Source organism: Pseudomonas sp. TWP3-1 (assembly GCF_049896625.1).
Taxonomy (GTDB): domain Bacteria; phylum Pseudomonadota; class Gammaproteobacteria; order Pseudomonadales; family Pseudomonadaceae; genus Aquipseudomonas.
Genome location: NZ_JAFCUQ010000004.1, coordinates 128065 through 184588, shown reverse-complemented (window position 1 = coordinate 184588; position 56524 = coordinate 128065). Strand labels below are relative to the sequence as shown.

General features: G+C 60.0%; 56 protein-coding genes, 4 tRNA genes and 2 pseudogenes (2 of these 62 running past the window's edge). 12 read left to right on the top strand and 50 right to left on the bottom strand.

What is annotated here, in order from left to right:
• Both araG and ACP7BN_RS07945 read right to left on the bottom strand, forming a co-directional pair.
• Positions 1-301, bottom strand: partial view of an L-arabinose ABC transporter ATP-binding protein AraG gene (gene araG / locus ACP7BN_RS07950; protein ID WP_426202994.1) — the beginning only. The gene continues 1244 nt to the left of window position 1, outside the view; the window shows 301 of its 1545 coding nt (coding positions 1-301); its start codon is at positions 299-301; its stop codon lies off the left edge, out of view.
• Positions 302-348: 47 nt separating this feature from the next.
• Positions 349-1353 carry a substrate-binding domain-containing protein gene (locus tag ACP7BN_RS07945; RefSeq protein WP_426202992.1) on the bottom strand — a complete coding sequence of 335 codons (1005 nt, stop codon included), beginning with the start codon at positions 1351-1353 and terminating at the stop codon, positions 349-351.
• Positions 1354-1449: 96 nt separating this feature from the next.
• Between ACP7BN_RS07945 and ACP7BN_RS07940 the strand changes: the two genes are divergently transcribed.
• On the top strand, positions 1450-1737 hold the full coding sequence (locus ACP7BN_RS07940; RefSeq protein WP_426202991.1) for a hypothetical protein: 288 nt from the start codon (positions 1450-1452) through the stop codon (positions 1735-1737).
• A 36-nt stretch (positions 1738-1773) separates the two neighbouring features.
• On the opposite strand, the gene ACP7BN_RS07935 is transcribed toward ACP7BN_RS07940, so the two are convergent.
• The 19 genes from ACP7BN_RS07935 to ACP7BN_RS07845 all read right to left on the bottom strand — a co-directional run bounded on the left by ACP7BN_RS07935 (position 1774) and on the right by ACP7BN_RS07845 (position 17056).
• On the bottom strand, positions 1774-2649 hold the full coding sequence (locus ACP7BN_RS07935) for an SMP-30/gluconolactonase/LRE family protein (protein WP_426202990.1): 876 nt from the start codon (positions 2647-2649) through the stop codon (positions 1774-1776).
• A gap of 30 nt (positions 2650-2679) precedes the next feature.
• Positions 2680-3396 carry a FadR/GntR family transcriptional regulator gene (locus ACP7BN_RS07930; protein ID WP_426202988.1) on the bottom strand — a complete coding sequence of 239 codons (717 nt, stop codon included), beginning with the start codon at positions 3394-3396 and terminating at the stop codon, positions 2680-2682.
• A gap of 76 nt (positions 3397-3472) precedes the next feature.
• Positions 3473-4033: a DUF1285 domain-containing protein gene (locus ACP7BN_RS07925; protein WP_426202985.1), complete on the bottom strand. Its 561-nt coding sequence runs from the start codon at positions 4031-4033 to the stop codon at positions 3473-3475.
• Between the two features lie 15 nt (positions 4034-4048).
• On the bottom strand, positions 4049-4654 hold the full coding sequence (locus ACP7BN_RS07920) for a DUF4823 domain-containing protein (RefSeq protein ID WP_420646530.1): 606 nt from the start codon (positions 4652-4654) through the stop codon (positions 4049-4051).
• A gap of 171 nt (positions 4655-4825) precedes the next feature.
• Positions 4826-5794 carry a GTP 3',8-cyclase MoaA gene (locus tag ACP7BN_RS07915; RefSeq protein ID WP_426202983.1) on the bottom strand — a complete coding sequence of 323 codons (969 nt, stop codon included), beginning with the start codon at positions 5792-5794 and terminating at the stop codon, positions 4826-4828.
• A gap of 138 nt (positions 5795-5932) precedes the next feature.
• Positions 5933-6571, bottom strand: a complete 639-nt coding sequence (locus ACP7BN_RS07910) for a TetR/AcrR family transcriptional regulator (protein ID WP_007908276.1) — start codon at positions 6569-6571, stop codon at positions 5933-5935.
• Positions 6572-6912: 341 nt separating this feature from the next.
• Positions 6913-7698, bottom strand: coding sequence for a TatD family hydrolase (locus ACP7BN_RS07905; protein ID WP_426202981.1), 786 nt, complete (start codon positions 7696-7698; stop codon positions 6913-6915).
• Between the two features lie 14 nt (positions 7699-7712).
• Entirely contained in the window at positions 7713-8069 is a 357-nt protein-coding gene (locus ACP7BN_RS07900) for a PilZ domain-containing protein (RefSeq protein WP_420651193.1), read from the bottom strand.
• Between the two features lie 42 nt (positions 8070-8111).
• The gene (locus tag ACP7BN_RS07895) at positions 8112-9098 is read right to left on the bottom strand and encodes a DNA polymerase III subunit delta' (RefSeq protein WP_426202979.1); all 987 of its coding nucleotides are present in this window, start codon (positions 9096-9098) and stop codon (positions 8112-8114) included.
• Positions 9091-9723, bottom strand: a complete 633-nt coding sequence (gene tmk / locus ACP7BN_RS07890; RefSeq protein ID WP_426202977.1) for a dTMP kinase — start codon at positions 9721-9723, stop codon at positions 9091-9093. Before tmk ends, ACP7BN_RS07895 begins: the two co-directional genes overlap by 8 nt.
• 19 nt (positions 9724-9742) lie before the next feature.
• Complete coding sequence (gene mltG / locus ACP7BN_RS07885; protein ID WP_426202975.1) at positions 9743-10888, bottom strand: endolytic transglycosylase MltG; 1146 nt, start codon at positions 10886-10888, stop codon at positions 9743-9745.
• 3 nt (positions 10889-10891) lie between these two features.
• Positions 10892-11707: an aminodeoxychorismate lyase gene (gene pabC / locus ACP7BN_RS07880; RefSeq protein WP_426202972.1), complete on the bottom strand. Its 816-nt coding sequence runs from the start codon at positions 11705-11707 to the stop codon at positions 10892-10894.
• Entirely contained in the window at positions 11707-12951 is a 1245-nt protein-coding gene (gene fabF / locus ACP7BN_RS07875) for a beta-ketoacyl-ACP synthase II (RefSeq protein ID WP_426202970.1), read from the bottom strand. Before fabF ends, pabC begins: the two co-directional genes overlap by 1 nt.
• Positions 12952-13059: 108 nt before the next feature.
• Positions 13060-13296 carry an acyl carrier protein gene (acpP, locus tag ACP7BN_RS07870; protein WP_003442511.1) on the bottom strand — a complete coding sequence of 79 codons (237 nt, stop codon included), beginning with the start codon at positions 13294-13296 and terminating at the stop codon, positions 13060-13062.
• A gap of 196 nt (positions 13297-13492) precedes the next feature.
• On the bottom strand, positions 13493-14233 hold the full coding sequence (gene fabG, locus ACP7BN_RS07865) for a 3-oxoacyl-ACP reductase FabG (RefSeq protein WP_420646521.1): 741 nt from the start codon (positions 14231-14233) through the stop codon (positions 13493-13495).
• A gap of 16 nt (positions 14234-14249) precedes the next feature.
• Positions 14250-15188, bottom strand: coding sequence for an ACP S-malonyltransferase (gene fabD / locus ACP7BN_RS07860; RefSeq protein WP_426202969.1), 939 nt, complete (start codon positions 15186-15188; stop codon positions 14250-14252).
• Positions 15189-15314: 126 nt separating this feature from the next.
• A complete protein-coding gene (gene plsX / locus ACP7BN_RS07855; protein WP_420646519.1) occupies positions 15315-16325 on the bottom strand; it encodes a phosphate acyltransferase PlsX in 1011 nt (336 codons plus the stop codon).
• A 4-nt stretch (positions 16326-16329) separates the two neighbouring features.
• The gene (rpmF, locus tag ACP7BN_RS07850) at positions 16330-16512 is read right to left on the bottom strand and encodes a 50S ribosomal protein L32 (protein ID WP_008152339.1); all 183 of its coding nucleotides are present in this window, start codon (positions 16510-16512) and stop codon (positions 16330-16332) included.
• A gap of 13 nt (positions 16513-16525) precedes the next feature.
• Entirely contained in the window at positions 16526-17056 is a 531-nt protein-coding gene (locus tag ACP7BN_RS07845; protein ID WP_420646518.1) for a YceD family protein, read from the bottom strand.
• Positions 17057-17161: 105 nt separating this feature from the next.
• Here ACP7BN_RS07845 and ACP7BN_RS07840 point away from each other — a divergent pair, with 105 nt between their 5' ends.
• Entirely contained in the window at positions 17162-17740 is a 579-nt protein-coding gene (locus ACP7BN_RS07840; RefSeq protein WP_426202967.1) for a Maf family protein, read from the top strand.
• Between the two features lie 48 nt (positions 17741-17788).
• Here the strand turns inward: ACP7BN_RS07840 and sppA are convergent, their stop codons facing one another.
• The 3 genes from sppA to rluC are packed head-to-tail and all read right to left on the bottom strand — an operon-like array spanning position 17789 to position 20408.
• Complete coding sequence (gene sppA, locus ACP7BN_RS07835; RefSeq protein WP_426202965.1) at positions 17789-18778, bottom strand: signal peptide peptidase SppA; 990 nt, start codon at positions 18776-18778, stop codon at positions 17789-17791.
• Between the two features lie 21 nt (positions 18779-18799).
• Positions 18800-19462 (bottom strand): HAD-IA family hydrolase, encoded by a 663-nt coding sequence (locus ACP7BN_RS07830; RefSeq protein ID WP_426202963.1) that lies wholly within the window; start codon positions 19460-19462, stop codon positions 18800-18802.
• Positions 19449-20408 carry a 23S rRNA pseudouridine(955/2504/2580) synthase RluC gene (gene rluC / locus ACP7BN_RS07825; RefSeq protein ID WP_420646514.1) on the bottom strand — a complete coding sequence of 320 codons (960 nt, stop codon included), beginning with the start codon at positions 20406-20408 and terminating at the stop codon, positions 19449-19451. Before rluC ends, ACP7BN_RS07830 begins: the two co-directional genes overlap by 14 nt.
• Before the next feature lie 696 nt (positions 20409-21104).
• On the opposite strand from rluC, the gene rne reads away from it, so the two are divergent.
• On the top strand, positions 21105-24383 hold the full coding sequence (gene rne, locus ACP7BN_RS07820; RefSeq protein ID WP_426202961.1) for a ribonuclease E: 3279 nt from the start codon (positions 21105-21107) through the stop codon (positions 24381-24383).
• 229 nt (positions 24384-24612) lie between these two features.
• On the opposite strand, the gene ACP7BN_RS07815 is transcribed toward rne, so the two are convergent.
• The 12 genes from ACP7BN_RS07815 to ACP7BN_RS07760 form a co-directional block, all read right to left on the bottom strand.
• Positions 24613-25209 carry a nucleotidyltransferase family protein gene (locus tag ACP7BN_RS07815; RefSeq protein ID WP_426202959.1) on the bottom strand — a complete coding sequence of 199 codons (597 nt, stop codon included), beginning with the start codon at positions 25207-25209 and terminating at the stop codon, positions 24613-24615.
• Complete coding sequence (locus ACP7BN_RS07810) at positions 25206-26186, bottom strand: XdhC family protein (protein WP_426202957.1); 981 nt, start codon at positions 26184-26186, stop codon at positions 25206-25208. Before ACP7BN_RS07810 ends, ACP7BN_RS07815 begins: the two co-directional genes overlap by 4 nt.
• Positions 26186-28507 (bottom strand): molybdopterin cofactor-binding domain-containing protein, encoded by a 2322-nt coding sequence (locus ACP7BN_RS07805; protein WP_426202955.1) that lies wholly within the window; start codon positions 28505-28507, stop codon positions 26186-26188. The genes ACP7BN_RS07810 and ACP7BN_RS07805 overlap by 1 nt, the downstream gene beginning before the upstream one ends.
• Positions 28504-28974 carry a (2Fe-2S)-binding protein gene (locus tag ACP7BN_RS07800; RefSeq protein WP_420646509.1) on the bottom strand — a complete coding sequence of 157 codons (471 nt, stop codon included), beginning with the start codon at positions 28972-28974 and terminating at the stop codon, positions 28504-28506. The genes ACP7BN_RS07805 and ACP7BN_RS07800 overlap by 4 nt, the downstream gene beginning before the upstream one ends.
• A 243-nt stretch (positions 28975-29217) precedes the next feature.
• Positions 29218-30237: a UDP-N-acetylmuramate dehydrogenase gene (murB, locus tag ACP7BN_RS07795; RefSeq protein ID WP_426202953.1), complete on the bottom strand. Its 1020-nt coding sequence runs from the start codon at positions 30235-30237 to the stop codon at positions 29218-29220.
• Positions 30234-30698, bottom strand: coding sequence for a low molecular weight protein-tyrosine-phosphatase (locus tag ACP7BN_RS07790; RefSeq protein WP_420646507.1), 465 nt, complete (start codon positions 30696-30698; stop codon positions 30234-30236). Before ACP7BN_RS07790 ends, murB begins: the two co-directional genes overlap by 4 nt.
• Positions 30698-31462: a 3-deoxy-manno-octulosonate cytidylyltransferase gene (gene kdsB, locus ACP7BN_RS07785; protein ID WP_426202951.1), complete on the bottom strand. Its 765-nt coding sequence runs from the start codon at positions 31460-31462 to the stop codon at positions 30698-30700. The genes ACP7BN_RS07790 and kdsB overlap by 1 nt, the downstream gene beginning before the upstream one ends.
• Complete coding sequence (locus ACP7BN_RS07780) at positions 31459-31644, bottom strand: Trm112 family protein (protein WP_003174668.1); 186 nt, start codon at positions 31642-31644, stop codon at positions 31459-31461. Before ACP7BN_RS07780 ends, kdsB begins: the two co-directional genes overlap by 4 nt.
• Positions 31645-31668: 24 nt before the next feature.
• Positions 31669-32679 (bottom strand): tetraacyldisaccharide 4'-kinase, encoded by a 1011-nt coding sequence (gene lpxK, locus ACP7BN_RS07775; RefSeq protein ID WP_426202950.1) that lies wholly within the window; start codon positions 32677-32679, stop codon positions 31669-31671.
• The gene (locus ACP7BN_RS07770; RefSeq protein ID WP_426202948.1) at positions 32679-33107 is read right to left on the bottom strand and encodes an ExbD/TolR family protein; all 429 of its coding nucleotides are present in this window, start codon (positions 33105-33107) and stop codon (positions 32679-32681) included. Before ACP7BN_RS07770 ends, lpxK begins: the two co-directional genes overlap by 1 nt.
• The gene (locus ACP7BN_RS07765; RefSeq protein WP_163976130.1) at positions 33104-33739 is read right to left on the bottom strand and encodes a MotA/TolQ/ExbB proton channel family protein; all 636 of its coding nucleotides are present in this window, start codon (positions 33737-33739) and stop codon (positions 33104-33106) included. The genes ACP7BN_RS07770 and ACP7BN_RS07765 overlap by 4 nt, the downstream gene beginning before the upstream one ends.
• Before the next feature lie 83 nt (positions 33740-33822).
• On the bottom strand, positions 33823-36054 hold the full coding sequence (locus tag ACP7BN_RS07760) for a DNA internalization-related competence protein ComEC/Rec2 (protein ID WP_426202945.1): 2232 nt from the start codon (positions 36052-36054) through the stop codon (positions 33823-33825).
• Positions 36055-36190: 136 nt separating this feature from the next.
• Here ACP7BN_RS07760 and ACP7BN_RS07755 point away from each other — a divergent pair, with 136 nt between their 5' ends.
• Positions 36191-36709 carry a DUF2062 domain-containing protein gene (locus tag ACP7BN_RS07755; RefSeq protein ID WP_426202943.1) on the top strand — a complete coding sequence of 173 codons (519 nt, stop codon included), beginning with the start codon at positions 36191-36193 and terminating at the stop codon, positions 36707-36709.
• Between the two features lie 53 nt (positions 36710-36762).
• Here ACP7BN_RS07755 and ACP7BN_RS07750 read toward each other — a convergent pair whose 3' ends face one another.
• The 4 genes and pseudogenes from ACP7BN_RS07750 to ACP7BN_RS07735 form a co-directional block, all read right to left on the bottom strand.
• Positions 36763-37542 carry an ABC transporter permease gene (locus ACP7BN_RS07750; protein ID WP_426202941.1) on the bottom strand — a complete coding sequence of 260 codons (780 nt, stop codon included), beginning with the start codon at positions 37540-37542 and terminating at the stop codon, positions 36763-36765.
• Positions 37539-38471, bottom strand: coding sequence for an ABC transporter ATP-binding protein (locus ACP7BN_RS07745; RefSeq protein WP_426202939.1), 933 nt, complete (start codon positions 38469-38471; stop codon positions 37539-37541). Before ACP7BN_RS07745 ends, ACP7BN_RS07750 begins: the two co-directional genes overlap by 4 nt.
• A gap of 125 nt (positions 38472-38596) precedes the next feature.
• Positions 38597-39220, bottom strand: a pseudogene (locus tag ACP7BN_RS07740) (glutathione S-transferase family protein).
• A gap of 43 nt (positions 39221-39263) precedes the next feature.
• Positions 39264-39923, bottom strand: a complete 660-nt coding sequence (locus ACP7BN_RS07735; protein WP_426202937.1) for a transglutaminase-like domain-containing protein — start codon at positions 39921-39923, stop codon at positions 39264-39266.
• Positions 39924-40169: 246 nt separating this feature from the next.
• On the opposite strand from ACP7BN_RS07735, the gene ACP7BN_RS07730 reads away from it, so the two are divergent.
• Together ACP7BN_RS07730 and ACP7BN_RS07725 are read left to right on the top strand one after the other, a co-directional pair.
• A complete protein-coding gene (locus ACP7BN_RS07730) occupies positions 40170-42617 on the top strand; it encodes an acyl-CoA dehydrogenase (RefSeq protein ID WP_426202935.1) in 2448 nt (815 codons plus the stop codon).
• 74 nt (positions 42618-42691) lie between these two features.
• Positions 42692-43099, top strand: a complete 408-nt coding sequence (locus ACP7BN_RS07725) for a PA2817 family protein (protein WP_426202932.1) — start codon at positions 42692-42694, stop codon at positions 43097-43099.
• A gap of 63 nt (positions 43100-43162) precedes the next feature.
• Here the strand turns inward: ACP7BN_RS07725 and ACP7BN_RS07720 are convergent, their stop codons facing one another.
• Positions 43163-44161 carry a LysR substrate-binding domain-containing protein gene (locus tag ACP7BN_RS07720; RefSeq protein ID WP_420646494.1) on the bottom strand — a complete coding sequence of 333 codons (999 nt, stop codon included), beginning with the start codon at positions 44159-44161 and terminating at the stop codon, positions 43163-43165.
• An 89-nt stretch (positions 44162-44250) separates the two neighbouring features.
• Between ACP7BN_RS07720 and ACP7BN_RS07715 the strand changes: the two genes are divergently transcribed.
• The 4 genes from ACP7BN_RS07715 to ACP7BN_RS07700 all read left to right on the top strand — a co-directional run bounded on the left by ACP7BN_RS07715 (position 44251) and on the right by ACP7BN_RS07700 (position 48313).
• A complete protein-coding gene (locus ACP7BN_RS07715) occupies positions 44251-44877 on the top strand; it encodes an alanyl-tRNA editing protein (RefSeq protein WP_426202931.1) in 627 nt (208 codons plus the stop codon).
• Between the two features lie 90 nt (positions 44878-44967).
• A complete protein-coding gene (locus tag ACP7BN_RS07710; protein WP_426203292.1) occupies positions 44968-45738 on the top strand; it encodes a 2OG-Fe(II) oxygenase in 771 nt (256 codons plus the stop codon).
• 1 nt (position 45739) lies between these two features.
• Entirely contained in the window at positions 45740-46378 is a 639-nt protein-coding gene (locus ACP7BN_RS07705) for a LysE family translocator (RefSeq protein WP_420646492.1), read from the top strand.
• A gap of 195 nt (positions 46379-46573) precedes the next feature.
• Positions 46574-48313 (top strand): dipeptidase, encoded by a 1740-nt coding sequence (locus ACP7BN_RS07700; RefSeq protein WP_426202930.1) that lies wholly within the window; start codon positions 46574-46576, stop codon positions 48311-48313.
• 124 nt (positions 48314-48437) lie between these two features.
• Here ACP7BN_RS07700 and ACP7BN_RS07695 read toward each other — a convergent pair.
• The 4 genes from ACP7BN_RS07695 to ACP7BN_RS07680 form a co-directional block, all read right to left on the bottom strand.
• A tRNA-Gly gene (locus ACP7BN_RS07695) sits at positions 48438-48513 on the bottom strand.
• A gap of 2 nt (positions 48514-48515) precedes the next feature.
• A tRNA-Glu gene (locus ACP7BN_RS07690) sits at positions 48516-48591 on the bottom strand.
• Between the two features lie 105 nt (positions 48592-48696).
• A tRNA-Gly gene (locus ACP7BN_RS07685) sits at positions 48697-48772 on the bottom strand.
• A gap of 2 nt (positions 48773-48774) precedes the next feature.
• Positions 48775-48850 (bottom strand) — tRNA-Glu (locus tag ACP7BN_RS07680).
• 395 nt (positions 48851-49245) lie between these two features.
• Between ACP7BN_RS07680 and ACP7BN_RS07675 the strand changes: the two genes are divergently transcribed.
• A complete protein-coding gene (locus ACP7BN_RS07675) occupies positions 49246-50004 on the top strand; it encodes a hypothetical protein (RefSeq protein ID WP_420646490.1) in 759 nt (252 codons plus the stop codon).
• A gap of 556 nt (positions 50005-50560) precedes the next feature.
• On the opposite strand, the gene ACP7BN_RS07670 is transcribed toward ACP7BN_RS07675, so the two are convergent.
• The 4 genes and pseudogenes from ACP7BN_RS07670 to ACP7BN_RS07655 form a co-directional block, all read right to left on the bottom strand.
• Positions 50561-51424, bottom strand: coding sequence for a methyl-accepting chemotaxis protein (locus ACP7BN_RS07670; protein WP_426203290.1), 864 nt, complete (start codon positions 51422-51424; stop codon positions 50561-50563).
• A pseudogene (locus ACP7BN_RS07665) lies at positions 51422-52486 on the bottom strand (HAMP domain-containing protein); the annotation flags it as partial. The gene ACP7BN_RS07670 and the pseudogene ACP7BN_RS07665, both read right to left, overlap by 3 nt.
• Before the next feature lie 147 nt (positions 52487-52633).
• Positions 52634-54034 (bottom strand): PLP-dependent aminotransferase family protein, encoded by a 1401-nt coding sequence (locus ACP7BN_RS07660; protein WP_426202929.1) that lies wholly within the window; start codon positions 54032-54034, stop codon positions 52634-52636.
• 199 nt (positions 54035-54233) lie between these two features.
• Positions 54234-54995 carry an SDR family oxidoreductase gene (locus ACP7BN_RS07655; protein WP_426202927.1) on the bottom strand — a complete coding sequence of 254 codons (762 nt, stop codon included), beginning with the start codon at positions 54993-54995 and terminating at the stop codon, positions 54234-54236.
• Between the two features lie 228 nt (positions 54996-55223).
• Here ACP7BN_RS07655 and ACP7BN_RS07650 point away from each other — a divergent pair, with 228 nt between their 5' ends.
• On the top strand, positions 55224-56228 hold the full coding sequence (locus ACP7BN_RS07650; RefSeq protein ID WP_426202925.1) for an NADP-dependent oxidoreductase: 1005 nt from the start codon (positions 55224-55226) through the stop codon (positions 56226-56228).
• Between the two features lie 69 nt (positions 56229-56297).
• On the opposite strand, the gene pyrF is transcribed toward ACP7BN_RS07650, so the two are convergent.
• Positions 56298-56524: the 3' portion of an orotidine-5'-phosphate decarboxylase gene (pyrF, locus tag ACP7BN_RS07645; protein WP_426202923.1), read on the bottom strand. It continues 472 nt past the right edge of the window; the window shows 227 of its 699 coding nt (coding positions 473-699); the start codon falls outside the window, past its right edge; its stop codon occupies positions 56298-56300.

Below are 56524 nucleotides of genomic sequence, written 5' to 3'. Positions count from 1 at the left end.
GATGCAGTTCCTGGTGAATCACCGCCACGCCGCTGCCGATGCTGTCAGCGGTGGACTTGAAGGCCATGGTCTGCTCGCCGATCTGCAACTCGCCGGTGCTTGGAATGTAAGCGCCGCCGAGGATTTTCAGCAGGGTCGATTTGCCGGCGCCGTTCTCGCCCATCAAGGCATGGACCTGTCCGGGATGCGCGACGAAGCTGATGCCGTCCAGCGCTTTCACGCCGGGAAAGCTTTTGCCAATCCCGTTGAAGCGCAGACTGCCGGCCGCGTTGTGTTGTTGTACTTTTACTTGCGCGTGCATTTAAGCCACCTCAATCAAACGGCCCGGTTGCCCGGGCTGTTATTGCGTCAGTTCCACAAGCCGATTTTTTCCAGCTCTTGCTTGAAGTTCTCGCGGGTGATCAGGGTGACGTCGTCCATCGCGGTGTATTTCGGTGGCTCTTTGCCGGTGGTGACCCACTCGTACATCATCTCGGCAGTCTTGTAGCCTTCGATGTGCGGGCTTGGCAGCATCGAGCCGAAGAAGCCGCTGTTAGGCTTTTTCAACTCGCCGATGGCGTCGGTGCCGTTGATGCCGATACCGATCACATTAGCTGCGGCAAACCCGGCGGCTTCAGTGGCGCGCACGCCGCCGAGTACGGTGTTGTCGTTCATGCCGCCGATGATCAGGTTTTTCGCGGCGCTCGGCAGTTTCACCAGCGCCGAGTTGGTGGCGTCCATGCTGCCCGGCACGTCGAGGGTTTTCAGGGCGGCGAACAGAATGTGCTCTTTAGGCATGCCGGCGTCTTCCAGCGCTTTCACCGAACCGTCGGTGCGCTTCTTGCCAGTGTCGAGTTCATTGTAGGTATTCACTACCGCGTAGGTGTCTTTCCAGTCCCAGTTACGCTTTTTCGCTTCGGCAGCCATGGCGGCGCCCTGCTTCTGGCCGACTTCATACGCCGCCATGCCGAGATACGGCACGTCTTCCATGAACTTGCCGTTGGCGTCGACGAAACGGTCGTCGACGGCAATCACTTTCAGGTCATTGAGCTTGGCTTTCGCCATGATCGCCGGGCCGAGGGACACGTCCGGCGGGCAGATCACGAAGCCTTTGGCGCCGTTGGCCGCAAGGCTGTCGATGGCCGACAGGGTTTTCTCGCCGTCAGGCACGGCGATCTTGATCAGTTCGAAGCCCCTGTCCTTGGCGGCTTTCTCGGCGAAAGCCCACTCGGTCTGGAACCACGGCTCTTCTGCCTGTTTGACTAGAAAACCGATTTTCACGGCTTCGGCGGCCAGCAGCGAACTGCTCAGGCTGAACGCAGTGACCGCCAGCGCGGTACTGCACAGGGTACGAATCCCGAAACGACGTTTCATAAGCAGACTCCTTGTTATTTTTTTTGAGCGTTATTTGAAAAGCGTTAAAGCGGTTGAGCTGTTTTCTATGGATCATCAGGACAATAGTCATATCGTATGATGATTGGATTTCAGGCGGATTTTTGCGCCGGAAACCGCTTTGTTTCAGTCCAGAGAACGACAAAAACCGGGCATCTGCCGATGTCCGGTTTTAGGGATTTTGCGAAGGAACAGACAAACATGCCACGCGACAAGCGAGGCAAACGCGGCACGGCACTGGCATGGAACGCTGACTCCGCTACGGAGTGCGTTGAAGATCTGCTGCATCACTTCACCTGTTTTGTTCTTTTTAAGTGTGAATGCGTGTTACTGCTGGAGCCGACTATAAACCCGACCACCAAATAATCTCAATATATAATTTTCCATCCCATATTTTGGGATTCAACCTGAAAAACGCGTACAGAGTTTTCCTGCAACATCGACCTGCATCGACAGCACTGCGCCGTCCAATGGATGGTTGTGCGGACTTTTTGCGCTGGTGATGTACAGGGTTTTCAGGTCTTCGCCGCCGAAAACACAACTGGTCGGGCGGCTGATCGGCAGATCAATCTTGCGCTCGACCTGGCCATCCGGCGTCAGGCGCAGCAGACAACTGCCGTCCCATCGGGCGTTCCACACGTAACCTTCGGCATCGATCGCCGAGCCATCCGGGCCACCCTGCTGATCGGGGCCGTACCAGATGTTGGCGCTGTCGAGATTGCCATCGGTGTGGATGAAGTAGCGGTACAGCGTGCTGTCGAGGCTGTCACCGAACAACAGCGTAGTGCCGTCGTCGCTCCACAGCAGCGTATTGGGAATGCCCAGATTGCGCAGCAACGGCGTGACGCGCGCGTCCGGATCAATGCGGAACAGACCACCGGAGCGACGGGTGATCGGCAGATCTTCGCCGTCATCGCCGATGTTGTTTTGCATGGTGCCCAACCACAGCCGACCTAGCGGATCGCAGCGTGCTTCGTTGGGACGGTTGCCGGGTTGCGGGTCGGCGACGCACAACAGCGTCAGCTGTGGTTCGAGGCCAGGCGAGTCGAGATCGAGGCGATACACGCCGCTGCTCAGAGTGACCAGCGCATCGCCACTGGCGCACGGAATGAACGCCGAAACGTGCTCGGGCATCTGCCAGATCTGCACGTTCTGGCCGATCAACCGCAGCGCCTGCTGGCCGGCGATATCCACCCAGTACAGCGCCTGAGTCGGCGCGTCCCAGAACGGGCCTTCACCGAGTTGCGCCCGGTGCTGGGTAACGGCAGTCCACGTCATGCAATGTCCTCTCTTGTTGTTTGTGCCGGGTCAGCTGGCTTTTTTGTCGGCCATGACCTGCGGGTAGAAGCGTTTGATCGCCAGGTCGGCGTTGTCGATCAGGGTCATGCACGCCCACACGCCACGCGCGGCATCACGGGCGGCAATGGCGTCGGCCATGTCTTTGTGGATTGGCAGGGTGCGGCGTAGTTCGTCGGGGTCGGCGGCGGAGACCTCGAAGGACACCGCCAGCAGCGCACCGAGGGCCGGGACCATTTGCTCGATGAATTGGTTGTGGCTGGCGGCAAGAATGCATTCGTGGAAGAACTGGTCGGCGCGGTTGTAATCAACGCCGCTGTCCACCGCCCGCTCCAGCGCGTTATAGGCTTGCTGCACGGCTTGGACCTGTTCGACGGTCGCGCGCTCGCAGGCCCAGCGCACCGCCATCGGTTCGATGGTGCGGCGCAGGTCGAGCAGGTCATCGACGAAATTTTCCGGCAGACCGCTGCGTGACAACCAGCCCACCACTTGCGGGTCGAACAGGTTCCAGCGCTTGATCGGCAGCACGCGGGTGCCGACTTTCGGCCCGACTTCGAGCATGCCTTTGGCCACCAGGGTTTTGATGGCTTCGCGGATCACGGTGCGGCTGACGCCGAGCTGTTCGCCCAGATCCGCCTCGACCTTGATCGCCTGCCCAGGCTTTACCTGGCCAGCAGCAATCCAGGCGCCGAGCCAGTCGACCGTCGAAGCGTGGAAGCTGTTGGACATGGACACCTCAAAGCCGTATGCGATTGCTGTCCACGCTAATCATCATACGATTGAGAGTCAAATTGGATTTTTGCGTTTACGGCTCAAGACCGATAGGGAAAAACTCACCGCCGCTCCACACGCCGAGCCAGCGCTGACCGTCGATCTCGCGGCTGACCGCCAGTTCCACCAACTGATAGAACACGTTGCGGTGGATCAGCGCTTCGAGGTTGGTGCGCACATGCACGTAGGGTGCAGGCTCTTGAGTGGTCGGATCAATCTCGACGCGGATCGGATGTTCGGCGCCGGCCTCGGTGGTTTCATCGACGTTGGTGGTGAAGCGCAACAGCTGCGCCTCGCCCTCGCCTTCCACCTCGACGGTAACCGCCACGAATGGCGCATCGTCGACCTTGATCCCGACTTTCTCCACCGGAGTAATCAGGAAATAGTCATCGCCATCGCGGCGGATGATGGTGGAGAACAGCTTGACCATCGGCTTGCGCCCGATCGGCGTGCCCAGGTAATACCAAGTGCCGTCGCGGGCGATGCGCATGTCGATGTCGCCGCAGAAGTCCGGGTTCCACAAGTGCACCGGCGGCAAGCCTTTGGTCTTGGGAATCTGTCCCAGCAGGTCATTGGCTTTTTGCGGGCCACTCATGGCGTTCTCCTTGGTTTATTGGTTGCCGATACCCAGCAGACTACGCGCGTATTGCGCCAGAGGCGGGCCGATCAGGTCTTCCGGCTTGCTGTCGTGGAACGTCAGTAAACCGCCACGACTCTTGATCCGTGCAGTATCGATCAAATACTGGGTGCTGGTCTCGATCAACATGATTTGAATCACGCCGCCATCGATACCGAGACGATCCACCGCCTCTTGATCGAGCCACTCATCGGAGTTGCCGATACGGTCGTCAGCCTTGGCGAAACGCGTGTACAGCAGATAGTGCGCGCCAGCATCACGAGCTTCGCCCATCGCCTGATCGAGGCCTTCCGGCGCACGCGCGCGACGCACCATCGGGAAGTATTCGACAAAGCCTTTGAAGGCTTCTTCGGCGACCACGTTAGGTCGCGGGTAGGAACCACCTGGCGGCGCGAACGCACCTTGAGCGATGTAGATGAACGAGTCCGCCTGAATGCGGAAATTGTTCACGCGGCGGCTATCGCTATGATCGAGCAGACCGGCGTCGCTCATCTGGTAGCGAGTACCTTCGGCCATATCACTGACAGTCATGCAGCCGCCAAGCGCCAAAACGGCCAGCAGCAAAACCAGACTACGCATCCTAATCCTCCAGAGGCCGGTGACGGAAAACCGGCGAATGGGCGTTGGATGCAGCTTTTGCGCCAGCTCGGGATTTCTGGCGAATGATGGATCGCCTTCGCGAGCAAGCTCGCTCCCACATTTGGAATGCGTTCAACCTGTGGGAGCTAGCCTGCTGGCGATGAGGGATGTTCAGCCGCCGATGATTTTCATGACAGTCGCGCCGCCCGAGAACGCCACTTCCTGCTTGTCGCCCAACGCTTTGACCAGCAAACGCTGGAGCGCCGGCAACGCCTGATGGCGCGGCTTGTCGAGCAGATCGCCGACATAGTGACGATTGCTCGACGACAGACAGCCATGCAACCAACCGGTAGACGACAGACGCAGTCGTGAGCACGTCCGGCAGAACGGCACGCTCTCATTCGCGATCACGCCAAAATGGCCGACACCCGGGATCGCATAACGCACCGCCGTGGCATCCACCGGCGCATCGGCTTGCGCATACTCGTAGCGCTCGCCGATCAGGCTGAGCAATTGCTGGAGGCTGACGAACTGTTGCAGGAACGCATTGGAATCGCTGGCCAGATGGCCCATGCGCATCAACTCGATGAAGCGCAACTCGTAACCGCGCTCAAGGCAGTACTCGAGCAGCGGCATCACCTGGTCGAGGTTCTGCCCGCGCAACGGCACCATGTTGACCTTCATCTTCAGCCCGGCCGCTGCAGCCTGGTCCATGCCATCCAGCACAGTCGCCAGATCACCGCCACGGGCGATGCTGCGGAACGCGCCGGCATCCAGGGTATCGAGGGAAACGTTGATCCGGCGCAGACCGGCATCCACCAGCAGCGGAAGTTTTTTCGCGAGCAATTGGCCGTTGGTGGTCAGACTGATGTCTTCCAGGCCCATTTGCCCGACGGCGGTCATGAAGGTTTCGAGTTTGGGACTGACCAGCGGCTCGCCGCCGGTGATGCGCAGGCGATCAATGCCAGCGGCTTCGATCAGATAGGCCACGCCGCGCGCCATGGCCTCGGCCGACAGTTCATCCTGCGCAGCCACCAGCCGCTTGCCGTTGGGCACGCAGTAGGTACAAGCGTAATTGCAGGCTGAGGTCAGACTGATCCGCAAATTGCGAAAACGCCTGCCTTGACGGTCAACGATCATGAAGCACTCCGGCGGAAGGGAATCGAGCCGCTAAAACTTGACTCAGAATTCAAGTTTTCGCAAGCCCTATGCCTGAGTATATTCCTGCGGTACTGCGCCATGTAGCGAAAACATGGCGCAATCAGGCGGCTGAATGATTCAGCTGCTCGGGGTTTCCGGGTCGCGCTTGCGCTTGTTGCCCATGCGCACGCCGATATCCATCAGGAACTGGAAGAAGCCTTCCTGATCTTCCAGCACATTGCTCCAGAACGGCGAGTGATACAGCGCCACCGCGCCGTGCACCAGCGCCCAGGACGCGCAATAGTGGAAATAGGGCGGCACGTCTTCGAGCTTGCCTTCGCTGATGCGGCCCTTGATCAGCAGGGTCAGGCGTTCAAAATTCGAGGCACGGATCTTGTGCAGCTCCTCGACCATTTCCGGCACCTGATTGCCCTTGACCACTTTTTCTTCCAGGCGGTCGAACAGGCGATAACGCTGCGGGTCGCGCATGCGGAATTCGAAGTAGGCGCGGGACAGCGCTTCCTTGTCCTTGTCGACATCGGCCGAGTGCAGCAGCTCGTTCAAATCGCGCTCGTAATCGAGCATCAGCCGCAGATAGATCTCGGCCTTGGATTTGAAGTGCTTGTAGATCGTGCCTTTGCCGATACCCACGGCATCAGCAATCATCTCGACGGTGACGCTGTCTTCACCCTGGTCGAGGAACAGCTTGAGCGCGGTATCGAGAATTTCTTGCTCGCGGCGACGAAACTCACGGACCTTACGAGGTTCTTTGTGCATAAGAAAAAGGTCTGAAGGGTCAAAATTCGAAGCCGCGTATTATGCCTAACTTGCGCCAAAATGCACGGATCATCCGACCATATCTGTGTTTCTTGTTCATTTCGAGAACGTTTTGCGGTGAATGAGAACTCAACCGAAGCGAACGTATTCCAAATATGTTTAAAAACCCCGGCCGGCCAACTGGACTAGGCGCCAGAGTGATCAATACTTCAAATGTCGGGCGGCATCTCCCCCAAGTGTCGCGCCGATAAAGGTACCAAGGGACCGCGTGCCTTTGTTTTACTCCTAATGGTCTTAACCCGGATTCACCCCCCAGAACCCGGGTTTTTTTTGCCTGCGATTCAGGCTTTTACATGGGCCAACGGAAACAGCCGCTTGAAGTTGGCAGTGGTCTGCTCGGCAAAGCGCTCGTAGGATTCGCCGCGCAGCATCGCCAGAAACTCTGCCACTTCGCGTACGTACTGCGGGAGGTTCGGTTTGCCGCGATAAGGAATCGGCGCCAGGTAAGGCGAATCGGTTTCCACCAGCAGGCGATCCGCCGGAACCTTGCTCGCCACATCGCGCAGCGCATCGGCATTGCGGAAGGTGACGATGCCGGACAGGGAGATGTAATAACCCATGTCCAGCGCAGCCTTGGCCATTTCCCAGTCTTCGGTGAAGCAATGCAGCACACCGGCGTGGGGCAGCGCGGCTTCACGCAACAGTTGCAGAGTGTCGGCGCGCGCGCCGCGAGTATGGATGATCACCGGTTTGCCGGTCTGCTGCGCGGCTTGCAGATGCAGGCGGAACGACTCCTGCTGCAACTCGGCGGCTTCCGGTTCGTAGTGATAGTCGAGACCGGTCTCGCCAATCGCCACGACTTTCGGGTGATCGAGCTCATGCAACAGCCAATCCAGCGCAGGCGCGGCACCCGGCTGGACGTCCAGCGGATGCACGCCGACCGAACAATCGACATCGTCATAACGTTCGGCGAGGGCTTTGACGTCGGCAGCGTTGTCGGCACTCACGCCGATGCACAGAAAATGCCCGACTCCGCGCGCGCGGGCCGCATCCAGCGCGGCATCCAGCGAACCGTCGTGGGCGGCGAGGTCGAGGCGATCAAGGTGGCAATGGGAATCTACGAGCATAAAAATACGGCAACTTACATGGTATGAGTGGGACGGTCGGACTTCAGCGCTCCGGCCAGATGGGTTTCGATGCGACTGCGCGCGGTGTTGTCGCCATCGTTGAACTGCACGCCGACCCCGGCCGCGCGATTGCCCTGGGCGCCTTTGGGAGTGATCCAGGCGACTTTGCCGGCCACCGGAATTTTCTCGGCCTCGTCCATCAGATTGAGCAACATGAACACCTCATCGCCCAACTTGTAGCTCTTGTTAGTCGGGATGAACAAGCCGCCGTTTTTGATGAACGGCATGTACGCCGCGTAAAGCACCGATTTGTCCTTGATGGTCAGGGACAAAATGCCGTTACGCGGCCCCGGGCTGACGAGTTCATTCATGTTGACCTCCACTGCTGATGTTCAGAGTCTAGGCACACACGGCTATCTTTGGGCAGGCAACCCCACCCATTGCACCAACAGCGCTTCCAGCAGCAACACCGGATTGAGGTTGGCCTTGCTCAAAACTTTCTGCCGCTGCGCGAGAATCCAGTCCTGAATTTCAAGGACTTTGCCCTGCGCGCTTTTCTGCGCAAGGTACTGCACGACCTTGCGCATGTCAGTCAGACCGAGGCCGGCTTCATCCTGAGTCAGCTGATAACGCAGAATCAGGCTCGACCAGTCGCAAAACCAGTCGAACAGGCGAAGCATCGGAATGTTTTTCCACTCCTCGGCCAGTTGCGTCGGCGACTGCTGCTGCTTGAGCAACTTTTTCACGCCTTCGACGACCTGCGCGCGCTGCTCGCGTACGCCCTGGCCGTGCAGTTTGACCGCTGCCAGCGGCGAACCGGCGGCCAGCGTCAGCAGTTCGACACGTTCGTCTGCCGAACATTCCGGCAGCGCCTGCGCCAGCCATTGCAGACTCATGGCCTCGCCCGGCAGCGGACAGGCCTGCTGCACACAGCGGCTCTTGATGGTCGGAAGCAAGCGGCTCGGCTGGTGACTTACCAGCAACAGCACGGTATCGCCCGATGGCTCTTCAAGACTTTTGAGCAAGGCGTTGGCGGCGTTGATGTTCATCGACTCGACCGGCTCGATCAGCACCACCTTGCGCCCGCCCATTTGCGCGGTCTGCACCACGAAACTGACCAGATCGCGCACCTGATCGACCTTGATCGCCTTGTCGGCTTCTTCCGGTTCCAGAATGTAATTGTCCGGGTGGCTGCCAGCCTTGAGCAGCATGCAGGATTTGCATTCTCCACAGGCTTCCAGCGCCACCGGGCGCTGACACAGCAAGTTAGCCATCAGCCGTTCGGCCAAGGCGCGCTTGCCGATGCCGCCCGGCCCGTGCAGCAAATAAGCGTGCGCGTGCTGGCTACGTCCGGCCAGTTGCTGCCAGAGGCTGTCCTGCCATGGATAGGCCTCAGCCACGAGCCAGCTCCAGCAGACGCGGAAGCAGAGCGTCGAGCGCCTGCTGGACCTTCGCCAGCGGTTGTCCGGCATCCAGCGTCACATAACGTGCGGGATCGGCCGCGGCACGCTGGAGAAACGCGCCACGCACCGCCTCGAAAAACCCTCGGCCTTCCAGCTCAAAGCGATCCAGGCGACCACGGGCACTGGCACGGGCCAGACCGATTTCCACCGGCAGATCGAAAATCAGCGTCAGATGTGGGCGCAGATCGCCCTGGACGAAAGTTTCCAGCGCGGCGATGCGTTCCAGCGACAACCCACGACCGCCACCCTGATAAGCATAAGTCGAATCAGTGAAGCGATCGCACAACACCACTGCGCCACGCGCCAGCGCCGGGCGAATCACCTCGGCCAGATGCTGGGCACGCGCGGCGAACACCAGCAGCAGCTCGGCATCCGGGTTCATGGCTTCATCAGCCGGCGCCAGCAACACCTCGCGAATGCGTTCGGCCAGCGGCGTGCCACCCGGCTCGCGGGTCAGCAGCACTTCGATCCCGGCGGCGCGCAGGCGCTCGGCGAGGTATTCGCGGTTGGTGCTCTTGCCGGCGCCTTCCGGGCCTTCCAGGGTAATAAACAAGCCAGTCACAGGCAGTCCTTAATCAAAGTCATTGCGCGTTTTGCGGAGCGGCAGCTTCGGGTTCTGGTGCGGGTTGCTCGGGCGCAGTATCCGGTGATGCAGCCGGGATTGGATCCTGCGCCGCGGGAGCTGCTTCTGAAGCCGGTGCCGGACTGGACCGGTAATCCGCACGCCGCTTGAGCTGGAACTCACGCACCGCCGCATTGTGCGCATCCAGATCATCGGAGAACACATGACTGCCATCACCACGGGCGACGAAATACAGGCTAGTCCCACCCACCGGATTCAACGCGGCATGAATCGCCTCACGGCCGACCATGGCAATCGGCGTCGGTGGCAGGCCCGGAATCACATAGGTGTTGTAGGCCGTGGGTTCTTTCAGATGCGCGCGGGTCAGCTTGCCGGTGTAGCGATCACCCAGGCCGTAGATCACGGTCGGATCTGTCTGCAACTGCATGCCAAGGGCCATGCGCCGAACGAACACGCCGGCAATCTCGCCGCGCTCTTGCGGCACGCCGGTTTCCTTCTCCACCAGCGAGGCCATGATCAGCGCTTGATACGGCTCCTTGTAAGGCGCGTCGGCGGAGCGTTTCTCCCACTCCTTGGCCAGCACTTCATCAAGACGCTCGAAGGATTTCTTCAGCAGCTCGGCATCGGACACGCCGCGCACGAAACGATAGGTATCCGGGAAGAAACGCCCTTCAGGAAACAATCCGCGATGGCCGATCTTCTCCATCGCTTCGCTATCGCTCAGACCGTTGAGGGTCTGTTCGATCTTGTCATCCTTGGCCAGCGCGGCGCGCACCTGATGGAAATTCCAGCCTTCAACCAGCGTCAGGCTGTACTGAACCACATCGCCACGTTTCCACGACTCGATCAGACCGTTGACGGTCATGCCCGGCTGCATGCGGTATTCGCCGCTGTGAATAGGTGTGCCGGCAAGGTTGAAGCGCCAATAGACCCGCAGCCAGAAAGCGTCCTTGATCACGCCATCGGTTTCGAGCCCTATGAAAGTTCGGGTCGGAGTTGACCCCTTAGGCACATCCAGCAGTTCTTCCTGCGTGATGTTCAGCGGCTGTTCCAGCGCCGAATGGATCTTCCAGGCGCTGGCGCCCAACAGCAGCCCTGCCAGAACCAGTCCGGTTTCCAGCAGCAGCAATAATTTACGTCTCACGAATCAAGCATCCAGTAGCGCGCGGGCAATGGTTTGCAGTTTACGGGTGAGCGGGCCAACCGGCCAGCTCAGTGCAGCGTAGGCACATACCGGCCAGACGCCATACACACTGTTGCAGACAAACACTTCATCGGCCCATTGCAGCTGCTCCAGGCGGATATCAATGATTTGCGTGGGGATGCCGAGTGACTCGGCCTGAAACAATATTTCGGCGCGCATCACGCCGGCAACACCGCAGCGCGTCAGATCGGCGGTGATCAACACCCCGTCGCGCACCATGAACAGATTGCTGTAAACGCCCTCGATCACGCGACCGGACTGGTCGAGCATCAAGCCTTCGGCGTGTTCGCTGTCCGACCATTCAGCGCGGGCCAGCACCTGCTCCAAACGATTGAGGTGCTTGAGACCCGCCAGCAATGGCTGATGGGACAAGCGCGTAACGCACGGAAACAGACGCACGCCTCGCTCGCCATGGGCGGCAGGATAAGCAGCAGGTGGATTGCCTTGCAGAATGCGTCGGCCGGGCGCCGCAGGATCTGGTGCATAACCGCGCAAACCGTCGCCACGGGTGAGGATGAGTTTGAGCACACCCTCGCCCATGGCGCTGGAATAGCGTTGCAGTTCGCTGCGAATCAACTCGATATCGGCAGCGATGGCCAGACGCGCGCAGCCATCGACCAGACGCGTCAGGTGGCGATCCAGCAACAACGGCTGGCCGCCACGCACGGCGATGGTCTCGAACAGACCGTCGCCGTAAGCCAGGCCGCGATCTTTCAGCGACAGTGCGTCAGCCGGTTGACCGTCGACCCAGCAATCCATCAGCCGGCGAACCGGCGGAACGCCAAGGTGCCATTGGTGCCGCCAAACCCGAACGAGTTGGACAGCACGACATCGATGTCCATGTTGCGCGCAGTGTGCGGCACGAAGTCGAGGTCGCAGCCTTCGTCCGGCTCATCGAGGTTGATGGTCGGCGGCGCCACTTGGCTGTTGATCGCCAGCACGCTGAAGATCGCCTCGACCGCGCCGGCCGCACCCAACAGGTGACCGGTCATGGACTTGGTTGAGCTGACCGCCAGTTTGTAGGCGTGCTCACCGAATACCGATTTGATCGCATTGGCTTCAGCCAGATCGCCGGCCGGAGTCGAGGTGCCGTGGGCGTTGATGTATTGCACTTGGTCGACGTTGATCTTTGCGTCACGCAGCGCATTGGTGATGCAGCGCGCGGCACCTGCGCCGTCGGCGGGTGGCGAGGTCATGTGGAATGCATCGCCACTGGTGCCGAAACCGATCAGCTCGGCGTAAATGGTCGCGCCGCGCGCCTTGGCGTGTTCGAGTTCTTCGAGCACCAGCGCGCCGGCGCCGTCGGACAGCACGAAACCGTCCCGGCCCTTGTCCCACGGACGGCTGGCGCGGGTCGGTTCATCGTTACGCGTCGACAGTGCACGCGAGGCGCCGAAGCCGCCCATGCCCAGACCGCAGGCAGCCATTTCAGCGCCGCCGGCAATCATCACGTCGGCTTCGTCGTACATGATGTTGCGTGCCGCCATGCCGATGCAGTGCGTACCGGTAGTACACGCCGTGGCGATGGCGTAATTAGGCCCCTGGGCACCCAAGTGGATAGACAGGAACCCGGAAATCATATTGATGATCGAGCCGGGCACAAAGAACGGAGAAATCCGGCGCGGGCCAGTCTCGTGCAGTATACGGCTGGTTTCTTCGATGTTGGTCAGACCGCCGATACCCGAACCCATGGCCACGCCAATGCGTTCACGGTTGGCGTCGGTGACTTCCAGACCGGAGTTGCGCACGGCTTGAAAGCCTGCTGCCAGACCGTACTGAATGAACAGGTCGAGCTTGCGCGCTTCCTTGACCGACAGGTATTCCTCGACATTGAAGCCCTTTACCGAGCCGCCAAAACGGGTGGAATAGGCAGAAAGGTCGGTGTGTTCGATCAGACCAATGCCACTGCGGCCAGCCAGAATGCCCTGCCAGCTGCTCGGCACATCCGTGCCCAGTGGCGACAACATACCCATACCGGTGACTACGACGCGTCTACGCGACACAGCACTCTCCTTTTTCAAATGACGACTTTGCATCAGACCTAAAGAAAAAACCGCACGCCGTGATGGCAGTGCGGTTTTTCCATGACAGCAAGCAACGATTACAAGCTATTAAGCCTGGTGGTTTGTAACGTAATCGATTGCAGCTTGTACAGTAGTGATCTTCTCAGCTTCTTCGTCAGGGATTTCGGTCTCGAATTCCTCTTCCAGAGCCATCACCAGCTCAACGGTGTCAAGGGAGTCGGCACCCAGGTCTTCAACGAAGGAAGCAGTGTTGACCACTTCTTCTTCTTTAACGCCCAGTTGCTCGGCAACGATTTTCTTGACGCGCTCTTCGATGGTGCTCATACCTTGTTTTCACTCCTAATGGACAAATTCAGGCAGCTGGCCAGTGGGTAAGTGTATAGAAAGCCATTTCAGTTTTTCAACTGAAAGCTTCACTCCTCAAACCCGACGCCCCCCTGCCTATAAATAGATTGCAGCTTTATAACGGATTTTAGACAGCTCGTATGACATTTTTTTGAAGCAATCCGTCACATTTTACTTACATGTACATCCCGCCGTTTACCGGGATTGTAGCCCCGGTCACGTATGCCGCACCGTCGGATGCAAGAAAAGCGACCACGGACGCGATCTCTTGAGCTTGTCCCAGACGACCCAGCGGAATCTGCGTCTGCAAGGCTTCACGCTGTGCTTCAGGCAGCTCGCGGGTCATATCGGTGTCGATAAACCCTGGGGTTACCGAGTTGACCGTAATCGAACGCGAACCGACTTCACGCGCCATGGCACGGCTGAAACCTTCCAGACCGGCCTTGGCGGCTGCATAGTTTACTTGGCCTGCGTTGCCCATGGCACCCACAACAGAACCAATACTGATGATTCGGCCCCAACGCGCTTTGGTCATGCCGCGCAAAACGCCCTTGGACAGGCGGAACAGACTGTTCAGGTTGGTATCGATGACATCATGCCATTCGTCATCTTTCATGCGCATCAGCAAATTATCGCGGGTGATGCCGGCATTGTTGACCAAAATCGCCGGGGCGCCGAACTGCTCCTGGATGCTCGCCAGTACCGAGGTGACCGATTCGTCACTGGTGACGTTGAGTTCCAGACCGGTGCCTTGAATGCCATGCTCTTTCAGCGTGGCGGCAATGGCCTCGGCACCTTTGGCGGAGGTCGCAGTACCGACGACGATGGCGCCCTGACGACCCAGTTCCAGTGCGATAGCCTGGCCGATACCACGGCTTGCGCCGGTGACCAGTGCAACTTTACCTTGCAGACTCATGCAAGTTTCTCCTGATTCAGGCAATCGCTGCGCGGGCGGCAGCGAAAGCGTCTGGGGTATTGAGGTTGGAAGTCGCTACGCCTTCAGCGCAACGTTTGTTCAGACCGGCCAGTACTTTGCCTGGACCGCATTCGACCAGCGTGGTCGCGCCTTGGGCGGCGAGAGTCTGCACCGATTCGACCCAGCGCACTGGCTTGTAAAGCTGTTCGAGCAAGTCACGCTTGAGGGTTTCCAGATCCGCCGGCACTTGCGCACTGACGTTCTGCACCACAGGAATCTGCGGCGCCTGCCAGTCGATGGCAGCGATGGACTCGGCAAAGCGCTCGGCCGCCGGACGCATCAGTTCACAGTGCGACGGCACGCTGACCGGCAGCGGCATGGCACGCTTGGCACCACGCGCCTTGCAGCCTTCAATAGCGCGCTCGACCGCAGCCTTGGCACCCGCGATAACCACTTGGCCCGGCGAGTTGAAGTTCACCGCGCTGACCACTTCGCCTTGCGCAGCTTCAGCGCAGGCCGCCAGCACGTCGGCATCTTCCAGACCGAGGATGGCAGCCATGCCGCCCTGCCCGGCCGGAACCGCTTCCTGCATCAACTGGCCACGGCGCTCGACGAGCTTCACCGCGTCCGCCAGCGTCAGGCTGCCAGCCGCGACCAGCGCGCTGTACTCACCCAGACTGTGACCGGCAACAAATGCCGGACGCGCGCCACCTTCAGCCAGCCACAGACGCCACAGGGCGATCGAAGCGGTCAGAATGGCCGGTTGGGTTTTGTCGGTTTGATTGAGCAGCTCTTCCGGACCCTGCTGAGTCAGTGCCCACAGGTCGTAGCCCAGAGCAGCTGAGGCTTCTTGGAAAGTATCGAGGATCAGCGGGTATTGCGCGCCCAGCTCGGCCAGCATGCCGAGGGACTGCGAACCCTGTCCTGGAAAGACGAATGCGAGGGAAGCAGACATGTAACAAGCCCCTAATGATCTTGTCGTCGGAAATATTGACGCCCCGATAGAGGGACGCCAGAAACTGACAGTTGGATGGCCCTTTGAACCGGGCGGTCACATTTAAGCATTGTCAGACGAAAACGCCTAAGACAACAAATCCTCCAGACGACCGTGCAGGCGCTCGGGCAGATTCTCCTGAATCTCGATCAGCGCGCGTTGAATTGCACTCTGAAAACCCTGCACCCCGGCTGAACCGTGACTTTTCACCACGATCCCCTGCAACCCGAGAAAACTCGCGCCGTTGTGCCTGGCCGGCGCCAGATCAGCCTGCAAGCGCCTCATCAGCGGCAACGCCAAGGCACCGACCGCACGCGAGGCGAAGTTTTTCTTGAACAAGGCCTCGATGCGCGCAGCAATCATCGTCGCCAGGCCTTCGCTGGACTTGAGCAGGATATTGCCGACAAACCCGTCGCACACCACCACATCCGCTTCGCCGCGATACAAGCCATCGCCCTCGATGAAGCCGATGTAATTAATGCCGCGCGCGCCTTGCAGAAGCGTCGCCGCCAGCTTGACCTGCTGATTGCCCTTGATGTCTTCGGTGCCGATATTCAGCAGCGCCACGCGCGGCCGGGCAACACCCAGTGCCTGCGCCGCCACCGAACCCATCACCGCAAATTGCAGCAGTTGTTCGGCGCTGCAATCGACGTTGGCGCCCAGATCGAGCAACTGGCAATAGCCGGTCTGCGTAGGAATCGCCGCGACCATCGCCGGTCGGTCAATTCCCGGCACCGTCTTCAGGACAAATCGCGACAACGCCATCAGCGCACCGGTATTACCCGAACTGACACACGCCTGAACCTTGCCATCACGCAACAGCTCAAGTGCGACACGCATCGACGAGTCCGGCTTGCCACGCAGGGCCTGGGCAGGTTTTTCGTCCATGGTGATGACTTCGGACGCCGCGACAATCGTCAGGCGTGCGCGATCCGCAGCCGATTGGCCAGCGATCAATTCTTCAAGGAGGGAGGGTTGACCGACGAGGGTCAGGTGCAGCGAGGGCGTAGCAGACAGGCAAGCGAGACTGGCCTGAACAATGCTGCGGGGACCGAAGTCCCCGCCCATTGCGTCAATCGCGATGACTTGAGCAGACAAGTGATTACTCGTCAGCGCCCTTGTCGATCACTTTACGGCCACGGTATACGCCTTCTGGCGATACGTGGTGACGCAGGTGAATTTCACCGGTGGTTTTTTCTACAGACAGAGTGCTCGCCGTCAGGGCGTCGTGCGAACGACGCATGTCACGGGCAGAGCGGGATTTTTTGTTCTGCTGAACAGCCATAATTGATTAACTCCTAAACGTTTGGGTCACGCTTTAACTGCGCCAATACACTGAACGGGTTGGACCGCGTTACCTCGTCCTCGCTCGGTTCAGGCTCTTCATCGAGCCCTTCCGGCTGCTGGCATTCTTCCGGATGATGAGCAGGCACAATGGGCAAGGCGAGCAAAAGCTCCTCCTCGATCAGTGCATGCAGATCCAAAGGATCTTCGCCCAGTTCCAGCACGTCATAACCTTTCGGTAACGACTGGGTATTCGCACCCTCCTTCACCACAGCGTAACTGCATTCGCTGTGAATCGGCAGGGTGACCAGCTCAAGACAACGCTGGCAAACCATTTTGACCTCGGTGTCGATAAAGCTGTGGATTACCACAGATTTACGTTCATCTCGTTCAAAAACGAATTTCGCCTGCACCGTACCGACATTGTCGGAAAGCGGGTCGCAGAGTCTCTCCAAATCGGCCAGCAGCATTTCACCTTGAAGGGAAGTGCCACGATCAGCCAATTTGCGCGGGTCAACGTGAGGTGGAATCGGGTCATTCAACATAGGCGCAGCATTATAGGGATGCACCCGGCCATGTCAAAGGAAATTGCGCCCTGTCCGTCACTTACGTGCCTCGGCTAGAATTCGCGCCTGCCTCAGGAGATGCGAATGCTGCCTTTATTACTCGCTTCAAGCTCGCCATATCGCCGTGAACTGCTCGCCCGCCTGCGCCTGCCGTTCGCCTGCAGCTCGCCGGACATCGATGAAAGTCATCGCCCGGGCGAGTCAGCCATCGAGCTGGTCAAACGCCTCGCCGAGCAAAAAGCCCGCGCACTGACCCTCAGTCATCCCGATCATCTAATCATCGGTTCGGATCAGGTCGCAGTGCTCGGCGAACAGATTATCGGCAAGCCGCACACCTTCGACAAGGCTCGCGAGCAGTTGCTGGCCGCCAGCGGCACCAGCGTCACCTTCCTGACCGGCCTGGCACTGCTCAACAGCCAGACAGGCCTGTGCCAGGTCGACTACGTGCCATTCACCGTACACATGCGCACGCTGGACCAAGAGCGCATCGAACGCTACCTGCACGCCGAACAGCCCTATGACTGCGCTGGCAGCTTCAAAGCCGAGGGATTAGGTGTGAGCCTGTTTCAATCCACTGAAGGGCCGGATGCGACCAGCCTGATCGGATTGCCGCTGATCCGCCTGATCGACATGCTATTAGCCGAAGGCGTGCAGATTCCCTGAGCCACAAAAAACCGGCCACAAGAGCCGGTTTTCCCATGCATCAATTGCTTAACGCAACGACGGCCCGTGGAAACCCATCCACATCGCCAACTGCTCCGCCACGCTCGCACCGAGCTTCTTCGAGAAGCGATCGAACGGCGATTCCTGAACAGTGAAGTCCACCAACTCTTTTTCGCCAATCACATCGCGCGCAACCGAACTGGCATTGCCCAGCCCATCGATCAGCCCCAGCGGCAGCGCCTGCTCACCCGACCAGACCAGCCCGGAGAACAGCTCCGGATGCTCCTTGTCCTTCAGGCGATCGCCACGCCCCTGCTTCACGCTATTGATGAACTGCTTGTGCGTGGTGTCCAGCACGCTCTGCCAGAACGCAGTCTCTTCAGGCTTTTGCGGCTGGAACGGATCGAGAAACGATTTGTGCTCGCCGGAGGTGTAGGTCCGACGCTCGACACCGAGCTTCTCCATGGTACCGACAAAGCCGTAACCAGCCGCCGTCACACCGATGGAACCGACCAGACTGGCCTTGTCGGCATAGATCTGATCCGCCGCACTGGCGATGTAATAGGCACCGGACGCCCCTAGATCGGAAATCACCGCATACAGCTTGGTTTCCGGGTGCAGGCCACGCAGACGCTTGATTTCGTCATACACATAACCCGATTGCACCGGACTGCCGCCAGGGCTGTTGATGCGCAGGACCACGCCCTTGACCTTTTTGTCCTCGAAGGCTGCGCGCAGGCTGCCGACAATGTTGTCAGCACTCGCCGGTTCTTTATCGGCGATCACGCCAGTGACGTCGATCAACGCGGTGTAGTTGGAGCCGCGAGTGGCGCTTTTTTCCATGTCCATCAGCGGCGTGAACAGAATCAGCGCGACAACCAGGTAAACAAACGTCAGCAACTTGAAGAAGATGCCCCAGCGGCGCGAGCGACGCTGTTCCTGCACACCGGCCAGCAGAGTCTTTTCCAGCAACTTCCAGCTTTTTGCGTCACCGTCGTCGGCAGTTGCCTTGGCCGGTGCTTTCCATTCGTCGGTCATGCCATCCACCCCAAAAACGTATTAAGCCTGCTTGCCCAGCCAGGCGTGCAATTCGGAAAAACGATCAACCGAGAGCAGCGGCTCGAACAGTTGCAGCGCCTCGATCGATTGCGCGCCGTAGCTGACAGCCACCGACCCCATGCCGGCATTGCGCGCCATCTGCAGATCGAAGGACGAGTCGCCGACCATCAATGCCTGCTCGGCCCGCACACCACAATGGACGAGGATCTGCTCGAGCATCAATGGATGCGGCTTGCTCGCGGTTTCATCGGCAGCCCGGGTGATCTCGAAATAATCTTCCCAGCCATGCGCCTTGAGCACTCGATCCAGCCCGCGCCGACTCTTGCCGGTAGCCACCGCCAAGTGATAGCCGTCTTCACGAAATGAGGCCAGCGACTCGACTACCCCTTCGAACAACGGCGAAGGCACCGCTTCGGCTTCTATATAGCGATCCGCATAATGCTCACGGAACAGCACCATCTCGGCATCGGTGATCGCGGGATAAAGAGTACGAATAGCCTCGGGCAAGCCCAGACCGATGATGCCCTTTACCGCAAAGTCATCGCGCAATTCGAAGCCGGATCGCTCGGAGGCCACATGCATGGCCTCGACAATCCGACCAATGGAGTCGGCCAGCGTGCCATCCCAATCGAAAATCAGCAGTTTGTAATCAGGGTGCCGCACTCAGTCGCTCCACGGTCTTGGCCCACATTTCATCGACAGGTGCCTGCAAGGTGAGTTTTCCGCCATCCGGCAAAGGCACGGTCAGCATGTAGGCATGCAGGAACAGGCGCTTGCCGCCCAGATCGCGGATTTCCTTGGTGAAACCTTCATCGCCGTACTTGCTGTCGCCAGCAATACAATGCCCGGCGTGCAGGGTGTGCACGCGAATCTGGTGCGTCCGGCCGGTAACAGGCTTGGCCTCGACCATGGTTGCGAAATCACCGAAGCGCCGCAGCACTTTGAAAAGGGTCAGAGCTTCTTTGCCCTCCTCGTTGACTTCGACCATGCGCTCGCCGGAACGCAGATTGCTCTTGAGCAACGGCGCGCGGACTTGCTTGATCGAAGTTGCCCAGTTGCCGCGCACCAGCGCCATGTAGCGCTTGTCGATGCCGTCGCCACGCAGTTGCTCGTGCAAATGGCGGAGCATGCTGCGCTTCTTGGCGATCATCAGCAGGCCGGAGGTGTCGCGGTCGAGGCGATGCACCAGCTCCAGCTCTTTGGCGTCGGGACGCAACTGACGGAAGGCTTCGATCACGCCGAAGTTCAAGCCGCTGCCGCCGTGAACCGCAATGCCCGCAGGCTTGTTGATCACGATCAGGGCCTTGTCTTCGTGCACGATCGACGCTTCGAGGCGCTGCAACAAGCCTTGTGCGAGTGGCACCGGCTCATCGCGCTCGGGCACGCGAACGGGCGGCACGCGCACAATATCGCCAGCCTGCAGCTTGTACTCGGGCTTGATCCGACCTTTGTTCACGCGCACTTCGCCTTTACGCAAAATGCGGTAAATCAGGGTCTTGGGCACGCCTTTGAGCCGGGCGAGGAGGAAGTTGTCAATTCGTTGGCCGGCATATTCCGGCGAGACCTCAAGCAATTGAACGCTTGGAGTCACAGGGGCAGTAGTCGTCATGGCGCGGATGATATCAATTTTTTATGGAATTGAAGCACTTAATCATTGCTGCTATAGTCGCGAACGCCGCCAAAAGCGGCCTGGACAGAGGAATCACGGTCAAAAACCGGCCCTGACCAACGCAATTCACCAGGACGCGAGGCCGTCCTACGGAGCTTTTGCTACGTAACGGTGGAGTTTGCAGCTGTAACGAGCGCAGGTGACATGAGGCCTGAATCACGCCGCAAAGCAGAGTTCTCACTCGCTCTGCGAGCCATATTCACGGCCAGTTCACAAAGTGCAGTCAGCTACGAATGACCCCGAGCAATAGCTTCGGAAACGTTGCCTAAATTAGCCATGATGCGTGACCTCCCCTTTCGGAGCTCACGGTAAATGCCAACCCGCTGCGGATTCTGCGCGCGGCAGCACCCGAATTATCAGGGATACGTGTAGGGTGGAGATGCACAACCGCTGGCCTGTGTAGCTACAGGTTTTTCAAGACGCTTCATCTCGTCCACAGCCACGGTTGATTCCTCCTCCTGACTGAGTGCTTAAGTAGCCACAGCAAGCAGGACGCGTACGTCGCGACAACGGCCCAATTGGCCAACGTCGCTGGACACGGGAATGGCCAACCACTCCCGACGCACCTGACACCGACCGTGAGAAGTCGTGTGTGCCGAACGCCGTTTCCGGCAGCCCGGAAACCGACGGTACTACATGAAAAGAATGCTGATTAACGCAACTCAACCCGAAGAGTTGCGTGTTGCACTGGTAGATGGCCAGCGCCTCTACGACCTGGACATCGAATCCGGTGCACGCGAGCAGAAAAAAGCCAATATCTATAAAGGCAAGATCACTCGCATCGAACCAAGCCTTGAGGCTGCCTTTGTTGATTTCGGCTCCGAGCGCCACGGCTTCCTGCCCCTCAAAGAAATCTCCCGCGAATACTTCAAGAAAGCTCCTGAAGGCCGCGTCAACATCAAGGACGTCCTGAGCGAAGGCCAGGAAGTCATCGTTCAGGTCGAAAAAGAAGAACGTGGCAACAAGGGCGCAGCCCTGACCACCTTCATCAGCCTGGCCGGTCGTTACCTCGTTCTGATGCCGAACAACCCGCGTGCCGGTGGTATCTCCCGTCGCATCGAAGGTGAAGAGCGCAACGAACTGCGTGAAGCCCTGAACGGTCTGGTTGCACCAGCCGACATGGGTCTGATCGTGCGCACTGCCGGCCTTGGCCGCAGCAGCGAAGAAATGCAGTGGGACCTCGATTACCTGCTGCAACTCTGGACCGCCATCAAAGAAGCTTCGCTGGATCGCTCCGCGCCATTCCTGATCTATCAGGAAAGCAACGTGATCATCCGCGCCATCCGCGATTACCTGCGCCAGGACATCGGCGAAGTGCTGATCGACAGCGTTGAAGCTCAGGACGAAGCCCTGACCTTCATCCGTCAAGTGATGCCGCAGTACGCGAGCAAGATCAAGCTGTACGAAGACAGCGTTCCGCTGTTCAACCGTTTCCAGATCGAAAGCCAGATCGAGACCGCTTTCCAGCGCGTCGTCGAACTGCCTTCCGGCGGCTCCATCGTTATCGATCCGACCGAAGCCCTGGTGTCCATCGACATCAACTCGGCGCGCGCCACTAAAGGCAGCGACATCGAAGAAACCGCTCTGCAGACCAACCTTGAAGCCGCCGAAGAAATCGCCCGTCAGTTGCGCCTGCGCGACATCGGCGGCCTGATCGTCATCGACTTCATCGACATGACCCCTGCCAAGAACCAGCGCGCCGTGGAAGAGAAAGTCCGCGAATGCCTGGAAGCCGACCGCGCCCGTGTACAGATCGGCCGTATCTCGCGCTTCGGCCTGCTGGAAATGTCCCGTCAGCGTCTGCGTCCATCGCTCGGCGAAAGCAGCGGTATCGTCTGCCCGCGCTGCAGCGGCACCGGCATCATCCGTGACGTTGAATCGCTGTCGCTGGCGATCCTGCGCCTGATCGAAGAAGAAGCCCTGAAAGACCGCACTGCCGAAGTCCGCGCTCAGGTGCCGATCCCGGTTGCTGCGTTCCTGCTCAACGAAAAACGCAACTCGATCACCAAGATCGAACTGCGCACCCGTGCGCGCATCGTCATTCTGCCGAACGACCACCTCGAAACGCCGCACTTCGAAGTTCAGCGTCTGCGCGATGACAGCCCGGAAGCCGCTACCGGCCAGTCGAGCTATGAAATTGCCGCCGCTGCTGCCGAAGTCGAAGAAGTTCAGCCAGCCGCCGCGACCCGCACTCTGGTTCGCCAGGAAGCCGCAGTGAAAACTGCTCCGGCCCGTGCCAATGCTCCGGTCCCGGCCGAAGTGGCTGCACCGGCGCCAGCGCCTGCTCCGGTTGCCCTACCAGAGCCAAGCCTGTTCAAGGGTCTGGTGAAGTCGCTGGTCAGCCTGTTCGCTACCAAAGAAGAGCCGGCTGCTCCGGTTGTGGTTGAGAAACCAGCCACCGAGCGTCCTGCACGCAACGAAGAGCGTCGCAACGGTCGTCAACAGAGCCGCAACCGCAACGGTCGCCGTGATGAAGAACGCAAGCCGCGCGAAGAACGTGCTCCTCGTGAAGAACGCGCGCCACGCGAACCGCGTGAAGAGCGTCAGCCACGCGAAGCCCGTGAAGTCCGCGAGCCACGTGAAGAAGCACCGGTAGCCCGTGAAGAACGCGCACCACGCGAAGAACGTGCGCCACGTCCACCGCGTGCTCCACGCGAAGATCGCAAGCCGCGTGGCGAGCGTGAAGAGCGTGTGCGTGAACTGCGCGAGCCACTGGATGCCGCTCCGGCCGTTGCCGCTGCTGGTGTCGCTGTGGCTGCCACCGCTGAAGAGCGTCCGGCCCGTCAGCCGCGCGAAGAACGTGCTCCACGCCCTCCGCGTGAAGAGCGTCAGCCGCGTGCCGAACAAGCCGCAGCCGTTGTTCAAGAAGAGCTCAACACCGATCTGACCATTGATCTGAACAGCAACGAAGAGCAACTACCAGATGATGGCTCGGAAGGCGCCGAAGGCGATCGTCCACGTCGTCGCTCGCGCGGTCAGCGTCGTCGCAGCAACCGTCGTGAGCGTCAGCGTGATGCCAACGGCAACGAGATCGAAGGTTCGGAAGAGCCTTCTGAAAATGCTGAAGGCGCTGAACGCGCCGAGCCGAGCACTGCCGATCTGGCCGCTGGCCTGGCCGTGACCGCCGCTGTTGCCAGCAGCGTGATCAGCGCTCCGGCCGAAGCTCAAGCTCACGAGCAAGCCGAACGCGCCACCGCTACTCTGGAAACTGCTCCAGTAGAAGCGCCGGTTGTTGAAGCGACCTCGCCGGTTGAAGCAGTGACTGCTCCGGAAATCGAAGTAGCGCCGGTTCGCGAATATCAGCCTCAAGCTGAAGCCGCTGCCGAGCCTGCCGTGATCGCCGAAGCGCCAGCGTTTGTTGCAGAACCGGTTGTTGAGGCCGCGCCTGAAACAGTCAGCGAAACCGTGACCGAAACCGTGCGTGAAGTTCGCGAAGAACAGACCGCATTCAACTGGGTCGCCGAACCAGCCGTAGCCGAAACCCCAGCGCCAGCATTCGAAGCTGCGCCGGTTGAAGCGGCTCCGGTTGTTGCCGAGCCAGTGGTTGAAGCGGCTGCTCCAGTCGTTGAAGCACCGGTGGTAGAAGCCGCTGTTGTTGAAACCCCAGTGGTCGAAACGCCAGTAGTTGCCGAAGCACCTGCTCCAGTGGCTCCGGCCAGCGCCCTGACCGAAAATGGCCGTGCGCCGAACGACCCACGTGAAGTGCGTCGCCGCAAGCGTGAAGCCGAGCGTCTGCTGGCCGAACAGGCTGCCGCTCCGGTTGCCGCTGAAGTGGTCGAGGCAGCGCCTGCCCCGGTCGCTGAAGAAGCCGCAGTTGAAGCAGTGATTGCCGAAGCACCACGCTCCGTTCAGGACGCGGTCGAGCATCACGAAGCAGCTCAGGAAAAAGAACACGAGCCTAAGCCTCTGGTCTGATTCCGACAGCTAACAAAAAGCCCCGCCTGGTGATCCAGGCGGGGCTTTTTTATGCAGTGGTTTTTGCGCCATGCTTTAGATCAAGGGAGCAGATCTCCATACTCTTCAAAACCAGAGCTCGCCTCGATATTTCACGTCGGCGTAACTCGAACATCCAACTCGGTCAGTCCCCTCTACCTCTGGGAGAGGGTTAGGGTGAGGGCCGCAATCTCAAGGCCCCACACAAAACTCAAGACTGTACAAAGGCCAGCGCCTCCGGCACATCAACATCCCAAACCACCCCGGCATCATCCACAACCACCTCAACCACCCGCCCCTGCGCAAACAACGGCCGAGCCCCGCGATCGCCGGATAATCCCATCAACCCCGCCGCAAAAGACCGACCAAAGCCCACCGGATGCCCATACTCACCGTTCAACACCGGCACACTCACCACATCCTCAGCCATCGCCGCCGCCACGCGTTCAATACTCGCCGGCAAGATAAACGGCATATCCCCCAGCACAATCAGCCAGCCATCCAGATCCGCACACGCCGCAACACCCGCCGCGATGCTGTCGCCCATTCCGGTGGATTCGACCGACACAACCTCACAACCATAAGCCTGGGCCATGCGCATCACTTGCGGTCGCGCCTCGGTGGTCACCAGCACGCGCTTGTCGAGACTCACCGGCAGGTTGACCAACACCTGCTCGATCACCGAACGCACCGCGCCATCGCGCCCGGTGCAGTCAGCCAGCAGCTTGTCCTTGTCCGCACCCGCAACTTCACGAAAACGACTGCCCTCGCCCGCCGCCAACACGATCACGCCGATGGAACCACTCATACGCCCTCCAGTGCCTTCTTCTGTTTCAGCTCGACGCCGTTCTTGATTGCGACGATCTCTGCCAGCAGCGACAAGGCGATTTCCGCCGGAGTGTGGCTGCCAATATGCAAACCAATCGGCCCATGCAAACGGGCGATGGCCTGTTCGGACAAGCCTAGCTGAGCCAGGTTTTCGCGACGCTTCTGGCTATTGACCCGCGAGCCGAGTGCGCCGACATAAAACGCTTTGGAATCGAGCGCAGTCAGCAGCGCCATGTCATCCAGACGCGGGTCGTGAGTCAGCGCGACAATCGCCGTGCGCTCATCGGTCTGGATTTCGAGCACTGCATCATCCGGCATGCCCGGCACGAATCGCCCATGCTGCTCTTCCCAGCCATACACAAACTCGGTGCGCGGATCGCAGATCAGCACTTCGAAATCCAGCAGCCGCGCCATCTCCGCCACATAGCGCGACAACTGCCCGGCACCGATCAACAGCAGACGCCAGCGCGGCCCGTAGATCGCGCGCAAGGTCTGGCCATCAAACACCAATGAATCGGTCTTGCTCGCTGGCTGCAGACGTACTTCGCCCGTAGCGATATTCAGCTCGCGGGCGACGATTTCATGCGCTTCGCAACGCGCCAGCAGTTCGGCGACCCACGCGGGATCGCCGACTCGCTCCTCAGTCAGGCGCAAGGTGCCGCCGCAAGGCAGGCCGAACCGCGCGGCCTCCTCACGCGTCACGCCGTAGGTGATCAATTGCACCGGCGGCCCGTCGGTCGCGATCCGACCGTCATGCAGCCGTGCAATCAGATCATCTTCGACACAACCACCCGACACCGAGCCGATCACCACACCATCCTCACGCAACGCCAGCATCGCACCCGGTGCGCGCGGCGCGGTGCCCCAGGTTTGCACCACGCTGAACAACACCACGCGCTGCCCGGCGCGGCGCCATTCCAGCACGCTGCGCAGGACATTCAGATCGACGCTGTCCATCAGGCTCGCGCCTTCTGCCAGCCCTGCAACTGGTAACGCACCGGCAAGTTGCGAATACGCTGACCGGTTGCAGCGAAGATCGCATTGCACAGCGCCGGAGCAATCGGCGGCGCGCCCGGCTCACCGACACCACCCAATGGCACGTCGCCCGGAGGCGTCACCAGATGCACCGCGACTTCCTTCGGCGCCAGCGACATGCGCGCCACTTCATACATATGGAAGTTGTCCTGCTGGACCTTGCCGTCCTTGAAACTGATCTCGCCGAGCACTGCATTACCCAGGCCCATCACACAAGCGCCTTCGAACTGTGAACGGATGCGTTCAGGGTTGATCTGCGGGCCGCAATCCACGGCGATGTCGGCCTTGTGCACGATCAGCGTGCCATCGTCCTTGACCTCGACTTCGATCACCGCCGCCACATAGGTGACGAAGCTGTAATGCACCGCCAGCCCCAAGCCACGGCCCTTGGGCAACTTGCGGCCCCAACCGGCAGCCTTGGCAGCAGTTTCCAGCACGGTGCGAATGCGCCCGGTGTCGATTGGATAACGCTCAGGCGATTCGCCGTAGTTCCACTCCTCGCTCAAGGTGCGTGGGTCGATCTGCCGATCCGGGCCGAGCAGTTTGATCTGGTATTTCAGTGGATCTTCACCGGCCTTGTGCGCCAGCTCGTCGACAAAACTCTGGATCGCGAAACCATGAGGAATGTTCGACACCGAGCGATACCAGCCGACTCGCGTGTGCACGGTGGCCTCAGGGTTTTCCAGGCGCACATTGGGAATCGCGTAAGCCATGTTGGTGAAACCCATGCCCAGTTCGAACGCGGCTTCGTGGTTCATGCCCGGCGCGAACAACGCGGTGATGCTCGGCGCTACCGTGCGGTGCAGCCACGCCGATGGCATGCCGTCCTTGCCCACGCCAGCCTTGAGATATTCGGCGGACACGGTGTGGAAATACGAGTTATGGATATCGTCTTCGCGCGTCCACTGCACGCGCACGGCTTTGCCAGGGAATTCCTTGGCGAGGATCGCGGCTTCAATGACGAAATCCGGTTTGGATTTACGGCCGAAACCGCCGCCGAGCAGCGTCACATTCAGGGTGACGTTATCGAACGGCAGGCCCAGACGTTCGCCGATGCGCTCGCGGGTGACTTGCGGCGCCTGGCTCGGAGCCCACGCCTCGCACATACCATCTTTGAAGCGGGCGATGGCGACCATCGGCTCCATCGGCGATTGCGACAGGTGCGGCAAATAGTAGGACGCTTCCAGGGTGCTGGCAGCGCTGCCGAGGGCTTTGTCGGTGTCGCCAGTATTGCGCACCACTTTGCCCGGTTTCAGCGCGGCGGCTTCCAGTTCCTTGCGATAGGCAATCGAGTCGTAACTGGCATTCGGGCCGTCGTCCCACTCGATCTTCAGCGCTTCGCGGCCCTTGATTGCCGCCCAAGTGTTGCTCGCCACAACCGCCACGCCACCCAATGGCTGGAACTCCGATGGCAACGGACGACCTTCGATCTGGATGACTTTGAGCACGCCCGGGACTTTCAACGCGGCGCTGTCGTCCAGCGATTTGACCTTGCCGCCATACACCGCCGGACGCGCGATCACCGCGTACAACATGCCGTCGAAATGCACATCAGCACCGAAGACCGCACGGCCGTTGACGATGTCGGCGCCGTCGATGGCTTTGGTGCCTTCCTTGCCGATATAGCGAAATTCCGACGGCTGCTTGAGGCGCAGACTGTCACGCGCCGGCACCGCCAACGCACTGGCAGCAGCGGCGAGCGCGCCATATCCCAGTTCACGCCCCGACGGCGTATGAATGACTTTGTGCAATTGCGCACGGCACTCGCCGACCGGGACTTTCCACTGTTCGGCGGCGGCTTGTTCAAGCATGGTCCGGGCCGCGGCACCGCAACGGCGCATCGGTTCGTACCAGTGCCGCATGCTGCGCGAGCCATCGGTGTCCTGATTGCCGAAGCGCACTTCATCACCCGGCGCCTGCTGCACTTTGACCTGCGCCCAATCAGCGTCCAGTTCATCGGCAACCACCATGGTCAGACTGGTGCGTACGCCCTGACCCATTTCCGAACGGTTGCATACCACGGTTACCGTGCCGTCGGCGGCAATGCTCACGTAAACCTTCGGATCGTCGATCCAGCCGTTAGGCATGCCATCGGCGCCAAACTTCTTCGGCTTGTCTTCGGCCAGCGCATCCTGCCAGCCCCAACTCGCGGCCAGCACCAATGCACCGGTGGCGCCAACGCCTTTGAGGAAGCCACGGCGGCTGAGGTTGCTCAGGGCGAAATCATTCGGTACGCGGCTCATGCCTTGGCCTCCTTCAGATGAGTGGAGGCCTGGCGAATGGCGGTTTTGATGCGGTTGTAGGTGCCGCAGCGGCAAATGTTGCCGACCATGGCCTCTTCGATCTGCGCATCGCTCGGGTTCGGATTGGTCTTGAGCAAAGCCGTAGCGGACATGATTTGCCCGCCCTGACAGAAACCACACTGCGCCACGGCGGTGTCAAGCCAGGCCTGCTGGACGATCTGCCCGACCGGGTCGGCGTGCAGGTTGTCGATGGTGGTCACGTTCTGGCCGACCACCGAGCCGATCGGCGTGATGCAACTGCGCGCCGGCAAGCCGTCGATGTGAATGGTGCACGCGCCACACAGGCCCATGCCGCAGCCGAATTTGGTGCCGTTGTAACCGGCGACGTCGCGGATCGCCCAGAGCAGCGGCATGTCCTCTGTGACGTCGAGTTGTTGATCCTGGCCATTGAGTTTCAGGGTAATCATGGGCACGCCCGCATAGTTCTAGTGGTCATGGGGTCGAGCAATCTGCCGCCGCAGGGACGACGCTGGTTCACGCAGATCGACTCAGGCTAATCGGCTCTCTTGCGCAGACGGCAACCTCTGCACCGGGCCTTTGGTGGAGCAAATGACTTGCATCGTTAGCTGGCTACGTTAACCCGCGATTAACAAAAAAGCCCTGCACTTTTTCAATAGTGCAGGGCTTTGGATGCAGCCTTGAGCGTAGCCTCAATAACGGTTCGGCTCCATTTCCAGATCGACATTGAAACGTTGTGCAATGTCTTTCTGAATACGCTGTGCCAGCTCGAACAATTGCAGCCCGGTCGCGCTGCCGTAATTGACCAGCACCAGCGCCTGCAATTTATGCACGCCGGCATCGGCTTCCCGGAAACCTTTCCAGCCGGCCCGTTCAATCAGCCAACCGGCGGCGAGCTTCATCTGCCCGTCCGGTTGCGCGTAGGCCACCAGATCCGGGTGCTGCTGCTTGATCTGTGCGACCACGGCCGCCGACACCAGCGGATTCTTGAAGAAGCTACCGGCATTGCCCAGCACTGCCGGATCCGGCAGTTTCTCGCTACGGATACTGCAGATCGCGCGACTGACATCGCTCGGTGTCGGTTGCTCGATGCCTTGCTCGGTCAGGCGCTGACGCACCGGGCCGTATTCCAGATGTAGATGCGCGGTGCGCGCCAGACTGAAGCGCACCCGCAGAATCAGCCAACGCCCCGGCTCCTGCTTGAACAGGCTGTCGCGGTAAGCAAAATTGCATTGTTCCAGAGTGAAATCGCGCAGCTCACCGCTGTGACGATCCAGCGCGGTCAAACCGGCGAACACGTCCTTGATCTCGACGCCGTAGGCACCGATGTTCTGCATCGGCGCAGCGCCAACCGTGCCGGGGATCAGGCTGAGGTTTTCCAACCCGGCCAAACCCAGTGCCAGCGTGTGCTGGACAAACGGATGCCACGGCTCACCGGCCTCGGCCTCCAGCACCACACGGTTGCCGTCGTCGCTGATCACGCGAATCCCGCGACTGGCCATGCGCAGCACCAGCGCCGGAATATCAGCGGTCAGCAGCAGATTGCTGCCGCCACCGATCACCAGCAACGGCACATCGTTAGCAGAGGCGTAAGTCAGGGCTTCGCGCACATCGGCGTCATCGTGGGCCTCGGCAAACAACTGCGCACGCACGTCGACGCCAAAGGTGTTGAACGGCTTAAGCGAAACCTGCGATTGAATCTGCAAACTCATAGCCGTCCCTTCACTTCGATCAGCAGTTGATCGCAGGCGCGCTCGATCAGATCCAGCACCTGCTCGAAACCCTGATCGCCGTCGTAATACGGATCTGGCACGTCATCGACCACCCCGGCATAGCGGCGCAGGAACAGATCCAGCTCAGCCTTGCCAGCGGACGGCTGCATGGCCTTGAGGTGGCGCAGGTTGCTGTTGTCCATGGCCAGGATCAGATCGTAACTGGCGAAATCCGCGCGGCTGACCTGCTGCGCACGTTGCGCCGACAGGTCGTAACCACGCAATTTGGCCGCCGCCTGACTGCGCTTGTCCGGTGGGTTGCCAACGTGCCAGTCGCCAGTGCCGGCAGAGGCCACTTCGACCTGATCCGCCAGACCGGCTGCACGCAACTTGTTGCGCAACACGCCTTCGGCGGTCGGCGAACGGCAGATGTTGCCCAGGCACACGAACAGAACGCGCATCAGGCCCCCAACAGGCGACGAACGCGCTCGAGGTCTTCGACGGTATCGACCCCGGTCGGCGGTGCGATCAACGCATCGGCGACATGAATGCGCACGCCGTGCCACAGGGCGCGCAGTTGTTCCAGGGATTCAGTGTTTTCCAGCCAGCACGGGCCCCAGCTCACGAAGTCCTGAAGGAAACCGGCACGGTAGGCATAAATGCCGATGTGACGGCGATACGGCACGCCTTCAGGCAGAGTTTCACGGCTTTTGGCGAATGCGTCGCGCGCCCATGGCAGGGTCGCACGACTGAAGGTCAGCGCCAGACCGTTAAGGTCGCTGACGACCTTGACCACGTTGGGGTTGAACAGGGTTTCGACGTCTTCGATCGGCTCGGCCAGTGTGGCCATGCGCGCTTCGGTGTGAGCGGCGAGGTTGGCTGCCACCTGATCAATCACGCTCGGCGGGATCAGCGGCTCGTCGCCCTGCACGTTGACCACGATGGCGTCTGGCTCCAGACCGAGTTCCGCCGCGACTTCGGCCAGACGATCAGTGCCGGAATTGTGGTCTTCACGGGTCAGCACCACTTCGGCGCCGAACGCCTTGCAGGCCTCGACGATGCGCGCATCGTCAGTCGCCACGACCACGCGGCTGGCGCTGCTTTTGCTCGCCTGTTCCCAGACGTGCTGAATCATTGGCTTGCCGGCGATATCCAGCAGCGGTTTGCCCGGCAGACGCGTGGAGGCGTAGCGCGACGGGATGACAACGGTAAAAGCAGTGGTCATTTATCCAGACGCTCATCGGTGGTCAAGGTGCGAGCTTCGCTTTCGAGCATCACCGGGATGCCGTCGCGAATCGGATAGGCAAGGCCGGCGCCTTTGCTGATCAGTTCGGTCTTGTCAGCGCTGAGCTTGAGCGGGCCTTTGCAGATCGGGCAAGCGAGGATGTCGAGCAATTTGGTGTCCATGAACATTCCCTGGATAAATACGGTTTAAGGCAAAAGACGATCCGGCAACAGGCGCAGCAACTGGGCGTCGAACCAGGCCACAAAGGCTGGCGACGGTACGGCATCGACTGCCAGATACCACCAGTCGGCGGCGGCAAAGGCGCGGCACTTGACCGCGTCCTTTTCAGTCATCACCAGCGGCAATGACGGGTTGAAACTCAAAGCCTGCACGCTGTATTCGGCGTGGTCGGCAAAGGGGTGCGGCACTGGGCGCCAGTCTAGCGCTTCGAGGGTATTGAAGAAACGTTGCGGGTTGCCGATCCCGGCCACTGCGTGCAACTGCTGTCCGGCTGGAAAGTGATCGAGCGGCTGGCGTTCGCCGCTGCGCAGATTGATCAGCGCGGTCGGGTGCAGACGAAAGGCAAAACCATCATCGCGATCTTCCGGCGCACCGTTGAACAGCACGCCATCGACGCTTTGCAGTCGTTCGACCGGTTCACGCAACGGCCCGGCCGGCAGGCAACGCTTATTGCCCAGACCGCGCGCAGCATCGATCAGCACCAACTCCAGATCGCGCGCGAGGCGGTAATGCTGCATGCCGTCATCGGAGAGGATCAGGTCCAGAGGCTCGCTTTCGAGCAAGGCTTTGACGGCGGCGCTGCGATTGGGGTCGATCATCAGCGGCACGCCGGTGCGCTGCACGATCAGCAGCGGTTCGTCGCCAGCGATTTCAGCGCCCTGCTCGGCTCCAACCCGCCATGGCAATTGCGGTGGCTTGGCGCCGTAACCGCGACTGACCACGCCGACCCGCAGGCCGCGACTGCGACAATGCTCGATCAGCCAGAGGATCATCGGCGTCTTGCCGGTGCCACCAACGGTGATGTTGCCGACCACGATCAGCGGCACCGGCGGTTGATAAATTTCACCTTCGCCATCGAGAAAGCGTTGGCGCTTGCCAACCACCACGCGGCGATACAGCCACTCCAGCGGCCGCAGCAGTGTCAGAGCGGGATGGCCCTGATACCACGCGGCGAGCAGACGATCAGACATGGCCATCAGGATTTAGGCGCCGCCTCGACCGTGGTCATGCGCAGATGACTGAAACCGAGCTTGCCGGCCGCATCCATGGCGGTGATCACGGATTGATGTTGAGTCTTGCCATCGGCACTGATCGACAACGGCATGCTGGTGTCGCCGTTGGACTCTTTCTGCAAGGCCTCCATCAGCGTTGCCAGGTCGTTCTTCGGCAAGATCTTGTTGTTCACCGAGAACACGCCTTCAGCACTGATAGCCACGTCCAGTTGCTTGAGCTGCTGGTCTTCGGCAGGTGAACCGCTGACCGCTTCCGGCAGGTCGACGCGCAACTGGGTCTCACGAGTGAAGGTGGTAGTCACGACGAAAAACAACAGCAGAATGAACACCACGTCGATCAGCGACGCAAGGTTGATGTCTATCGTTTCCCGGGGCTTGCGACGGAATTTCACGCTTTGCCCCCGGCCAGATCGACGTCACGGTCGCCCTGCACCACTTCAACCAGTTTGATCGCTTCCTGCTCCATGCCCACCACCAACTCATCGATGCGGCGTTGCAGGAACCGGTGGAAAAACACCGCAGGAATACCCACCATCAGGCCCGCAGCCGTGGTGATCAGCGCCTTGGAAATGCCGCCGGCCAGTACCGCAGCGTTGGTGGTCATGCCGGAACCGGTGAACGCACTGAAGATATCGATCATGCCGAGCACCGTACCCAGCAGGCCGAGCAACGGCGACATCGCGGCGATGGTGCCCAGCGCGTTGACATAGCGTTCCAGCTCGTGGATGACCCGGGCGGCGGCCTCTTCGATGCACTCTTTCATGATCTCGCGACCATGCTTGGAGTTGGCCAGGCCCGCCGCGAGGATTTCCCCCAGCGGCGAATTGGCGCGCAATTCCTTGAGTTTTTCTTTATTGAGCTGCTTGTCCTTGATCCATACCCAGACCTGACCCAGCAGATGCTCGGGGGTGACGCGGCTGGCACGCAGGGTCCACAGGCGCTCGGCGACAATCGCCATGGCCGCGATGGAACTCAGAATGATCGGCAACATCATCCAGCCGCCGGATTTGACCAATTCCCACACAGTGAAAGCCCCCTCGAAAAAGTGCGCCACTTTACCATACCGGTTCGGGATAACGACCGGCCGCTCCGACGACTTGCGCCTGCTTACTGAGGTTCAGGCGGATCTCGCCAGAACCGCCGCTGCTGGCGCATCGTGCGCGGTGGCTGATGCCGGCCCAATTGCAGATGAATGGCGCCCTGCTCGGCGCTGTCATATAGATGCAGGCCCTGCTTGCGGTAGCGGGCGATGACTGTCGGGTGCGGGTGACCGAAGGAGTTGCCTTGGCCTCGGGAGATCAGGACTGAATGCGGGCGCAGTGTGTTGAGCAGGGGCATCGAGGAGGAACTGCGACTGCCGTGGTGCGGCGCTTGCAGCCAGTGCGTGTGCACTGCCAGCGGACTGTCCAGCAGTACGCGTTCGGCGGCGCTGTCGATATCGCCGGTCAGCAGCAGGCGTTCGCCGTTGGCTTCAATCTGCAACACGCAGGAGCGCTGATTGCTGTCATGGGCGTCGGTCCATTGCCATAGCCGAAAAATCACGCCGTCCCAACTCCATTGCTGGCCGCTGACGCAGGCTTGAGCATTCAGTTCGCCGGGGATTCCCGGAGGATCACCACTGATAACCTGCTTCACCGCAAAGCCTTTTGCCACCGCTGGTGCGCCGCCAGCGTGATCGGCGTCGGCATGGCTGAGCAGTATCAGGTCGAGTTTCTCCACGCCAAGTTTTTTCATCGTCGGCACCACCACCCGTTCGCCGATATCGAAGTCGCCGAAGCGCGGGCCGGCGTCGTACAGAAGTGTGTGATGACGGGTGCGGATCAAAATCGCGAGTCCTTGGCCGACATCCAGTTGCCAGACATCTGCCATGCCTTCGGCCAGCCGCTCACGGGGTGGCAGCGCCAGCAGCAGCAACATCGGCCAGCCCAACGGTCGTAACGGCACACCGCGCGGCAGCAATAACAGCACTGTGCCGAGGCAACCCAGCGCCCAGACCCACCACGGGATCGTCTCCGCAACCCATGCGGGCCAATGCCCGGCGATCAGCGCCAGTGCGTGAAACAGCCAATCGATCAAGCCGCCGGCCAGCCACAACAGGTTCTCGCCGACATGCGGGATTGGTAACAGCAAAGTGCCTAGCAGCGCGGCTGGCAGGACTGCGAAACTGATCCACGGCACCGCCAGCAGATTGGCCAGCGGCCCGCTAAGGCTGATCGGCAGGCTCAGCGCCAGCAGCACAGGGCACAGACCGATTGCGATCAACCACTGCGCGCGGGTCCAGGTCTGCCACCAGCGCCACGGCCCCAGCCGACCACCGAAGGTCAGGACCAGGATTGCCACGGCAGCGAAAGACAGCCACAAACCGGGGCGCAGGCTGGCCAGCGGATCGAGCAACAACACGCCGTTAAACGCCAGCAGCAGCGGCCACCATGCCCCGAGGTGCCTGAATCGTAAGCGCCATAAAAGCACCAGTGCGACCATCACGCAGGCACGCTGCACTGGTACGTCGAAACCGGCCAGCAATCCGTAGCCCAGCGCAGCAGCAAATGCCGATCCGCAGGCGCATGGCAGCCAGGGCAAGCGCACTGGCCACAAGCCGTAGCGTGCGAGGCCGGCAATCAGTAGATACATCACCGCCGCCAACATGCCGATGTGTTGCCCGGAAATCACCAGCAAATGCACGGTGCCGGTGGCCTGCAAAATCTGCCAATCCTCGCGACTGAGTCCCGAGCCATCGCCGAGCACCAATGCCGCCAGCGCCGCGCTTCGCCCCTGCGCATTCACTTCCAGCAAGCGCTGGCGAATGCTGTCGCGCCAGGCCCACTGCGCAGCCGCCAGACGCTGACCGTCCTTTATCGTGCCCGTGGCACCGACCCGTTGCGCCAGCAGCCAGGCTTCGTAGTCGAACGCGTCCGGATTGAGCAACCCGCCCGGACGCTTGAGTTTTACCGCCAGCCGCCAGCGCTCGCCGCTGTTGACCGGCGGCCCGGCGTACCACGCCAGACGCATCACCGACGGGAGTTTTTCGTGACGCGAGCGCGCATCAGCCAGTTCGAAACGCACCACGCCGTCGCTGTTTTGCGGCAGACCAACCACCCGGCCTTCGACCCAACGCGTCTCGCCGTCCAGCGCCGCAGGTAGCCGATCATCCAGCGCCCACTGCGCGCTGACGCAAGCCCAAGTGAAGCCGAACAGCAAAAACGCCAGCGGATAGCTGCGAAACGGCAGCAACATCAATCCCACCACCGGTAGCACCAGCAGCAACCCGACCGGTGGCAACGCTGGCAAAAAAACCGGTGTCAGCAGACCGGCCGCCAGCGCCATCATCCCTGTGCGCATAAGCCCGTCCTTGAGAGTTCCCTCCCTAGGCATAGCGGACGCTGGGCACGTACGCGGTTATCAATTGTCACAAAGTCTGAATGGGCGGTTCGTAGAATCCAGACATACTTGCCGCCTTAACCGACCGAGAAGCCTTATGCCCCGGCGCTTATTCAAACGTTACATGCCCGATCCGACGAGCATCAGGGAACACAAATCCTTACGCTTTCTCGGCAAATTGCTGCATGACCCGAACTTGTGGCACCTCAACCGCCACTCGGTGGCGCGGGCTATGGCGGTCGGTTTGTTCGCGGCGTTCTTGCCGATTCCGGCGCAGATGCTGGTAGCCGCGGTGCTGGCGATCATGGTGCGCGGCAACATGCCGATTGCGGTCAGCCTGGTGTGGCTGACCAACCCGATAACCATGCCGGCAGTGTTTTTCTGCACCTACCAGACCGGTGCGTGGCTGATGGACGTTCCCGCGCGACACATGCCGGATGAGCTGACCTGGGAATGGATCAGCGGTGAACTGTCGACGTTGTGGCAACCGTTCCTGCTCGGTTCGGTAGTGGTCGGGCTGGTGCTCGGCGCCCTCGCCTATTTTCTGGTGATGATGTATTGGCGCTGGTGGGTAGCCCGGCAATGGGCGCGGCGCAAGAAAAGTCGACTGCCCTGAATGCAAAACGGCCTCCGCAATGGGAGGCCGTTTTCATTGGAGCATTTGCGGAATCAGGTACGCATCCCGCGCCCACTCACCAGCAACCGCGCACATCCGAAATACAGCACCACCGTCGCCACCAGCATGAAGGTGATCGCGATGCCGATACGGATATCCGACACACCGAGAATGCCATAGCGGAAGGCGTTGACCATGTGCAGCACAGGGTTGGCCAGCGACACGGTCTGCCAGAACGGCGGCAGCAAGGTAATCGAATAGAACACGCCACCCAAGTAGGTCAGCGGGGTCAGGACGAAGGTCGGAATGATCGAGATGTCATCGAAGTTGCGCGCAAACACCGCGTTGATGAAACCGAGCAGTGAGAAGATCGTCGCCGTCAGCACCACCACCAGAATGGTCACACCGAGGTGATGCACCTGCAAATCGGTGAAGAACAGCGACAGAATGGTCACGATCACGCCGACCATCAAACCGCGCAGCACGCCACCACAGGTGTAACCGATCAGAATCGTGTGCGGCGAAACCGGCGACACCATCAGCTCTTCAATCGAGCGCTGGAACTTGCTGCCGAAGAAACTCGACACCACGTTGCCGTAGGAGTTGGTAATCACCGACATCATGATCAGCCCCGGCACGATGTACTCCATGTAAGTGAAGCCACCCATCTCGCCGATCTGCCGGCCGATCAGATTGCCGAAAATCACAAAGTACAGAACCATGGTGATCGCTGGCGGCAGCAAGGTCTGCGGCCAGATCCGCGTGAAGCGTTTGACCTCGCGGTAAACGATGGTTTGCAGCGCGACCAGGTTGGGGCGCAGTTCGGAACTCATACCGCCACCTTCGACAGATTTTTCTCCACCAGGGACACGAACAACTCCTCGAGGCGATTGGTTTTGTTACGCAGGCTCAGCACTTCAATGTTCTGCAAAGCCAACTGGCCAAACAGCGCAGTGATGCCCATCGACTTGTCGACCTGCACTTCGAGGGTATGCGAATCCACCAGACGCGACGGATAACCGAGCAGTTGCGGTGCAACCGTCAGGTCACCCTTGATATCCAGCAGAAAGGTTTCCACATGCAGCTGACCCAGCAACTGACGCATGCTGGTGTTTTCGACAATGGTGCCGTGGTCGATGATGCCGATGTTGCGACACAGCTGCTCGGCCTCTTCCAGGTAGTGGGTGGTGAGGATGATGGTGATGCCTTTCTGGTTCAGCTCGGTGAGGAACGTCCACATTGAACGGCGCAGCTCGATGTCGACTCCGGCGGTCGGTTCATCGAGGATCAGCAAGCGCGGTTCATGCACCAGCGCGCGGGCAATCATCAGACGGCGCTTCATGCCGCCGGACAAGGAACGCGACGGCACATCGCGCTTGTCCCACAGCCCGAGCTGGGTCAGGTATTGCTCGGCGCGTTCCTTGGCGATTTTCGCGGGAATGCCGTAGTAACCGGCCTGGGTCACGACAATGTCGAAAGTCTTTTCGAACTGGTTGAAGTTGAATTCCTGCGGCACAACGCCGATCGAGCGCTTGAGCTGCGCAGGGTTTTTGTCCAGGTCGTGACCGAAGATATTCACTGTGCCGCTGGTCTTGTTGACCAGGGTCGAGAGGATACCGATGGTAGTGGATTTGCCGGCGCCGTTAGGGCCGAGCAACGCGAAAAAGTCACCTTCAGCGACGTCCAGATCGATACCACTCAAGGCCTGGAACCCGTTGCCGTAGGTTTTGGTTAGCTGCCGGATGGACAGAGCGGAACTCATATCTGATTTACGCACCATTGAAGGGGATAAAAGGACACGGCGGCGATGGATCCAACCGCGGCGCAAGAGCGCAATGTTGCTTGCCGTCGCCGCACAAGTACAGTCAAGTGTGTCGATAGTAGGTATTAAGTCAACGCGGTCATGACTGCTTTTTGATACGCCGGACGCTGCTTGAGCCGCGCGTACCAAGCCTCGAGATGTGGCAGCGCAGCGCGCTCGATGGGCATTTCGAACTAGGCGTAAATGAAACTGCCGAGCGGAATGTCGCCCATGCCGATTTCGTTACCGGACAAGTACGGCTGGCTGCTCAGCGCCTGATCCGCCATCGCCAGCAAGCCTTCGCATTCTTTGATCGCCGCATGAATGGCCGGCCAGTCCTGCTGGTCTGCCGATGTACGCACCACACCCCAGAACACTGTCCGGAACGGCCCGGCAAAACTCGAGGTGGTCCAGTCCATCCATTTGTCGGCAATGGCGCGCGCTTGCAGATCCGCCGGAAACCACGGGGTATTGGCCGCGTGCTTGGCCAGCAGGTAACGCACGATGGTGTTGGATTCCCACAGCACAAAGCCGTCGTCCTGAATCACCGGCACCCGGCCATTCGGGTTCATTGCGCGGTACTCCGGCGTGTCGACCACACCGAACGCGCCGCCGGCATCGATGGCCTCGTAGGCAAGGCTCAGCTCTTCGGCGGCCCACAACGGTTTTCTGACATTCGACGAATTCTTGCGACCCCAGATCTTCAGCATGACCGCCTCTTTTCCATTGAGTGGGCGGGCAGCATACGCCGGATCAGACGCGGCTGACATCACTGTGCATGTCGCCCAACAGCTGCGGTTGGTCATCGCCGAACAGGTGCGGATAGCACTTCTCAATGTGCTCGAAAAAGAACCTTTCCGGTACATCGGTGAACTGCCCGTGATCCACCAGGTATTCCATCAACTGCGCGCCATCACGGTTGAACGGGTGGAAAACACTGTCGTTGATCCCGTCGAAATCCAGCGGCGCGACGTTGAACAGCTCGCAGAGTTTCTGGTTGAACGCCGGTGTGGCTTTGACCCAGCCGCCGTTCAGGAACAGCTCGGTATAACCGTGCATGGCAAACACATCACTGCGCAGCAACTCGAGCAGACGCGGGGTCGACAGATGATTGCGCACATCTGCCAGACCGATCCGTGCGGGGATCGCACAATGTCGCGCGCAAGCCGCCAGTAACGTGGCCTTGGGCACGCAATAGCTCTCGCCCGTGGCCAAGGCATAACTGCCGCGCAAGGTTTCGGGATCGCGACTGAAGGTGTAGGGGTTGTAGCGCACCGCCTCGCGCACCGCGTAATACAGGCTGATCACCTGCGCGAGCGGATCGCGGCTCGGGCCTCGGTGCTGCTCGGCGAACTCCACCACTGCCGGGTGGTCACTATCGATGAAGCGGCCGGGGCTCAAATACTCGCGCATGACGGTTTCTCCTGAGTGAACCCCGAGTCTAGCGAGGGCTTGAGCACAGAGATAACGGCATATCGGCCAAACTTGGACGCAAAGCTGCGGGACGACCGAACGATTTCCTACAGCTGTTGCCCACCGAAACTACAAAAGCCGTCCGGGCTTTCCCACGAATTCAATCACGTTGTTCTGACCCGCCTGTTTTACGGATGCCGTCTAAGCTCTGAAGGTCGGTTCGCCCTGGTTCACGGAGGATTAAATATGCTGTTGTTGTGGATACTGGTTCTGATCGTCGGAGTGGCGTATCTGGCCCACCGGCGCATCGCCCCGCTGCCCGCGCTGGGTATCGTCGCGGTCTATTTGCTGGCGATGGGGATTTTCAGCCATGCACCGGGCTGGCTGCTGCTGATCTTCTGGGTGCTGCTGGCCGTGGCCGCCGCGCCGCTCCTGTTGCCCGACCTGCGCCGTAAACATTTCAGCGCGCCGCTGTTCAACTGGTTCCAGAAAACTCTGCCACCGATGTCGCAAACCGAACGCGACGCGATCGATGCCGGCACGGTGTGGTGGGACGGCGAGCTGTTCAGCGGCCGCCCGGACTGGGACAAGTTGCTGGCCTATCCCAAGGTGCAACTGACCGAAGAGGAACAGGCGTTCATCGACGGCCCGACCGAAGAACTGTGCGCCATGGTCACCGATTGGCAGATCGGCCAGGAAATGGACCTGCCGGCCGAAGCCTGGACTCACATAAAAGAGCATGGCTTCTTCGCCTTGATCATTCCGAAGGAATATGGCGGCAAGGGCTTCTCGGCTTACGCCCACTCGCAAGTGGCGATGAAACTCGCCACCCGCAGCGGCGACCTCGCCTCCACCGTGATGGTGCCGAACTCCCTAGGCCCGGCCGAACTGCTGTTGCATTACGGCACCGATGAACAACGCAACCATTACCTGCCACGCCTGGCGCGCGGCGACGATATTCCGTGCTTCGCCCTCACCGGCCCGCTCGCCGGTTCCGATGCGGGCGCGATGCCTGACACCGGGATCATCTGCAAAGGCCAATGGGAAGGTCAGGAAACCCTGGGCCTGCGCCTGAACTGGGAAAAGCGTTACATCACCCTTGGCCCGGTGGCCACCCTGCTTGGTCTGGCGTTCAAGGCGTATGACCCGGACCATTTGCTCGGCGACAAGACCGATCTGGGCATCAGCCTCGCGCTGATCCCGACCGATACCGCTGGCGTGGAAATCGGCCGTCGTCACTTGCCGCTGGGCGCTGCGTTCATGAACGGCCCGAACTCGGGCAAAGACGTATTCATCCCGCTGGATTACCTGATCGGTGGCCAGGAAATGCTCGGCAAAGGCTGGATGATGCTGATGAACTGCCTGTCGGTTGGGCGTTCGATCTCGTTGCCTGCGGTCGGCACTGGCGCGGCCAAGTTCACCAGTCTGGTAACCGGCCAATACGCGCAGATTCGCGAGCAGTTCAACGTACCGCTGTCGGCGTTCGAAGGTATTCAGGAAGCCATGGCGCGCATCGGCGGCAACGCATGGATGATGGACGCCGCACGTATGCTCACCGCCAACGCGGTGGATCTGGGCGAGAAACCGTCGGTACTGTCGGCGATTCTCAAGTACCACCTGACCGAACGTGGTCGCGAATGCATCAGCCACGCGATGGATGTGCACGGTGGCAAGGCAATCATCATGGGCCCGAAAAACTATCTGGGCCGCAGCTGGAACGGTGCGCCGATCTTCATCACCGTGGAAGGCGCGAACATTCTCTCGCGTAACCTGATGATCTTCGGTCAGGGTGCGATCCGCTGCCATCCGTTCGTACTCAAGGAAATGGCATTGGCCGGCCGCGAGGACAAGGATCAGGCACTCAAAGAGTTTGATGGTCTGTTGCTGAAACACATCGGTTTTGCCGTGAGTAACGCGGCCAGCACGCTGGTGCTGAACCTTGGTTTCGGCCACTTCGAACATGCACCGGGCAACAAGTTGAGTCAGGGCTACTTCCGTGCACTCAACCGTCAGGCCGCAGCTTTCGCCATGCTCGCCGACTTGAGCATGATGCTGCTGGGCGGCGAACTGAAACGTCGCGAGCGACTCTCGGCGCGTCTCGGCGATGTGTTGAGCAATCTGTATCTGGCCTCGGCAGCGCTCAAGCGTTATCACGACCTCGATTCCCCGGATTACATGGCGCCGCTGTTCACTTGGGCCATGGAAGAAAGCCTCGGCCAATCGGAAAAAGCTTTGGATGAGCTGCTTACCAACTTCCCGAACAAGGTCTTCGGCTGCCTGCTGCGCGTGATCGTGTTCCCGTTCGGTCGTCGTCACAAAGGTCCGTCGGACAAACTCGGTGCTGAAGTCGCGGCAGTCATCGGCCGTGCCAAGGGCGATCCGGCACTCGAAGAACTACTTGCCGGTTGCTACCGCCCACAATCGGCAGACGACGCAGTCGGCGCGTTGCAACATGCCAGCGACCTGCTGAGCGCCGCGAAACCGCTGCACAAAAAACTGCACAGTTCGCTGAAAAGCGGCCAGGTCAAACCGGCTGCGGGTGAACACGCAATTGATGCAGCGCTGGAGGCCGGGGTGCTGCAAGCGCTGGAAGCGCAGACCCTGCGTGATGCCGAAGCGGCGCGGCGCAAAGTGATCGATGTCGATGATTTCGACAAAGAGGAACTGACGCTGGCGCAAGGCAAAGTCCGCTGATCCCTTCAATCAGTGAAAAACGGGCGCGGGAGCTTTATACTCCTGCGCCCGTTTTGCTCTTGAGGACTTATCTCGTGTCCAACGTCGTTGCCGATCATCTGGTGTTACTCGACCACCTGCGCAGTATCCTGGTCGCCGTAGGTGAGGCCGAACAGGTTCCCGAAGAAAGCCATGCCTTGTTTATGGAGCGTTTCGACGAACTGCTGGCGTCTCTGCCGATCGATCCGATCGAAAGCCAGTATCTGGGCCAGGACATCCTGACTCAGGTAATTTCCCGCTATCCACAAATCGCCCACCTGATCCCGCGCGATCTGCTGTGGTACTTCGCTGGCGACTGCCTGCACTACTTGTCCGATCAAGAAATCGACCTGTATCAGGCACTGGAAGAACGTCGTTTCGATGCTGAACAGAACGACGAACCGTTCGACTGGAATCAGGAAAAACAACTGCTGGCGATGTCCAGTCAGGACAGCAAGCACTGATCTTCGTCCGCAAATGAAAAGGCCCGCATGGACAACCATGCGGGCCTTTTTATTGTTCTGCCATTACAGTAACCCCTCGCCTTCCGGCAGTTCATACGCCACCGCTGCATTGGTCGCGCCGCCGGATTTCGCCGGTTTGCTCAGGGTCGGCTCCTTCTCAAGACACTCCACCAGATAGTCGATGAACACCCGCAACTTCGGCGGCAGATAGCGCGTCGGCGAATGCAGCAACCACAGCCCACCGTGATAAGAGGCGAGAAACGACCAGTCCGGCAACACCTGTACGATCAACTTCTGCTCCAGCGCATAACGCGCGGTGAAGTACGGCAGGCTGCCGATGCCGATGTGCTGCAACACCGCTCCCAAGCGCACGCCAGTGTGATTGGCGGCATAGCGTCCGCGCACGCCGACAGTCACGGCTTTAGTGCCCTTCTTGAATTTCCAGCGCGCATCGCTCGGGGTTTCACCGAGATAAATGCAGCTGTGATTGAGCAAGTCGTGGGGATGCGTCGGGGTGCCATGCTCGGCCAGATATTGCGGGGTGGCGCAGAGCAAATGGTCGATGGTCAGCAACTGCCGCCCGACCAGCCCGGCCGGTGGCCGATCAGTGATACGGATCGCCAGATCGACATGATCGTCGATCAGATCGACTTGCCGATCTTCCAGCAGCAACTCCACATCGACCTTCGGATAGCGGCGCAAGAACTCCGGCATGTGCGGATGAATCACGAAACGCCCGACCGCTTTCGGCACGCTGACCCGCACCAAGCCTTCCGCCTCATGGTTGAACTGACCGCTGATTTCCATCACCGAACGCGCAGCGCTGACCATTTCCTGGCAGCGCTTGAACACCTCTTCGCCGCCATCGCTCAGGCGCAGTTTGCGCGTAGTGCGCTGCAGCAACCGCGTGGCCAGCGCTTTCTCCAGCCGTGAAATGCTGCGACTCACGGCTGACGGCGATGAACCCATTTGCCGCGCTGCTTCGGAGAAACTGCCGGTCTCCACAACCTTGACGAAAATCGCCATTTCACCCAGCAGCGGCAGCGGTAGATTTATGCTCACAGCGCAACAGTCCTTTGATGTTTGAACGGATTATCACGTTATTGCACGATTCATATAATAAAAACAGAAACTTAATAAGGGCATGGAATATGACGCTTCGCCTCTTTTTCCATAGTGATGACCTCAAGGCCAGTGTAGAAGTCCTCGACTGTACGCCCCACGAGAACGAATTCGCCGTGGTGCTGCGCGCCACATTGTTTCACCCGCAAGGTGGCGGTCAGCCCTGCGATACCGGCTGGATCGGTGACAGCCAGGTACTGCGCGTGGTGCAGGAACCGGAGCGGATCATCCATTTCGTCGACCGCCCGGTGCCGTTGGGCATGACGCAGATTCGCGTCGACGAAGAACGCCGGCGCTTCAATACGCGCATGCATTCCGCTGGGCATTTGATCGGCCACTTCGTGCAAGCCATGGGCTGGATGCCGATCAAGGCGCATCACTGGCCGGATGAAGGTCGCGTGCAATTCAAGCCGGGCGATTCAGCCCAGGAAGTCGAAGCACAAACCGTTGAATACGGCATCGGGCAATGGATCGAACACGACCTGCCCCGACTGACCTCCCTACGCGAAGGCGCGCGGGAAATCGGTTTTGGTGAACTGCCGGCCTATGGCTGCGGTGGCACCCATGTACGCAGCCTGAAGGATTTGGGCACAGTCACGATCGCGTCCCTTTCACAGAAAAAGGGCACGTTGTCCGTCCACTACAGCGTGGATTGAGGATTTCGGACGATGCCCCGCGCATCGTCCGACGCCGGGGGAACCGCATTCGCCGGTTCCATGGACTTTCGATAGATGGACCTGAATAACATGATGCTTGACGTCGAGCGTCTCGATGAGACGTGCATAAAAAAACTGGCCAACGAAGAAATCCTCGCCATCCGCGTCAAAGGCTTTTTACCCAAGCCGCTGGCGATCCAGATTGGTGACAAAATTCTCGCACCCGGTTTCGAGGGTTATATCAATGCGCCGAGCATCGGCCGCATCGGCATGGCGTTCTACGAGGCGGAAAACCAACCGCTGCTGATCGAGGATTATTTCGAGCGCGCCACCAGCAACATTGCCGAGTTACGCAATCGCTGTGCGCCCTATTCGTCGCCGGTCGACACTTTGCGCTGCATGCTCGACGAATCGTGGCCGGCCGGCGCGCACCTGGAAAACCTCTACGGGCGCAAAATGTACGTCGGCCTGTCGCGGGTGGTGAAACCCGGTGTGTGCTTTCTCGCCCACCACGACATTTTCGCCAAGGATGCGCCGGAGAGTTTTCAGGCGCGCAGCCTGGCCGCGCAATTCGCCTGCAACGTCTACCTGAACATGCCCACCGAAGGTGGCGCACTGCAGATGTGGGACGACGATGTTACCCCCGATCAATTCGACGAGATGCGTGGCGACAGCTACGGCATCGACCCGGCCCTGCTCGGCCCGCCGACGCTGGAAATTCGGCCCGAGCCTGGCGACTTCATCATGTTCAATTCGCGGCGCATGCACTCGGTGACCCCGGGCGTGGCGGATCCGCGCTTGAGCCTGTCGTTCTTTGTCGGCTATCGCGGCAATGCTTCACCCCTGACTTTCTGGAGCTGAGATGTTATCGAATTACCTGGGCGAGTTTCTGGCGCTGGCCACCATTCACTTCCTGGCCGTGGTCGCACCCGGCCCGGATTTCGCCGTGACCATCCGCCAGAGTGTGCGCTTCGGTCGGCTGGTGGGGATCTGCACGGCACTCGGCATCGGTGCGGGAATTTCCGTGCATGTGCTGTATACCCTGCTCGGCGTCGGCGCGTTGATGCACACCACGCCCTGGCTATTGACCGTGGCCAAAGTGGTGGGCGGCGCGTACATTTTTTATCTCGGCATCAGCCTGATACGCAGCAAACCCAAGTCGACACTGGAAGGCGAGAAAGCAGCGGATGAGCCGCCGGGCGAGCAGTCGCTGCTCAAGGCGTTCAGCACCGGTTTTCTGACCAACGCCACCAACCCCAAGGCCACGCTGTTTTTCCTGGCGATCTTCACCACGATCATCAGCGCGACTACGCCATTGGAAATTCAGGCGCTGTACGGCCTGTGGATGTGCGGCGTAAACGCGTTGTGGTTCGTGATCGTTGCGCTGTTCTTCTCCAGCAGCAAAGTGCGCCTGCTGTTCATGCGCATGGGGCACTGGTTCGAGCGCAGCATGGGGGTGATTCTGATCCTGTTCGCCGGGCGTTTGGTGCTGTCGATGTAGGCATGCCACGTGGAAAAGCCCGGTCCAGAGCGAGGGGACAGGGTTTTTCGATTGTGCGTCGCTTTTGCATTTTTGTGCGACGCATCCCACTTCAGGGACTCCCCTATCCCGCTCGTGTGGTGTTAGCTTGCGAAACGGTCTGATATCTCGCTCAGACATTTCCTACTCACTACCTGCGAAGGAATGCCCCCCGCAATGGATTTTTCATTCAAGCAACTGGCCGCTTCGACCCTGATTCTGGCCAGCCTTTCATCCGTCCCGCTGTCCGCACAAGCCAACATCACACCAGAACAAAGCGCGACTATTCTCAAGACATTCAGTGAAACCAAGGTCAGCGACTTCAAACAATTCCTGGGTGATTTGGCCAAAAATGACCTGAGTAAGAGCGATAATCTGCGCCCGGCCATCAGCGCGTTCCTCGACAACAAGACGTTGACCGCCGGGCAGCAAAACGAAATCCATCGTTTGCTCGGTCTGTACACGCGAGTGAAGTACGGCAAGGACGCGCTCGAGACCCTGCGCGAACTGGTAGAGATTCCGACCGACCGCAAAGAAGGCGTCGAACAGCACGAAAATCCGCAGTTCATCAAGATTGCCGCGAAGATCAAGGATCTGGCCGAGTCGTTCGGCCTGAAGTACCGCAATGTCGACAACCGGGTTTATGAAATCTCCCTGGATGGCGCTGGAGAAGAAGTCGTCGGCATTCACGCCCACGCCGACGTGGTGCCAGTGACCCCGGAAAACTGGGTGCTGAAGGATGGCACCAAGCTCGACCCCTTCAAGGTCACGCTGATCGGCGACCGTATGTACGGCCGTGGTACCGAGGATGACAAGAACGGCATCGTTGTCGCGCTGTACGCGATGAAAGTGATCAAGGAAGAAAAGCTGCCATTGGCGCGCAATTTCAAGCTGCTGGTCGACACCACGGAAGAAACCACTGGCGATGCCATTCCTTATTACTTCGAACGCAACCCGACACCGAACTACAACATGGCGCTGGATGGCGGCTACCCGGTGGTGATTGCCGAGAAAGGCTACGGCACCGTGATGGGGCATTTCCCCAAGCGCAAGGCTGAAGGCAAAGGCGCGGAACTGATCTCGATGACCGGCGGCCTGGCCACCAACCAGATTCCGTCGGCCTCGGTCGTAACGCTGCTGACTGACAAGCCCGCAGAACTGGCCGCCAGCCTGCAAAAGGCCGGCGCCGAGTACGCCAAACGCAACGGCGGCGACTTCGAAGTCAACGCCAAGATCGATGGCAAAGACGTCAAATTGACCGTGACCGGCGTTTCCGCGCACTCCTCCGAGCCAGAATCGGGCGTCAACCCGGTCGCGCGCATGCTCGACTTCGTCCACAGCGTGGATGGCAAGATCGCGTTCAAGCACAACCACATCACCGATGCTGCACGCTACGCCGCCGAGAACTGGGGCCTGGATTACAAGGGTGCCAAGCTGGGTGTGGGTTTCTCCGACGCGTTCATGGGCCCGCTGACCACCTCGCTGACCTACGTCGGCATGGATGAAAAAGCCTTCAAACTCGCGGTCAACCTGCGCGTGCCGAAAGGCAAGTCGCCGGAAGCACTCAAGGCAGAAATCGCCGAGAAAATTTCAGCCTGGAGCAAGCAAACCAAGGTAGCAGCGACCTTCGACTACTCGATCGCCGAACCGATGTACCGCAACCCTGAAGGCGAGTGGGTCAAGGCGTTGCTGGCAGTGGCCAGCGAAAACCTTGGCATGAAACACGAATTCGGCACCTCCGCTGGCGCTACCTCGGTGCATGAATTGCCGAATGGCGTGCAATTCGGTCTGGCGCGCCCTGAGGCCAAGTACACCGGGCACACCGACGGTGAGTTCAAGACGGTTGACCAGTTCCTGCTGGATCTGCAGATCGTCACCGAAATGATGGGCCGTATCGGGCAGCTGCCGAAGCTCTGATCGCATCACCGGCCCGCCATTTCGGCGGGCCACAAAAAAGGACCGCGAGGTCCTTTTTTATTGCGCCACAAATCGCGCACAAACAAAAACGCCGCTCATCACTGAGCGGCGTTTTCGTTAAATATGGAGCGGGAAACGAGACTCGAACTCGCGACCCCGACCTTGGCAAGGTCGTGCTCTACCAACTGAGCTATTCCCGCAATGGCGTCCCCTAGGGGACTCGAACCCCTGTTACCGCCGTGAAAGGGCGGTGTCCTAGGCCACTAGACGAAGGGGACACGCTACCCGGAACACATGGTGTGTGTTTCGGTGTTCCAGATCCGCATCCGAAGACTTGGTTCTGGTTTCACTCAGCACCGCCCGAAGGCACTGCCGTTTAAAAATGGAGCGGGAAACGAGACTCGAACTCGCGACCCCGACCTTGGCAAGGTCGTGCTCTACCAACTGAGCTATTCCCGCATTGGCGTCCCCTAGGGGACTCGAACCCCTGTTACCGCCGTGAAAGGGCGGTGTCCTAGGCCACTAGACGAAGGGGACACACGTACAACATTCACTCCCTACCGCGTTTCGCTGTGTGCTTTACGCTGTAAGTGGCGCGCATTCTATGGATGGATTGGGGGGTCGTCAACCCCCTGATATAAATTTATTTAAATCAATGACTTCGACCTGCTTTACGGGCCGTTCCAGGGTTTTCCGTCGCCCGGCGATTGACGCCTATATTCCGCCACCCGCCAAGGCGTTATAGTCCACGCCACGAATGATGGCAATCTGCACCCCAAGGGCCAGCATTTATATAAGCAGCCCTGCGGCCGATACAGATTCAACTGCGCCGATCCAAATCGTCGAGCGGCGCTAGGCGGCTATATACCAAGCCACTACACTCGCAACTCGCACGCGAATCCTATAAAGAGGTCTTACCGGTGACACCACTCATGATCACCCTGCTAGTCATAGTCGGGATCGCAATCTTGATCGCCATTGGTTACATGAACCATGTGGTGGAAAACACCAAACTGGAGAAGGCCCGCACCAAGGTCGAACTCAACGACCGCCTGCGCCGCTGCGGCGAACTCACCGAGACCTTTCCCGGCCAGTTCATGACGCCCGGGCTGAAGCTGTTGCTGACCCGTCTCGAACTCAACGTCTGCCAGCGCCTGCTCAACCTGGAAAAAACCAGCGCCACCACCAAGGCGCGCATCGGCGAACTGAACGCACTGGTAGCCCAGGGCGAATCGATTCCGGTCAACAACCCACCGGCACCGATCCAGACCGAAGCCAAAGCCAAAGACGTACGCTTCCTCCTCGAAGCCCTGCACGGCCAGATCACCCGCGCCGCCCAGGACGGCTTCCTGCCACCGAACGAAGCCAAACACTGGATCCGCGAAGTGCGCCACATCCTGGTGCTGCTGCACATCGAATTCTTCAACAACCTCGGCCAGCACGCCCTGCAACAAAACCAGCCAGGCCAGGCCCGCCTCGCCTTCGAACGCGGCGTGCAATACCTGCGCAAACAGCAAGATCCGCGGATCTACGCGGAACAGCTGGAATACCTGGAAAAACTGCTGGCGCGTGCCAACGCCCAAGTGATGGACAAGATTGCGCCGGTTGAAGGTGAAGAGAACCAACTGACATCCGGCCTCAAAGAAGTAGAGGCCGATGCAGACTGGAAGAAGAAAGTGATCTACGACTGATGGGTTGTTGATTGGAAGAAGCCACCGCGAGGTGGCTTTTTTGTTGGTTGCGCGGGGAAGATCAAGAGCCCCTCACCCTAACCCTCTCCCGGGGGGAGAGGGGACTGACCGAGGTGCCCACAAGAAATACGCCGACGTGAAATACCGAGGTGAATACAGATTCAAAAACCCCAAAAACCCGCTCCTGCCTCTGCCCCACCACCACTCAACACGATGAGCGGTAGCTCAAGTACCGCTCTTGATCTCAAGCGCCCATCGGCAGGCTGAGAGGAGGGATTCTTCCGGGGGTGGGCGCGCAGCGCCGTTTGGCGTAGCCAAATACATCGAGAGGAGGTGCAGCGCAGCAAACCGGAGGCGATGCCCCCGGATGAATGCCGGAGCGAAGGAACCCCGAGCCCCAGCGAGGGGCCGAACGTCAGGGTAAAAGACCTTTGGTTACTTTGGGGCGTTTGCCAAAGTGACCCGCCGTAAGGGCGGAACCCTTAGCAGCCACAACCGCAGAAACGGATATATACGCTATAAAGCCAGAGCCTGGTCGGCCCAAAGGCCGCCAAGGTCAAAGCCGAAAATGCCCCACCATCCCCCGCAATTCCCCACCCAACTGCGCCAACTCAACACTCGACAGCGCATTCCCCCGCATCGCAATCGAAGACTGATCCGCACTCGCCCGAATACTCGTCACACTGCGATTGATCTCCTCAGCCACCGAACTCTGCTCCTCGGCCGCCGCCGCAATCTGCTGATTCATCTGCTGAATCAACGAAACCGCCGCCGCAATACTGCCCAGCGCGCTCTCAGTCTGCAGCGCATCACTGACCGCCAGTTTCACCAACTCGCCACTGCTCTGAATCTCCTGCACCGAAGCATGCGCCGCCGCCCGCAACGAGCTGACCAGACGCTCGATCTCCTCGGTCGATTGCTGCGTACGCCGCGCCAACGCGCGCACTTCATCAGCCACCACCGCAAAGCCCCTGCCCTGCTCCCCCGCCCGCGCCGCTTCAATGGCAGCGTTGAGCGCAAGCAGATTGGTCTGCTCAGCGACGCTGTTGATCACACTCAACACCGTGCCGATGTTCTGGATTTCCGCGCTCAGACTTTCGATGCTGGAACTGGCCGAGGTCGCCGAATCCGCCAACTGCTCGATGCGCGCCATACTCTGACGCACCACCTGCTGACCGCTCTCGACCTTGTCATCCGCCGTCTGCGCGGCCTGCGCCGCTTCTTCGGCATTTCGCGCCACGTCATGCACGGTGGCCGTCATCTGGTTCATCGCCGTGGCGACCTGTTCGGTTTCCTCTTTCTGGCTGCTGACCTCAAGATTGGTCTGCTCGGTCACCGCCGACAGCGATTGCGCCGAACTGGCCAACTGCTCGATACCAGCCTGCAACCCACTGACAATCGCGCTAAGCCCGGCGCCCATCTGCTGCATCGCCAGCATCAACTGTCCGATCTCGTCGCGGCGAGTCACCGGCACCGAGCCACTTAAATCACCCGCGGCAATGCGCTGGGCGACTTGAATAACGCTGCGCAACGGCGCGACGATCAACCGGGTAATCACCCACGCGGCAATCAGCCCGACCAGCAGCGCCAGTGCCGATGAACCAATGATCAAAACCGAATTCTTCTTCAGCTCGCCCTGCATCGCAGCATCTTCAGCCACATACGCCTGATCGACCCGCTCGACCACCTGCGCGGCGCGCTGGTGCAATTGTTCATAGACCGTTTTCTCCTGCGCCAGCAGCCCGGTGTATTCGGCCAGCTTGTCGTTGAACCCGGCGATGTGCCCGGACACCTCATTGAGCACTGTCAGATAGCCGTCATCCTTGACGGTGGACTTGAGCTGTTCGGCCTGAGTCTGGGCCTGAGCCGCCTGCTCGATGTTGCCTTTGGCGCCACTGTCGTCGCCCTTGCGACTCTGATCCAGCCGCACGCGCGCTTCGTTCATGGCTTGCAGCATCAGCCGCGACACCTGACTGACCTGGTTGGCCTGTTCGATGAACTGCGCGCCATCCTTGCCTTCACTTTCCTTGAGGGTGTAAGCACCGTCATCGGCCAGCCCGGCCTGCAAGACATCGAGATTATTGGCGACGCTGGACACCGACCAACTGGCCATTTCCAGTGCCAGATCCTTGGCCTGGCTCAGCGAGACAAACTCATCGAACGCCTTGCGATAGGCGCTCAGAGACTGCTCGACATCGTTCATCACCGGCACATTGGCCGGTGATTGCGCCTTGAGCTGATTGGCCAGCACCACCAGCGCATCCACGCCTTCACGCAGGGCATCGGCAGTCTTCGGGTTGCCGTGCAAGGCGTAGTCCTGCTCCAGCAACCGCACCTTGAGCAAGTCGCTGTTGAGCGTCGACATCTGCTTGAGGCCGTCAAACCGCTGGCTGACGGTTTGCAGGGACCAGACACCGATGGCCGCCACCAGCGCGGTCAACAGCAACACCAGGACAAACCCGACACCCAGTTTTTTCGCCATACCGAGGTTGGCAAAACGTCCTTGCACGGCCGAAATCATTGCGCGTAGCCCCCTGCCATTGTCTGTAGCCGAAGATTCGCAACGGCCACCCGGCAGCACAAGGCTCTGGCGTCGGAATAATGGCAAAAAGCTACGCCCGCGTCGTTTTCAGAACGCTTGAGGTCTATCCACAGCGGTGCTGCGAAAAAACTGCCGCGCGCGTGAATCACAGGCATATGCCACGTTGATACGCTGCCAGTCAGAGGTTTCGCCGCTGGGGCTGAACGCCGTGGCGTGGGACAACTGCACTCCGTAGCGTTGCGCCTGACTGCGCACCCGCGCATCGTCGGCCAGTGGCGAACGGGCCCAGATAAACAGGCCACTGGTTGGCTTGCCGAACACCTCCCATTCCGCGTCTTCCAGTAATTGCAAAGCCGCCGCACGGTCGACATTCAGCCGCTGGCGTTGACGCTGCACCAGTTTGCGATAGGCGCCACTGGCCAACAGACTGGCCAGAACTGCCTCACTGAACCGCGAAGTCCCCACGCAAGTAATCATTTTGACCCGCGCCAGCCGCGCGATCAGCGCGCTCCCGGCCACGACATAACCGGCACGTAACGAGCTGCTCAGCGTCTTGGAAAAACTCCCGACGTAAATCACTCGCTCATCGTCATCCAGAGCAGCCAGACGCGTACCGCTGCCGTTGTGCAAATCGGCGTAGACATCGTCCTCGATCAACTGCAGATCGTAGGTTTTACTCAATTGCAAAATCCGCTGGGCGACAACCGGCAGCAGGCAACTGCCCGTGGGATTGTGATGATGACTGTTGATGAACAGCGCTTTGGGCCGGAACTGCCCCAGCAATGCCTCGAGCGCCTCGGTGTCCGGGCCGCTCGGCGTACGGCGCACTTCCAGCATGCGCACACCGTGCAGGCGCAACAGATCGAACAGCGGCGCGTAACCCGGTGTTTCGACGACCACACAATCGCCGGCCTTGAACAGCGTGCGCACAATCAGATCCAGGCCGTGACTGGCCCCGGCGGTGGTCAATACCTGCTCTTCGCCCGCTTCGATCCCGAGCAGTTTGAGGCGCTTGATGATCTGCTCACGCAACGCCGGCAATCCCAGTGGCGTGCCGTAGCTGAACAGGCTGGCCATGTCGGTGCGGGCCACCTCGCGAATCGCGTAGCTGAGATCATCCGGTTCGCGCCAGCTTTGCGGCAGAACACCACTGCCGAGCGTCAAACCACTGGCTCGTTCGACACCTGCAACGCGCCAGTGCGACTCCGCGTCGCCCCCGCAGGCTCCAAGCGCTTTGCAACATACCGGCAACGCGGCTGCCACCATGAAACCCGCCCCCTGACGCGAAGCCAGCAGCCCCTGCGCCACCAGACGTTCGCAGGCTTCCAGAACACACGACTGGCTGAGCAAATTGCATCGCGCGATTTGCCTCACGGACGGCAGTCGGGTGGCGGGCGGTACCTGATCCTGGGTGATCCAGTCGGTCAATCCATCAACAATCTGCTGCACAACCGGCACCATTGCCTGTCGGTCAATTCTCAATTCCATGAGCACGCAAACTCCTGTCCGTTTTGCTGGCGGCAGTAAATCACAGCCGCGTCGATCAGGCTGTGCGACAACGCCGTCAAAACGTCCCGCATTAACTGCTTGATACACATTGTGTATGTTTGACCCGGGAACTAAACACGCGCCCACAAAAAACCCGCATGCATGCGTGCGGGTTTTTTCTGCAATGTCGACCAGCGTTTCAGAACGCGGTAACGCCCCCGTCCACCGCCAGCGAATGGCCGGTGGTGAACGCCGCGCCATCGCTGCACAAATACAGCACCGCGCTGGCGATTTCCTCGACCGTACCGATGCGCCCGACCGGGTGCATGGCGCTGGCAAACTCGCCTTTCTTCGGGTCGGCTTCATACGCGCGACGGAACATGTCGGTGTCGATCACCGCCGGGCACACGGCGTTGACACGAATTTTCTTCTTGGCGTACTCAATGGCGGCGGACTTGGTCAGACCGATCACCGCGTGTTTGGACGCTGCATAGATGCTCATCTTCGGCGCGGCGCCCAACCCGGCCACCGAAGCGGTGTTGACAATCGCCCCGCCGCCCTGCGCCAGCAGCAATGGCAATTGGTACTTCATGCACAGCCAGACGCCTTTGACATTGACGCCGATGATCGCGTCGAACTCGTCGATCGAGCCGTCGGCAAGCTTGCCCTTCTCGATTTCGATCCCCGCATTATTGAACGCGTAGTCGAGGCGACCGTAGGTATTGATCACCTCGTCCATCAGATTTTTCACTTCGCTTTCGACAGTAACGTTGCAGCGCACGAAGGTCGCTTCGCCACCGGCCGTACGAATCAGCGCTACCGTGCCTTCGCCCCCGGCAGTATCCAGATCGGCCACCACCACTTTCAAGCCTTCGGCGGCAAACGCCTGGGCAGTTGCGCGGCCGATGCCGTTGGCGGCGCCCGTGACTACGACAACCTGGCCGGAAAACCTCATGCTCATTGTGCTGCCCTCGAATGCGCGGATTGATTCAGTGGCAGCATAGCCACAGCGACTTGGGCGGCGGCAGCACTATCCAAACGCCGTGTATGCGCTCATGAATCGCAGTGATGAATACCCGCCCGCCACTATCACTGCACTGGATCAAGCTGCATTCGCCGCGTCAGCCAACCTTGCGTCATCGCCGGCGAGGGTCTATCAACAAGACTTCATTCAGTTCGAGTGCCTGTCATGACTAACCAGACCAATCGCCAGTTCCTGCTCGCCAAACGCCCGGTGGGCCCCGCGACCCGCGAGACCTTCACCTATCAGGAAGTACCGGTCGGCGAGCCGGCGGCGGGGCAGATTCTGGTCAAGAACGAATACCTGTCCCTCGACCCGGCCATGCGCGGCTGGATGAACGAGGGCAAGTCCTACATCCCGCCGGTCGGTCTCGGTGAAGTCATGCGCGCTTTGGGCGTAGGCAAAGTCGTCGCTTCGAACAATCCGGGCTTCGCCGTCGGGGACTACGTCAACGGTGCCTTGGGCGTGCAGGATTATTTCCTTGGCGAGCCAAGAGGTTTCTACAAGGTCGATCCGAAACTGGCGCCGTTGCCGCGCTATTTGTCTGCGCTGGGCATGACCGGCATGACCGCGTACTTCGCCCTGCTCGACGTCGGCGCCCCGAAAGAAGGTGACACCGTGGTGCTGTCCGGCGCAGCGGGTGCGGTCGGCAGCATTGCCGGGCAAATTGCCAAGCTTAAAGGTTGCCGCGTGGTCGGGATTGCTGGCGGCGCCGACAAGTGCAAATTCCTCATCGATGAACTGGGTTTCGACGGCGCCATCGATTACAAGAGCGAGGACGTGGTGGCCGGCCTCAAACGCGAATGCCCGAAAGGCGTGGACGTGTATTTCGACAACGTCGGCGGCGACATCCTTGACGCGGTGCTCAGCCGTTTGAACCTGAAGGCGCGCGTGGTGATCTGCGGTGCGATCAGCCAGTACAACAACAAGGAAGCCATGAAAGGCCCGGCCAATTACCTGTCCTTGCTGGTCAACCGTGCGCGGATGGAAGGCTTTGTGGTGATGGACTACGCCGCACAATTCGCCGCCGCCGGGCAGGAAATGGCCGGGTGGATGGCCAAGGGGCAGCTCAAGAGCAAAGAGGATATCGTCGACGGACTGGAGACGTTCCCGGAGACGCTGATGAAATTGTTCAGCGGTGAGAACTTTGGCAAGTTGGTGTTGAAGGTTTAACCGACAGTTTCGCGCAGATCAAAAACACGGGAGCCAATTGGCTCCCGTGTTTGCATCCGGTGCGAGCGCTTAAGCGATTTCGGCAACCACCGCAGCCAACGCCTTGGCCGGATCAGCCGCCTGGCTGATCGGACGGCCAATCACCAGATAATCAGAGCCGGCATCCAGCGCCTGGCGCGGGGTCAGAATACGGCGCTGGTCGTCCTGCGCACTGCCCGCCGGACGAATCCCCGGGGTCACCAGTTGCAGCGACGGATGCGCGGTTTTCAGCGCCTGAGCTTCCAGCGCCGAGCACA

Excerpts from the sequence above, each read along its gene's own strand:
- ACP7BN_RS07945 (WP_426202992.1), bottom strand. The coding sequence starts at position 1,353 with ATGAAACGTCGTTTCGGGATTCGTACCCTGTGCAGTACCGCGCTGGCG.
- ACP7BN_RS07940 (WP_426202991.1), top strand. The coding sequence starts at position 1,450 with ATGATGATTGGATTTCAGGCGGATTTTTGCGCCGGAAACCGCTTTGTT.
- ACP7BN_RS07935 (WP_426202990.1), bottom strand. The coding sequence starts at position 2,649 with ATGACGTGGACTGCCGTTACCCAGCACCGGGCGCAACTCGGTGAAGGC.
- ACP7BN_RS07930 (WP_426202988.1), bottom strand. The coding sequence starts at position 3,396 with ATGTCCAACAGCTTCCACGCTTCGACGGTCGACTGGCTCGGCGCCTGG.
- ACP7BN_RS07925 (WP_426202985.1), bottom strand. The coding sequence starts at position 4,033 with ATGAGTGGCCCGCAAAAAGCCAATGACCTGCTGGGACAGATTCCCAAG.
- ACP7BN_RS07920 (WP_420646530.1), bottom strand. The coding sequence starts at position 4,654 with ATGCGTAGTCTGGTTTTGCTGCTGGCCGTTTTGGCGCTTGGCGGCTGC.
- ACP7BN_RS07915 (WP_426202983.1), bottom strand. The coding sequence starts at position 5,794 with ATGATCGTTGACCGTCAAGGCAGGCGTTTTCGCAATTTGCGGATCAGT.
- ACP7BN_RS07910 (WP_007908276.1), bottom strand. The coding sequence starts at position 6,571 with ATGCACAAAGAACCTCGTAAGGTCCGTGAGTTTCGTCGCCGCGAGCAA.
- ACP7BN_RS07905 (WP_426202981.1), bottom strand. The coding sequence starts at position 7,698 with ATGCTCGTAGATTCCCATTGCCACCTTGATCGCCTCGACCTCGCCGCC.
- ACP7BN_RS07900 (WP_420651193.1), bottom strand. The coding sequence starts at position 8,069 with ATGAATGAACTCGTCAGCCCGGGGCCGCGTAACGGCATTTTGTCCCTG.
- pabC (WP_426202972.1), bottom strand. The coding sequence starts at position 11,707 with ATGGATTGCTGGGTCGACGGTCAACCGGCTGACGCACTGTCGCTGAAA.
- acpP (WP_003442511.1), bottom strand. The coding sequence starts at position 13,296 with ATGAGCACCATCGAAGAGCGCGTCAAGAAAATCGTTGCCGAGCAACTG.
- fabG (WP_420646521.1), bottom strand. The coding sequence starts at position 14,233 with ATGAGTCTGCAAGGTAAAGTTGCACTGGTCACCGGCGCAAGCCGTGGT.
- fabD (WP_426202969.1), bottom strand. The coding sequence starts at position 15,188 with ATGTCTGCTTCCCTCGCATTCGTCTTTCCAGGACAGGGTTCGCAGTCC.
- rpmF (WP_008152339.1), bottom strand. The coding sequence starts at position 16,512 with ATGGCTGTTCAGCAGAACAAAAAATCCCGCTCTGCCCGTGACATGCGT.
- ACP7BN_RS07845 (WP_420646518.1), bottom strand. The coding sequence starts at position 17,056 with ATGTTGAATGACCCGATTCCACCTCACGTTGACCCGCGCAAATTGGCT.
- ACP7BN_RS07840 (WP_426202967.1), top strand. The coding sequence starts at position 17,162 with ATGCTGCCTTTATTACTCGCTTCAAGCTCGCCATATCGCCGTGAACTG.
- sppA (WP_426202965.1), bottom strand. The coding sequence starts at position 18,778 with ATGACCGACGAATGGAAAGCACCGGCCAAGGCAACTGCCGACGACGGT.
- rluC (WP_420646514.1), bottom strand. The coding sequence starts at position 20,408 with ATGACGACTACTGCCCCTGTGACTCCAAGCGTTCAATTGCTTGAGGTC.
- rne (WP_426202961.1), top strand. The coding sequence starts at position 21,105 with ATGAAAAGAATGCTGATTAACGCAACTCAACCCGAAGAGTTGCGTGTT.
- ACP7BN_RS07815 (WP_426202959.1), bottom strand. The coding sequence starts at position 25,209 with ATGAGTGGTTCCATCGGCGTGATCGTGTTGGCGGCGGGCGAGGGCAGT.
- ACP7BN_RS07810 (WP_426202957.1), bottom strand. The coding sequence starts at position 26,186 with ATGGACAGCGTCGATCTGAATGTCCTGCGCAGCGTGCTGGAATGGCGC.
- ACP7BN_RS07805 (WP_426202955.1), bottom strand. The coding sequence starts at position 28,507 with ATGAGCCGCGTACCGAATGATTTCGCCCTGAGCAACCTCAGCCGCCGT.
- ACP7BN_RS07800 (WP_420646509.1), bottom strand. The coding sequence starts at position 28,974 with ATGATTACCCTGAAACTCAATGGCCAGGATCAACAACTCGACGTCACA.
- murB (WP_426202953.1), bottom strand. The coding sequence starts at position 30,237 with ATGAGTTTGCAGATTCAATCGCAGGTTTCGCTTAAGCCGTTCAACACC.
- ACP7BN_RS07790 (WP_420646507.1), bottom strand. The coding sequence starts at position 30,698 with ATGCGCGTTCTGTTCGTGTGCCTGGGCAACATCTGCCGTTCGCCGACC.
- kdsB (WP_426202951.1), bottom strand. The coding sequence starts at position 31,462 with ATGACCACTGCTTTTACCGTTGTCATCCCGTCGCGCTACGCCTCCACG.
- ACP7BN_RS07780 (WP_003174668.1), bottom strand. The coding sequence starts at position 31,644 with ATGGACACCAAATTGCTCGACATCCTCGCTTGCCCGATCTGCAAAGGC.
- lpxK (WP_426202950.1), bottom strand. The coding sequence starts at position 32,679 with ATGGCCATGTCTGATCGTCTGCTCGCCGCGTGGTATCAGGGCCATCCC.
- ACP7BN_RS07760 (WP_426202945.1), bottom strand. The coding sequence starts at position 36,054 with ATGCGCACAGGGATGATGGCGCTGGCGGCCGGTCTGCTGACACCGGTT.
- ACP7BN_RS07755 (WP_426202943.1), top strand. The coding sequence starts at position 36,191 with ATGCCCCGGCGCTTATTCAAACGTTACATGCCCGATCCGACGAGCATC.
- ACP7BN_RS07750 (WP_426202941.1), bottom strand. The coding sequence starts at position 37,542 with ATGAGTTCCGAACTGCGCCCCAACCTGGTCGCGCTGCAAACCATCGTT.
- ACP7BN_RS07745 (WP_426202939.1), bottom strand. The coding sequence starts at position 38,471 with ATGAGTTCCGCTCTGTCCATCCGGCAGCTAACCAAAACCTACGGCAAC.
- ACP7BN_RS07735 (WP_426202937.1), bottom strand. The coding sequence starts at position 39,923 with ATGCGCGAGTATTTGAGCCCCGGCCGCTTCATCGATAGTGACCACCCG.
- ACP7BN_RS07730 (WP_426202935.1), top strand. The coding sequence starts at position 40,170 with ATGCTGTTGTTGTGGATACTGGTTCTGATCGTCGGAGTGGCGTATCTG.
- ACP7BN_RS07715 (WP_426202931.1), top strand. The coding sequence starts at position 44,251 with ATGACGCTTCGCCTCTTTTTCCATAGTGATGACCTCAAGGCCAGTGTA.
- ACP7BN_RS07710 (WP_426203292.1), top strand. The coding sequence starts at position 44,968 with ATGATGCTTGACGTCGAGCGTCTCGATGAGACGTGCATAAAAAAACTG.
- ACP7BN_RS07705 (WP_420646492.1), top strand. The coding sequence starts at position 45,740 with ATGTTATCGAATTACCTGGGCGAGTTTCTGGCGCTGGCCACCATTCAC.
- ACP7BN_RS07700 (WP_426202930.1), top strand. The coding sequence starts at position 46,574 with ATGGATTTTTCATTCAAGCAACTGGCCGCTTCGACCCTGATTCTGGCC.
- ACP7BN_RS07675 (WP_420646490.1), top strand. The coding sequence starts at position 49,246 with ATGATCACCCTGCTAGTCATAGTCGGGATCGCAATCTTGATCGCCATT.
- ACP7BN_RS07670 (WP_426203290.1), bottom strand. The coding sequence starts at position 51,424 with ATGGGCGCCGGGCTTAGCGCGATTGTCAGTGGGTTGCAGGCTGGTATC.
- ACP7BN_RS07660 (WP_426202929.1), bottom strand. The coding sequence starts at position 54,034 with ATGGAATTGAGAATTGACCGACAGGCAATGGTGCCGGTTGTGCAGCAG.
- ACP7BN_RS07655 (WP_426202927.1), bottom strand. The coding sequence starts at position 54,995 with ATGAGCATGAGGTTTTCCGGCCAGGTTGTCGTAGTCACGGGCGCCGCC.
- ACP7BN_RS07650 (WP_426202925.1), top strand. The coding sequence starts at position 55,224 with ATGACTAACCAGACCAATCGCCAGTTCCTGCTCGCCAAACGCCCGGTG.